At 58.9% G+C, this 57671-nt stretch carries 49 protein-coding genes and 1 pseudogene (1 of these 50 running past the window's edge); 31 read left to right on the top strand and 19 right to left on the bottom strand.

Translation table 11 applies throughout. From position 1 onward, the window contains the following. The 8 genes from RHM56_RS10465 to RHM56_RS10430 form a co-directional block, all read left to right on the top strand. On the top strand, nt 1-2568 hold the 3' portion of the coding sequence (locus tag RHM56_RS10465) for a TonB-dependent receptor (protein ID WP_322241093.1). Its footprint begins 159 nt before the window's first position; 2568 of the gene's 2727 nt are visible here — the last part of the coding sequence; the start codon falls outside the window, past its left edge; the stop codon is at nt 2566-2568. A gap of 139 nt (nt 2569-2707) precedes the next feature. Further along, entirely contained in the window at nt 2708-4582 is a 1875-nt protein-coding gene (locus tag RHM56_RS10460; RefSeq protein WP_322241092.1) for an extracellular solute-binding protein, read from the top strand. A gap of 1 nt (nt 4583) precedes the next feature. Beyond that, the gene (locus tag RHM56_RS10455) at nt 4584-5654 is read left to right on the top strand and encodes a microcin C ABC transporter permease YejB (RefSeq protein ID WP_322241091.1); all 1071 of its coding nucleotides are present in this window, start codon (nt 4584-4586) and stop codon (nt 5652-5654) included. Continuing rightward, nucleotides 5654-6676, top strand: a complete 1023-nt coding sequence (locus RHM56_RS10450) for an ABC transporter permease (RefSeq protein WP_322241090.1) — start codon at nt 5654-5656, stop codon at nt 6674-6676. Before RHM56_RS10455 ends, RHM56_RS10450 begins: the two co-directional genes overlap by 1 nt. A gap of 1 nt (nt 6677) precedes the next feature. Then, nucleotides 6678-8282, top strand: a complete 1605-nt coding sequence (locus tag RHM56_RS10445; protein ID WP_322241089.1) for an ABC transporter ATP-binding protein — start codon at nt 6678-6680, stop codon at nt 8280-8282. Nucleotides 8283-8468: 186 nt separating this feature from the next. Further along, nucleotides 8469-9275: an ABC transporter substrate-binding protein gene (locus tag RHM56_RS10440; RefSeq protein ID WP_019410945.1), complete on the top strand. Its 807-nt coding sequence runs from the start codon at nt 8469-8471 to the stop codon at nt 9273-9275. A gap of 74 nt (nt 9276-9349) precedes the next feature. Continuing rightward, nucleotides 9350-10078, top strand: coding sequence for an amino acid ABC transporter permease (locus tag RHM56_RS10435; RefSeq protein WP_322241088.1), 729 nt, complete (start codon nt 9350-9352; stop codon nt 10076-10078). 3 nt (nt 10079-10081) lie between these two features. Further along, nucleotides 10082-10765, top strand: a complete 684-nt coding sequence (locus tag RHM56_RS10430; RefSeq protein ID WP_322241087.1) for an amino acid ABC transporter permease — start codon at nt 10082-10084, stop codon at nt 10763-10765. A gap of 49 nt (nt 10766-10814) precedes the next feature. On the opposite strand, the gene RHM56_RS10425 is transcribed toward RHM56_RS10430, so the two are convergent. The 4 genes from RHM56_RS10425 to RHM56_RS10410 form a co-directional block, all read right to left on the bottom strand. Beyond that, nucleotides 10815-12245 carry an efflux transporter outer membrane subunit gene (locus RHM56_RS10425; protein WP_322241086.1) on the bottom strand — a complete coding sequence of 477 codons (1431 nt, stop codon included), beginning with the start codon at nt 12243-12245 and terminating at the stop codon, nt 10815-10817. Further along, on the bottom strand, nt 12242-13306 hold the full coding sequence (locus tag RHM56_RS10420; RefSeq protein ID WP_322241085.1) for an HlyD family secretion protein: 1065 nt from the start codon (nt 13304-13306) through the stop codon (nt 12242-12244). The genes RHM56_RS10425 and RHM56_RS10420 overlap by 4 nt, the downstream gene beginning before the upstream one ends. After that, nucleotides 13303-14814, bottom strand: a complete 1512-nt coding sequence (locus RHM56_RS10415) for an MFS transporter (protein ID WP_322241745.1) — start codon at nt 14812-14814, stop codon at nt 13303-13305. Before RHM56_RS10415 ends, RHM56_RS10420 begins: the two co-directional genes overlap by 4 nt. Before the next feature lie 191 nt (nt 14815-15005). Continuing rightward, the gene (locus tag RHM56_RS10410; RefSeq protein WP_322241084.1) at nt 15006-15914 is read right to left on the bottom strand and encodes a LysR family transcriptional regulator; all 909 of its coding nucleotides are present in this window, start codon (nt 15912-15914) and stop codon (nt 15006-15008) included. 339 nt (nt 15915-16253) lie between these two features. On the opposite strand from RHM56_RS10410, the gene RHM56_RS10405 reads away from it, so the two are divergent. The 11 genes from RHM56_RS10405 (at nt 16254) to kch (ending at nt 27164) form a co-directional block, all read left to right on the top strand. Further along, the gene (locus tag RHM56_RS10405) at nt 16254-17351 is read left to right on the top strand and encodes an FUSC family protein (protein WP_322241083.1); all 1098 of its coding nucleotides are present in this window, start codon (nt 16254-16256) and stop codon (nt 17349-17351) included. 546 nt (nt 17352-17897) lie between these two features. After that, the gene (locus RHM56_RS10400; protein WP_322241082.1) at nt 17898-18200 is read left to right on the top strand and encodes an urease subunit gamma; all 303 of its coding nucleotides are present in this window, start codon (nt 17898-17900) and stop codon (nt 18198-18200) included. A gap of 32 nt (nt 18201-18232) precedes the next feature. After that, nucleotides 18233-18757 carry an urease subunit beta gene (locus RHM56_RS10395; protein ID WP_322241081.1) on the top strand — a complete coding sequence of 175 codons (525 nt, stop codon included), beginning with the start codon at nt 18233-18235 and terminating at the stop codon, nt 18755-18757. A gap of 86 nt (nt 18758-18843) precedes the next feature. Continuing rightward, nucleotides 18844-20562, top strand: coding sequence for an urease subunit alpha (locus RHM56_RS10390; protein ID WP_322241080.1), 1719 nt, complete (start codon nt 18844-18846; stop codon nt 20560-20562). 63 nt (nt 20563-20625) lie between these two features. Next, complete coding sequence (gene ureE, locus RHM56_RS10385; protein ID WP_322241079.1) at nt 20626-21303, top strand: urease accessory protein UreE; 678 nt, start codon at nt 20626-20628, stop codon at nt 21301-21303. A 21-nt stretch (nt 21304-21324) separates the two neighbouring features. After that, entirely contained in the window at nt 21325-22011 is a 687-nt protein-coding gene (locus tag RHM56_RS10380; RefSeq protein WP_322241078.1) for an urease accessory protein UreF, read from the top strand. Nucleotides 22012-22052: 41 nt separating this feature from the next. Next, nucleotides 22053-22709, top strand: coding sequence for an urease accessory protein UreG (gene ureG / locus RHM56_RS10375; protein WP_322241077.1), 657 nt, complete (start codon nt 22053-22055; stop codon nt 22707-22709). Then, complete coding sequence (locus RHM56_RS10370) at nt 22706-23668, top strand: urease accessory protein UreD (RefSeq protein WP_322241076.1); 963 nt, start codon at nt 22706-22708, stop codon at nt 23666-23668. The genes ureG and RHM56_RS10370 overlap by 4 nt, the downstream gene beginning before the upstream one ends. A 184-nt stretch (nt 23669-23852) precedes the next feature. Beyond that, complete coding sequence (gene yut, locus RHM56_RS10365) at nt 23853-24833, top strand: urea transporter (protein ID WP_322241075.1); 981 nt, start codon at nt 23853-23855, stop codon at nt 24831-24833. A gap of 27 nt (nt 24834-24860) precedes the next feature. Then, nucleotides 24861-25910, top strand: coding sequence for a HoxN/HupN/NixA family nickel/cobalt transporter (locus RHM56_RS10360; RefSeq protein WP_322241074.1), 1050 nt, complete (start codon nt 24861-24863; stop codon nt 25908-25910). Between the two features lie 78 nt (nt 25911-25988). Continuing rightward, nucleotides 25989-27164, top strand: a complete 1176-nt coding sequence (gene kch / locus RHM56_RS10355; RefSeq protein ID WP_322241073.1) for a voltage-gated potassium channel protein — start codon at nt 25989-25991, stop codon at nt 27162-27164. A 15-nt stretch (nt 27165-27179) separates the two neighbouring features. On the opposite strand, the gene RHM56_RS10350 is transcribed toward kch, so the two are convergent. Further along, nucleotides 27180-27404 carry a hypothetical protein gene (locus RHM56_RS10350; protein WP_322241072.1) on the bottom strand — a complete coding sequence of 75 codons (225 nt, stop codon included), beginning with the start codon at nt 27402-27404 and terminating at the stop codon, nt 27180-27182. Beyond that, on the bottom strand, nt 27389-28753 hold the full coding sequence (locus tag RHM56_RS10345; protein ID WP_322241071.1) for a PLP-dependent aminotransferase family protein: 1365 nt from the start codon (nt 28751-28753) through the stop codon (nt 27389-27391). The genes RHM56_RS10350 and RHM56_RS10345 overlap by 16 nt, the downstream gene beginning before the upstream one ends. 86 nt (nt 28754-28839) lie before the next feature. On the opposite strand from RHM56_RS10345, the gene RHM56_RS10340 reads away from it, so the two are divergent. The 8 genes from RHM56_RS10340 (at nt 28840) to RHM56_RS10305 (ending at nt 36337) form a co-directional block, all read left to right on the top strand. Next, a complete protein-coding gene (locus RHM56_RS10340) occupies nt 28840-29814 on the top strand; it encodes a threonine dehydratase (protein WP_322241070.1) in 975 nt (324 codons plus the stop codon). Nucleotides 29815-30074: 260 nt separating this feature from the next. Further along, a complete protein-coding gene (locus RHM56_RS10335; protein WP_322241069.1) occupies nt 30075-32486 on the top strand; it encodes a membrane-bound PQQ-dependent dehydrogenase, glucose/quinate/shikimate family in 2412 nt (803 codons plus the stop codon). Between the two features lie 5 nt (nt 32487-32491). Further along, nucleotides 32492-33127 (top strand): TetR/AcrR family transcriptional regulator, encoded by a 636-nt coding sequence (locus RHM56_RS10330; RefSeq protein ID WP_322241068.1) that lies wholly within the window; start codon nt 32492-32494, stop codon nt 33125-33127. 56 nt (nt 33128-33183) lie between these two features. After that, a complete protein-coding gene (locus RHM56_RS10325; RefSeq protein ID WP_322241744.1) occupies nt 33184-33585 on the top strand; it encodes a hypothetical protein in 402 nt (133 codons plus the stop codon). 126 nt (nt 33586-33711) lie between these two features. Then, nucleotides 33712-34053 carry a hypothetical protein gene (locus RHM56_RS10320; protein ID WP_322241067.1) on the top strand — a complete coding sequence of 114 codons (342 nt, stop codon included), beginning with the start codon at nt 33712-33714 and terminating at the stop codon, nt 34051-34053. A 53-nt stretch (nt 34054-34106) separates the two neighbouring features. Continuing rightward, entirely contained in the window at nt 34107-34661 is a 555-nt protein-coding gene (locus RHM56_RS10315; protein WP_322241066.1) for a UPF0149 family protein, read from the top strand. 78 nt (nt 34662-34739) lie between these two features. Next, nucleotides 34740-35420 (top strand): GNAT family N-acetyltransferase, encoded by a 681-nt coding sequence (locus RHM56_RS10310; protein WP_322241065.1) that lies wholly within the window; start codon nt 34740-34742, stop codon nt 35418-35420. Nucleotides 35421-35485: 65 nt separating this feature from the next. Further along, the gene (locus RHM56_RS10305; protein WP_322241064.1) at nt 35486-36337 is read left to right on the top strand and encodes a CAP domain-containing protein; all 852 of its coding nucleotides are present in this window, start codon (nt 35486-35488) and stop codon (nt 36335-36337) included. A gap of 90 nt (nt 36338-36427) precedes the next feature. Here the strand turns inward: RHM56_RS10305 and mqo are convergent, their stop codons facing one another. Continuing rightward, the gene (mqo, locus tag RHM56_RS10300; RefSeq protein WP_322241063.1) at nt 36428-38074 is read right to left on the bottom strand and encodes a malate dehydrogenase (quinone); all 1647 of its coding nucleotides are present in this window, start codon (nt 38072-38074) and stop codon (nt 36428-36430) included. 662 nt (nt 38075-38736) lie between these two features. Between mqo and RHM56_RS10295 the strand changes: the two genes are divergently transcribed. After that, complete coding sequence (locus RHM56_RS10295; protein WP_322241062.1) at nt 38737-39795, top strand: aromatic ring-hydroxylating dioxygenase subunit alpha; 1059 nt, start codon at nt 38737-38739, stop codon at nt 39793-39795. A 91-nt stretch (nt 39796-39886) separates the two neighbouring features. Then, complete coding sequence (locus RHM56_RS10290) at nt 39887-40837, top strand: PDR/VanB family oxidoreductase (protein WP_322241061.1); 951 nt, start codon at nt 39887-39889, stop codon at nt 40835-40837. 8 nt (nt 40838-40845) lie between these two features. Here the strand turns inward: RHM56_RS10290 and RHM56_RS10285 are convergent, their stop codons facing one another. From RHM56_RS10285 to RHM56_RS10255, 8 genes and pseudogenes are all read right to left on the bottom strand, one after another. Then, nucleotides 40846-41559, bottom strand: a complete 714-nt coding sequence (locus RHM56_RS10285; protein ID WP_322241060.1) for a GntR family transcriptional regulator — start codon at nt 41557-41559, stop codon at nt 40846-40848. A gap of 120 nt (nt 41560-41679) precedes the next feature. Continuing rightward, nucleotides 41680-41769, bottom strand: a pseudogene (locus RHM56_RS25950) (hypothetical protein); the annotation flags it as partial. A 49-nt stretch (nt 41770-41818) separates the two neighbouring features. Continuing rightward, on the bottom strand, nt 41819-43150 hold the full coding sequence (locus RHM56_RS10280; RefSeq protein ID WP_322241059.1) for an MFS transporter: 1332 nt from the start codon (nt 43148-43150) through the stop codon (nt 41819-41821). Nucleotides 43151-43605: 455 nt separating this feature from the next. Further along, the gene (locus RHM56_RS10275) at nt 43606-45324 is read right to left on the bottom strand and encodes an acyl-CoA dehydrogenase (RefSeq protein WP_322241058.1); all 1719 of its coding nucleotides are present in this window, start codon (nt 45322-45324) and stop codon (nt 43606-43608) included. A 9-nt stretch (nt 45325-45333) separates the two neighbouring features. Beyond that, on the bottom strand, nt 45334-46578 hold the full coding sequence (locus RHM56_RS10270; protein WP_322241057.1) for a thiolase family protein: 1245 nt from the start codon (nt 46576-46578) through the stop codon (nt 45334-45336). Further along, nucleotides 46575-48443, bottom strand: coding sequence for a feruloyl-CoA synthase (locus RHM56_RS10265; RefSeq protein ID WP_322241056.1), 1869 nt, complete (start codon nt 48441-48443; stop codon nt 46575-46577). Before RHM56_RS10265 ends, RHM56_RS10270 begins: the two co-directional genes overlap by 4 nt. 112 nt (nt 48444-48555) lie before the next feature. Then, nucleotides 48556-50004 (bottom strand): aldehyde dehydrogenase, encoded by a 1449-nt coding sequence (locus RHM56_RS10260; protein ID WP_322241055.1) that lies wholly within the window; start codon nt 50002-50004, stop codon nt 48556-48558. Between the two features lie 118 nt (nt 50005-50122). Further along, nucleotides 50123-50953 carry a p-hydroxycinnamoyl CoA hydratase/lyase gene (locus RHM56_RS10255; RefSeq protein ID WP_322241054.1) on the bottom strand — a complete coding sequence of 277 codons (831 nt, stop codon included), beginning with the start codon at nt 50951-50953 and terminating at the stop codon, nt 50123-50125. A 201-nt stretch (nt 50954-51154) separates the two neighbouring features. On the opposite strand from RHM56_RS10255, the gene RHM56_RS10250 reads away from it, so the two are divergent. Beyond that, entirely contained in the window at nt 51155-51643 is a 489-nt protein-coding gene (locus RHM56_RS10250) for a MarR family winged helix-turn-helix transcriptional regulator (RefSeq protein ID WP_322241053.1), read from the top strand. A 500-nt stretch (nt 51644-52143) separates the two neighbouring features. On the opposite strand, the gene RHM56_RS10245 is transcribed toward RHM56_RS10250, so the two are convergent. Beyond that, a complete protein-coding gene (locus tag RHM56_RS10245; protein ID WP_416194911.1) occupies nt 52144-53349 on the bottom strand; it encodes an OprD family porin in 1206 nt (401 codons plus the stop codon). A gap of 374 nt (nt 53350-53723) precedes the next feature. On the opposite strand from RHM56_RS10245, the gene mhpT reads away from it, so the two are divergent. Next, on the top strand, nt 53724-54935 hold the full coding sequence (gene mhpT / locus RHM56_RS10240; RefSeq protein ID WP_322241051.1) for a 3-(3-hydroxy-phenyl)propionate transporter MhpT: 1212 nt from the start codon (nt 53724-53726) through the stop codon (nt 54933-54935). Between the two features lie 68 nt (nt 54936-55003). Here mhpT and RHM56_RS10235 read toward each other — a convergent pair whose 3' ends face one another. From RHM56_RS10235 to RHM56_RS10225, 3 genes are read right to left on the bottom strand one after another with little or no spacing between them, the layout of a single operon-like run. Then, nucleotides 55004-55747, bottom strand: coding sequence for a PAS domain-containing protein (locus RHM56_RS10235; RefSeq protein ID WP_322241050.1), 744 nt, complete (start codon nt 55745-55747; stop codon nt 55004-55006). After that, nucleotides 55748-56407 carry a response regulator gene (locus RHM56_RS10230; RefSeq protein ID WP_322241049.1) on the bottom strand — a complete coding sequence of 220 codons (660 nt, stop codon included), beginning with the start codon at nt 56405-56407 and terminating at the stop codon, nt 55748-55750. After that, nucleotides 56376-57521: an ATP-binding protein gene (locus RHM56_RS10225; protein WP_322241048.1), complete on the bottom strand. Its 1146-nt coding sequence runs from the start codon at nt 57519-57521 to the stop codon at nt 56376-56378. Before RHM56_RS10225 ends, RHM56_RS10230 begins: the two co-directional genes overlap by 32 nt. Nucleotides 57522-57671: the final 150 nt, after the last annotated feature.

Here is a 57671-nt window from a genome sequence, read left to right as displayed (position 1 = left end):
GCTGCGGCTGTCAGCGCCCATGCAGCCGCCGCCCCCGCGACGACGCAGTTGCAACGTGTAGAAGTGACGGGCTCGGCGATTCGCCGGGTAGACGCAGAAACCGCGGTGCCCATTACGATTCTGCGCGCCGAACAACTGCGCAATGAAGGTGTCACCACCACTGCTGAAATCATGCAGCGGGTCACGGGCAACCAGTCGCTGCGCAACCCGGCCAGTTCGGTGGGTGCGGCCACAGGCGGTTCCAGCTTTGCCGACATGCGCGGTATTGGCGCCAACAAAACCCTGGTGCTGCTCAACGGCCGCCGTTTGGGTAACAACGCCATCGACGGTTCGGCTGTCGACCTGAACACCATCCCTTTTGCAGCCATCGACCGGGTAGAAGTGTTGCGCGACGGCGCATCGGCTTTGTACGGCACTGACGCGATTGGCGGGGTGATCAACTTCATCACTAAAAAATCCATGACGGACGGCACACTGTCGGTGGGCGGCGAAGGCGCTGATGCCACAGGTGGTGGTGAAAGCAAGGACCTGAGCGCCAGTTGGGGCTATGGCGATCTGGACAAAGACCGGTTTAACGTCATGGGCGTGGTCGGTTACAACAAACAAGGCGCACTGCGAGCCAACGACCGCACCTTCGCCACCACCTACGCACCGGGCCGTGGCCTGGATCAGACCTCCGGCACCTCGTACCCCGGCAACTACAGCCAGGGCGGCGTGAGCACCAACCCGCTGTCACCCGGCAACTGCAACGGCCCCGACCTGGTGGCGCGCCAAGGCGTTTGCCGCTTCGACACGCGCAATTACATCGACTTGCTGCCTGCCACCGAAAAAACCTCATTCTTCGGCAAAGCCACCGGCAAGATCACTGACGACGACAACGTCAACCTTGAGTACTTCTTCGCCCGCAACAACAACGCGACCCAAGTCGGCCCAGCGCCACTGACAGGCCTGAGCATGGACCCGTCGTCGCCGTTCTTCCCGGGCAAAGGTATTACGCCTGCGTCCAGCAACCCCAACTTCGATCCCACCCAGCCTATCGACTTCAACTGGCGTGAAACGGCAGCGGGTGCACGGGCCTCCAAAGACCAGAACACCAGCCAACGCCTGGTGCTGAGCTTTGACGGTGTGGCCAAGGGCTGGGACTACAACGTCGGTGCCTCGTACAACCAGAACAAAGTGATTTCCAGCGTGACGGGCGGTTATGTCAGCGACGCGGCCATGATTGATGGCATCGCTGATGGCATCATCAACCCGTTTGGCCCGCAAACAGCAGCTGGGCAAGCGCTGATCGACGCCAACCAGTACCACGGCCAGTATTCCTCTTCGGTCGGTCGAGTGACCGGTCTTGATGGCCGCATGAGCCGCGAAATTGGCGACTGGTTTGGTGCAGGTTCTGCCGGTCTGGCCATTGGTGGCGAGTTCCGTCAGGAAAAATTCCATCAGAGCTATGAGCAATACGCAGCGGACATTTCCAGCCTGGGCGTCGACCCCGATGGCAGCGTGTCAGGTGATCGCACCGTCAAGGCGGTGTACACCGAACTGAACGTGCCCGTACTGGACAGCCTCGAACTGTCGGCCGCTGTGCGTCACGACAAATACAGCGACTTTGGCAGCACCACCAACCCGAAATACTCGTTCCGCTACCAGCCAATCAAAGAGTTGGTGGTTCGCGGTGCGTACAGCGAAGGCTTCCGTGCCCCCTCGCTGTATGAGCTGTACAACCCGCAATACACCACCTTCACCCAGGGTTACTACAACGATCCCAAACTGTGTACGGGTGGTGTCGTGCAACCGGGCGGCAATGCCGGGCGTGACTGCGGCCAGCAGTTCCATAACCGCACAGGCGGCAACACCACCCTGTCGCCAGAAACCGCGCGCAACGTGACACTGGGCTTCGTTTATCAGCCAGTTCGCAACCTGTCGATGGGGCTGGACTTCTGGTGGATTCACATCGCCAACCAGATCGCCGAGTTCCCGGAATCCACAGTGTTTGATGATCCGAACGCGTATGCCGATCGCTTCATTCGCAACTCCGACGGCACCCTCAACTACGTACAAACCGGCCTCGCCAACCTGGGTACAGTCAAAACCAGCGGTGTCGACGTATCGCTCGACTACAAATTCCCGAACACCCCGTATGGCCAGTTCGGCCTGGGTCTGCAAGGGACGTACGTTTCGCGTTATGACTACCAGACCACCATTGGCGGCAGCTACACCGACAAGGTTGGGCAGTTTGAAGACGACGGCATGATCTCGCGCTGGAAGCACGTACTGAGCGGCACCTGGAACCTGGGCGCCTACCGTGCGGCCTTGGTCAACCGCTTCACCAGCGGCTATGACGACGCCGATCCGGACACTCATTCACGCGTAGCCTCGTACACCCTGTGGGACATCTCTGGGGGCTACACCTTCGACAAAACCGTGGACCTGGACGTGGGCATCAAAAACATGTTCGACCGCAACCCACCGTTCTCGAACCAGGCCTACAACTTCCAGAGCGGGTATGACCCTCGTTACGCCGACCCAATGGGCCGTACTTTCTTCGCCCGTGCGACTTACCACTTCTGAGTGATCTGCGGCGCGGGCCTACTCCAGCCCGCGTCGGCTTAACTGCGAAATCGCGACCCCACGACCTTTTAACGCGCAAGGAAGTGGGGGTTTTTCAACGCAGTCGATGGTTCAACACGCGGTACAAGGAACTCCCATCATGTCTTCACTATTCCTGCCCCTGCTTCGCTCTCTGCTGATTCCCGTGCTGTCTTGCGTGTGCATCAGCGTCAGCGCCGCGCCCAGCCAGGCCATGACGGTCTATGGCGAGGCGGCCAAATACCCGGACAATTTTCAGCACTTCGACTTTGTGAACCCCAACGCCCCCAAAGGCGGTTCGCTCAGTCGGGCGTCGATGGAAATTGGCCAGTTCAACTACATCGTCCCCTATATCGACCAGGGCACCGGCGTGATACAGGCCGATCAATGGCTGTATTCGCCCCTGGCGTTTCGCTCACTGGACGAGCCCTACACGGTCTACGGACTGATCGCACAAAAGATGGAACGCGACCCTGACGGCCTGTGGGTGCGTTTTTACCTGAACCCCAAAGCCCGTTTCGCTGACGACACCCCGATCACCGCGCAAGACGTGGCATTCACCTACAACACCCTGATGACCAAAGGCAGCCTGAGCTTTCGCTTGCTCTATGGCGAGGTCAAGGACATGGTCGTCGAAGGCCCGTTGCAGGTCCGCTTCGACTTCAAGAACAACCAGAACCGCACCCTGGCGCTGGACTTGGCCAGCATGCGGATCATGCCCGAGCATTGGTGGAAAACCCGCGACTTCACCACTGGCGGCGGCTTTGAAGCGCCCCTGAGCAGCGGCCCGTATTCGGTGTCGCAGGTTGACCCCGGTCGCAGCATCACCTTTGAGCGCAACAAGAACTGGTGGGCCAAAGACTTGCCCGTCAGCAAAGGCTTGTACAACTTCGACCGCATGACCGTGAATTTCTACAGTGACACCGACATCGCCCGCCAACTGCTCAAAGCCGGTGCCTTTGACTACAACCGCGAGTTCTCGGCCACCGGTTTCAGCATCGGCTATGACAGCCCGGTCTTGACCGACGGGCGCCTGCAACGCGGGGTCTTTGCCAAGGACAAACCCGGCGCGGCCCAGGGCTTTGCCTTCAACTTGCAGAACCCGTTCTTTCAGGATCGCCGCGTGCGCCAGGCGTTGAGCCTGCTGTGGGATTTTGAGTGGACCAACAAGCAGATGATGCGCAATTTCTATGTGCGCCAGCAGAGCTACTTCCCGAAAAGTGAAATGGCCGCCACTGACCTGCCCGACGCCCGTGAACTGGAAATTCTCGAACCCTTGCGCGGCAAGATCCCCGATGAAGTGTTCACCCAGGTGTATCAGGCACCGAAAACCGATGGCAGCGGCTATATCCGCGACAAACAACTGCAAGCGCTGGCGCTGCTCAAAGAGGCAGGCTGGAACCCAAAAGACAACAAACTGGTGAATGCCCAGGGCCAGCAACTGAGCTTTACCTTTCTGGATGGCCAAGGCGGCTTTGACCGGATGATCCTGCCCTACAAGCGCACCCTGGCGCAGATCGGTATCAACATGGACATCCGCAAGATCGACTCCGCGCAGTACATCAACCGCCTCAACGCCCGCGACTACGACATGATCGTGGTCGGCTTTCCGCGCAGCGGCCAGCCCATCGTCTCGCCGGGCCGTGAAATGTACGACATGTACGGCTCGCGCAGCGCCACCCAGCCCGGTGCCTCCAACGCTTTTGTACTGCGTGATCCGGCGGTCGACACCTTGCTCGACGGGCTGGTGCAGGCCAACAGCCGCGAAGAAATGGTGCACTACGCCCGCGCCCTCGACCGGGTGTTGCAGTGGGGTTACTACATGATCCCCAACTACTACTCGGTAGGGACTCCCACCGTGTACCAGAACCGTTTCGGCCGCCCGGCACTTGAGCCCAAGTACGACGAGGGCCTGGACACCTGGTGGGAAGTCAGCAAAACCGCGCAAACCAATGCCGCCGTTGGCAAGGCCAGCGCATTGTCGAAGGGGAATTGAGATGCTGCATTACATCAGTCGTCGCTTATTACTCATCATCCCCACCCTGCTGTGCATCCTGGTGGTCAACTTTTTGATCGTACAGGCCGCCCCCGGTGGCCCGGTGGATCAAGCCATTGCCCGCTTGCAGGGGTTCAGTGGCGCCTCAGTCGGTGGTGGCGGCGGCGAAATGGCCGCCCACAGTGCAGGCGCCAGCCGCAGCAGCCGGGGCCTGGACCCGGCGCTGATCGAAGAAATCACCAAGCATTACGGTTTCGACAAACCCATGCATGAGCGCTTGTGGCTGATGCTCAAGAACTACGCACAACTGGATTTCGGCAACAGTTTCTTTCGCGGATCCTCGGTCACAGACCTGATCCTGCAAAAGTTGCCGGTGACCATTTCGCTGGGGTTCTGGGCCACCCTCATCACCTACCTGATCTCGATCCCGCTGGGCATCCGCAAGGCGATTCACAACGGCAGCGCATTTGATATGTGGACCAGCACCGCGATCATCATTGGCTATGCCATGCCCGCGTTTCTGTTCGCCATTTTGCTGATCGTGGTGTTCGCCGGTGGCAGTTATGTGAGCTGGTTTCCGATTCAGGGGCTGGTGTCGGATGACTTCGACAGCCTGAGCTTTTTCGGCAAAATCGCGGATTACCTGTGGCACATGGTATTGCCGGTCAGCGCACTGGTAATCGGCGGTTTCGCCACGCTGACCATCCTCACCAAAAACAGTTTCCTCAACGAGATCAGCCGCCAATACGTGGTCACCGCACGGGCCAAGGGCCTGACTGAACAGCGAGTGCTGTACGGGCATGTGCTGCGCAACGCCATGCTGCTGGTGGTGGCTGGCATTCCCCAGGCGCTGATCGAAGTATTTTTCGCCGGTTCTTTGTTGATCGAAACCATCTTCAACCTCGACGGCATCGGCCGCATGAGCTACGAAGCGGCCGTGTCACGCGACTACCCGGTGGTGTTCGGCACGTTGTTCCTGTTCACCCTGTTCGGGCTGCTGATCAAGTTGATCGGCGACATTTGCTACACCCTGCTCGACCCCCGTATCGACTTCTCGGCGAGGACTGCCTGATGTTTACCCTCTCTCCACTGGGCCGTCGCCGCCTCGCTCACTTCAAGGCCAATCGCCGTGGCTGGTGGTCACTGTGGCTGTTTGTCGGCCTGTTCGTGGTGTGCCTGGGCGGCGAACTGATCGCCAACGACAAGCCGCTGGCAGTGCATTACAAAGACCATTGGTACTTTCCGATTGTGGCCCATTACACCGAAACCGACTTCGGCGGCGAACTGCCCTTCGAGCCCGATTACAGCAGCGACTACGTGCGCAAGTTGATCGCTGACCAGGGCGGCTGGATGCTCTTCGCGCCCATCCCGTTCAGCTACGACACCGTTAACTACGACCTCAAAGAACCCGCGCCCAGCCCACCGACCGCAAGCAACTGGCTGGGCACCGACGAACAGGCGCGCGACGTGCTGGCACGGGTGATTTTCGGCGCACGGATTTCCATCCTGTTTGCGCTGATCCTCACCGCTATCAGCGCTTTGATCGGAATTACCGCCGGGGCCTTGCAGGGTTTTTATGGCGGGCTAGTGGACCTGATCGGCCAGCGCGTGCAAGAAGTCTGGGCCGGGCTGCCGGTGCTGTATTTGCTGATCATTCTGTCGGGGTTCGTGGCCCCGAGTTTCTGGTGGCTGCTGGGGATCATGGCGCTGTTCAGCTGGCTGGCACTGGTGGACGTGGTGCGCGCCGAGTTCTTGCGCGGCCGCAACCTGGAATATGTAAAAGCCGCGCGGGCATTGGGCCTGACCAATGGCGCACTGATGCGTCGGCACATTCTGCCCAACGCCATGACCTCGACCCTGACCTACTTGCCGTTCATTTTGACCGGTGCGATTGCCACCCTCACCGCCCTGGACTTTCTGGGCTTCGGCATGCCGCCGGGCACCGCCTCGCTGGGCGAGTTGATCGGCCAGGCCAAACGCAACCTGCAAGCCCCTTGGCTGGGCCTGACCGCGTTCTGTGCGCTGGCACTGATTTTGTCGCTACTGGTGTTTATCGGCGAAGCCTGCCGCGATGCCTTTGATCCTCGGAGCTGACATGAACGACACATTGATTGAAATACGTAACTTGCGCGTGGGTTTCGGCGGGCGAGAAGTCGTGCACGGGCTCAACCTCGACATCCGCCGTGGCGAATGCCTGGCACTGGTGGGTGAATCGGGATCGGGAAAATCCGTGACCGCCCACTCGATCCTGCGCCTGTTGCCCGGCAAAGACGTGCAGACTCAAGGCAGCATTCGCTATGACGGCACTGACCTGGTCACCGCCAGTGACAGCCAATTGCGCAGCCTGCGCGGTAACCGCATCGCGATGATTTTCCAGGAGCCGATGACCTCGCTTAACCCGCTGCACACCGTGCAAAAGCAAATCAGCGAAATCCTCATCACCCACAAAGGCCTGAAAAACCGTGCCGCCCGTGTCCGTACCCTGGAGTTGCTGAATCTGGTGGGCATACGCGACCCGGAAAAACGCCTTAATGCCTATCCGCATCAATTGTCCGGTGGCCAGCGGCAACGGGTAATGATCGCCATGGCGCTGGCCAACGAGCCGGAGCTGTTGATTGCTGACGAACCGACCACGGCACTGGACGTGACCGTGCAGCAAAAAATTCTCGAACTGCTGATCGACCTGCAACAGCGCCTCGGCATGTCGTTGTTATTGATCAGCCACGACCTCAACCTGGTGCGCAAAATCGCTCAGCGGGTGTGCGTGATGCGCGGTGGCGAGATCGTCGAGCAAGCCAGTTGCGAAGACCTGTTTCGCACCCCGCTGCACCCTTACAGCCGCATGCTGATCGAAGCCGAACCCAGCGGCAGCCCGGTGCCTTGCGACTACCGGCATAACCTGCTGGAAGTCGACAACCTGAAAGTCTGGTTCCCCCTGCCCAAGCCGCTGTTCAGCCGCGAGCGGCATTACGTCAAGGCGGTGGACGGAGTCAGCTTTGAGCTGAAAAAAGGCAAAACCCTGGGCATTGTCGGCGAGTCCGGCTCAGGCAAATCGACCCTCGGCCAGGCCATTTTGCGGCTGGTGGATTCGCAGGGTGATATTCGCTTTGGCAACAAACAGCTCAATATGCTCAGCCAGGACCTGTTGCGCCCGCTGCGGCGGCAAATGCAGGTAGTGTTTCAAGACCCGTTTGGCAGCCTTAGCCCGCGCATGTCGGTGCAACAGATCATCAGCGAAGGCCTGCTGGCCCACGATATCGGCACTGTGCAAGAGCGTGAAGACGCAGTGATTCGCGTGCTCCAAGAGGTCGGGCTCGACCCCGAAAGCCGGCATCGTTACCCGCACGAATTCTCGGGTGGGCAGCGCCAGCGTATCTCCATTGCCCGAGCCTTGATCATGGAGCCAGCGCTGATTTTGCTCGACGAACCGACCTCGGCACTGGACCGCACCGTGCAAAAACAAGTGGTCGACCTGCTGCGCGACTTGCAAACCCGGCATGGTCTGACCTACCTGTTTATCAGCCATGACCTGGCAGTGGTGCATGCCTTGGCCCACGACATGATCGTGATCAAGGACGGCAAAGTGGTGGAACAAGGCGATGCGCAGTCGATATTCGAAAACCCGCAGCATGCGTATACCCAGGAGCTGTTGCAGGCCAGTAGTTTGAAGACGGTTCATGCAGAGGTGGCGCTGGCATAAAAACGCCTTGTAGGAGCGAGCTTGCCTCGCGATCTTTTAAAGATCAAAAGATCGCGAGGCAAGCTCGCTCCTACAGGGGCCTAATATACCCAAAAGGAATATTTAAATCGTTTTATATTCTTTTTTAAAGGCTAATTTTCCTGCAAGACTCTCGTCATAAATCTTCTAACTCATGATGAGAACGAAATGAAAAAACTCACTGCCCTCACCGCTCTGACCCTGGCTGTTTTGTCGGGTCTGGCCCACGCTGACCGTCTGGATGACATCAAAAAGTCTGGCGTTCTGCGCGTGGCTTCGTTTGACAGCAACCCGCCGTTTGGTTTTGTTGACGCTAAAAGCAAGCAGATTGAAGGTCTGGACGTGGACTACGCCAAGGCCATTGCCGACAAGCTGGGCGTGAAACTGCAACTGCAACCGACCAACCCGGCCAACCGCGTACCGTTGCTGGTGGCGAACAAGGTCGATCTGGTGCTGGCGAACTTCACCATCACCCCGGAACGCGCCGAGCAAGTGAACTTCAGCATTCCGTACTTCGCCTCGGGCCAGCAGTTCATCGTCAAAAAAGGCACCCTCAAATCCGAGGCTGATCTGAACACATGGCGCGTTGGCGTCGACAAAGGCACGGTCAACGAAGGCGTGCTGCGCGAGAAGTTCCCGGGCGCCAAAGTGGTTGCCTACGATGACACCCCATTCGCCTTCACTGCCCTGCGCAACGGCAACGTTCAAGCCATTACTCAGGACGGCCCGAAATTGATCGGTTTGCTGGCCAATGTGCCGGACAAGGACAAGTACGAAGTCCCGCCGTTCACCATCTCCAATGACCTGATCGGCGTCGGTATTCCAAAAGGTGAGGCACGCTTGACCGACGTGGTCAACGAAACCCTTACCGAGCTTGAAGCGGACGGCAAGGCACAAGGCATTTATGACGCCTGGTTCGGCCCAACCACCAAAACCCCGCTGACCCGCCTGTACAAAATCGGCGACAAAAGCTAAATCGGTGTAGCAAGACCCTATAACCCGTCACGGTCAACCGGACGGGTTTGTTTGTTTCTGGATGGACGCTGTTTATGTTCGGTGAACTGCTTGCCCCGCAATACCTGCATTGGCTGTTCGATGGTTTTGTATTAACCCTTATCCTCTCGCTTTTAACCTGCCTGGTGGCCACCGGGCTGGGCTTTGTGCTGTGCCTGGCACGGATCTCGCCCTCACGCCTCTGGTCGTGGCCCGCACGGGCTTACCTGGCGCTGTTTCGCAATACACCGCTGCTGGTGCAGCTGTTTTTCTGGTACTTCGGGGTCACCGCCATGCTGCCCGAAGCGCTGGTGATGTGGCTCAACCAGCCACGCAGCCTGAACGTGGTCCTGTTCGAGATTGAATGGCCGTCCTTTGAGTTTCTCGCCGGTTTCTGGGGCTTGATGCTCTACACCGCCGCGTTTATCTGCGAAGAGTTCCGCGCAGGCGTGAGTTCGGTACGTATCGAACAGCGGGCAGCCGGGTTGGCGCTGGGCTTTAAACCCGCGCAGGTGTGGCGTTACATCGTATTCCCGCAGGCACTGCGCACAGCGCTGGGGCCATTGCTTGGGCAATACATGAATGCCCTGAAAAACTCGTCGCTGACCATGGCTATCGGTTTGGCTGAACTGTCTTACGCCTCGCGTCAGGTCGAAACTGAAACCTTCAAGACCTTCCAGGCCTTTGGTTTCGCGACCCTGCTGTACGTGGCAAGCATTGCGCTGATTGAAGTGATCGGCCAATTGATTGCGCGCAGCAAGTGGTATCGCCAGGGGGTTGTGTAAGTCATGGATTTTTCAGTCATTAGCGACAACCTGTCGTATTTCTTGATCGGCGCCTACCCCGATGGACCGTTGGGCGGCGCCGCGCTGACGCTGGTGTTGAGCCTGTTGTCCGGGGTGATCTCGGCCATTTTGGGCCTGGTGCTGGGCATTGCACTGGTGATGATTCGCTCCAGGGTGCGCTGGCTGTTGCTCGGCGTGCTGGGCTTTTTGCGGGCGATTCCGGTGGTGATGCTGATTTTCTGGAGTTACTTCCTGCTGCCGATTGTGTTCAAGGTCGATGTCCCCGCGCTGGCCACCGTGGTCTGTGCGTTGTCATTGATTGGCGGCGCGTATCTGGCGCATTCGGTGTATGCCGGCATCAGCAGTTTGCCCGCCGGGCAATGGGCGGCGGGCAAGGCGTTGGGGCTGAGTGCAGGGCAAGTGCTGCGCCTGATCATTTTGCCGCAGGCGTTGCCGATCATGCTGCCATCGTTCCTTAATCAGTGGATTTCACTGATCAAGGACACCTCGCTGGCTTACGTGATCGGCGTGGGTGAGTTGTCGTTTGTCGCGACCCAGGTCAGCAATCGGGTGATGGTGCACCCGACCGAGATATTCCTGTTTGTGGCGGTGGTGTATTTCGTGTTTTGCAGCAGCCTGGACCTGATCGCCAATCGGCTGGTCAAGCCCAAGGCACAGCATCGATAACACCGCCCACCTGTGGGGGCTGGCTGGCTCGCGAGAGGGTCTCGACGTGTCAGCCCTGCCAGCCACCCCCCAACGCGCCATACAACCCGACCAGCGACAACGACACTTGCGCCGTGCTGTCGACCAGCGCCGCCTGGTTGGCCAGCAGCGCGTTTTGCACGGTCAGTACGTTGAGGAAGTCGACGGTCCCCTGCGCGTATTGCTGATGAACGCTGTTCAGCGCTCGCTGGTTGTGCTCCACCGCCTGTTGCAGACTGTCACGGCGGCGCTGACTGGCCTGGTACGCCACCAGCGAGTCATCCACTTCATGCCAGGCGCGCAAAACAGTTTTCTGGTAGCCAATCCCGGCCTCCTGTTGACGGCCTTCCTGCAATTGCAACGCCCCTTGCAAACGCCCCCCTTCGAACAGTGGCACGCTCACGCCCGGCCCAAAGGCAAAACTGCGCGAGCCCCAACTGCCCAGGTCCGACAGTTGCAGCGCCTGGAAACCCAGGTTGCCAGACAAGGTAATGCGTGGATAAAAGTCTGCTTCGGCCATACCCATCGACGCCGTTGCCGCATGCAACCGGGCTTGCGCCAGACGAATGTCCGGGCGTCGTTGTGCCAGCTCGCTAGGCAAGCCAATCGGTACGATCGCGGTATACGCCGGGACAGCCGCGGGGGCGCTCAATAGTTGCTGCAAGGCCCTGGGTTCGCGGGCCACTAACAAGCTGAGGGCATTGATCAATTGCGCGCTGTGCTGTTGCAAAGGCGCCAGCCGCGCTTGAATTTCTGCAACCTGAGCCGCCGCTTCGGAGACCTCCAGGTCGGTGGCCACACCTTCTTTGAGCTGTAATCGAGTCAGCTCCAGGCTGCGCCGGGCGATGTGCAGGTTCTGCTCGACCACTGCCAAACCCTGCTGAGTGCTGCGCAGTTCGATGTAGTCCTGGGCGGTCTGCACAATCACCAGCAGTTGCACCGCGTGACGATCTTCTTCGGCCATTTGCACGGAAGCATCGGCCACTTCTACGGAACGTTTGACCCGGCCCCACAGGTCTGCTTCCCAACTGAAACCGAGCCCCCCGCTCCACAGGTTATATGCCTGCTTGCCGCTGTTGCCCGACGGGTCACTCAAGCCACGCTGGCTGTTGCGGCTGCGGCTGTAACCCGCCGCTCCATCGACCGCTGGCAGCTCCTCAGCCGCCACCTGACGCCGCATGGCGCGGCTTTGTTCCAGTCGACTGGCTGCCAGTTGCAGATCAAAATTGCGGGTCTGGGCTTCACGCACCAAGGCTGACAACTGCGCATCGGCAAAACTGTCCCACCAACGCACGTCGACCGCTGACTCGTTGGTTGCACTGTGCCCGGCTTCGCTTGGCGTCGGCGCCCAACGACTGGCCAATGGGTTATCAGGGACCTGAAAATCCGGGCCCATCACACAACCGCTCAGGCTCAAAACGCTGAAACAGGCCACCGCGCGGGCCATAAATGTGCTGTTCATCGTGCGCTGACCTGTTGCCCAGAGGTGTCTGTGGTATCGACAGACGCATCCACCGACATGCCCAGGCGCAATTGCCGGGTCAACGGCTGGTTGGCGTCCAGGGTGATCTTGACCGGGATGCGCTGCACCACCTTGGTGAAGTTACCCGTCGCGTTGTCCGGCGCGATGGCCGAAAACGTCACCCCCGTGGCGGGCGCAATGCTGTCAACGGTGCCGTGCAGGCGTTCGCCGGGGAAGGTATCGACAGTCACCGTGACCTGCTGCCCCGGACTCATGTGCGTCAGTTGATGCTCAAGAAAGTTGGCCACCACGTATGCCTTGGCCAGCGGCACCACGGCCAGCAACGTGTCACCCGGCTTGACGTAAGCCCCTTGGCGCAAGCTACGTCGACCGACTACGCCGTCAAACGGCGCCACCAGTCGGGTGTACGACAAGTCCAGCTCGGCCCGGGCCTGCAAGGCTTGGGCATGTTGCACACTGGCCTGGGCTGCCGTGCTTTCGGCAGCCAGTACGCGGGTTTGCTGGCGAGCGGCTTCGAGTGCGGCTTTGTGCTGCGCCAATTGCGCACGTGCAGTCTGCGAGCGGTTCTTGGCCTGCTGCGAATTTTGCAGCGTGCCTGCGCCCTGCCCGGCCAAATGCTCGTAACGCTGCAACTCGTGCTCGGCAAACTCCACTTGCGCCAAGTCGGCATCGACCGTGGCTTTGGCCTGTTCAATCAACGAGCGCTGACGTTCAAGCATCGCCTGTGCATTCACCAGTTGCGCTTGCGCCGTGGCCACACTGGCCTGCGCTGCTTGCACGCTGGCCTGGTAATCTTGCGGGTCAATCCGCGCCAGCAACTGCCCGGCCTTGACCGGCTGGTTGTCTTGCACCAGCACCTCGTCGATAAAGCCCGCAACTTTCGGTGCGATCAAGGTGAAATCGGCACTCACAAAAGCATCATTGGTGCTTTGTTGTGCACTGCTGGTGAAGACCAGGTGCCAAAGCCCATACAGCACCGCCAGTGCCAACACGCCCGAACCCGCCATCAATAAAGGCTTGCGCCCGTTAGCTGTACTCATTTCACTGCTCCAACAGGTGTTCCCGGCGGATAAATCCGCGTCGGGCCAAAAGGAATCATTACGATCAATAAAAGCGCCAGGCCGGCCATGCACAGGTACAAGTCTGACGAGGTCAGCACCATTGCCTGCTGGTGTACCCGGTGCGCCAAGTCAACGCTGGCTGTGACCAGCGGCGAGTTACCGATGCGATCCACCAGCGTCATGGAGTGAAAGTGCTCGCGAGTGACCGTCAACACTTGCAACACGCTGCCCGCCGCCACCGCTGAAAAGCCTTTAACGGTGTTGAACCACGCCGAGGCAAACGGCCCATCGGCCGGGTTCAAACTGCCCGTGGCTAACATCAGCAGCGGGATCACCGCCATCGGCTGGGCGATGATTTGAATCGCCTGCAAGCCGTAAAAGTTCTCGCGGCTCCACACCGATGTCACCTGCGAACCGATCACACAGGCCAGCGCCAGCAGCCCCAAGCCAATGGCCAACACACAGCGGCAATCGACCCAACGCAGGTTGCACAGGGCGACCACCAACGGCAGCGCAATCAATTGCGGCACCGCCACCATCAACATCACCGGGGCGGTCTCCAGCGGGCGATAACCCTGGATCTCGGCCAGGTAGCTGGATGGGATCTTGATCACCGCCAACAGCACAAACAGCACCCCGGCCAAGGTCAGCAAGGCGTGGGAAAGGTTGCGGATTTTCAGTAACTGCAACTTGAAGAACGGCAACGGCTGCGACCATTCATTGATAAAAAACAGCACCAGCAAGGCCAGCCCGCCGACGATAAAGATCCGGATCATTTCGGACTCGAACCAGTTCAGCCGCTGACCCAGTTCAAGGCCCAGCACCAGCATCACCAAACCGGGCAAGCCGAGCAACAGCCCGCGCCAGTCGAACTGCTTGAAACGCTCCAGACGCAGAGGGTCTTGCGGCAAGCCCCAGGCCACGCAGGCCATGGCCAGCAAGCTCAGCGGGATGACCTGCCAGAACGCCCATTGCCAACCGGCATATTCCACCCACCACGCCGACAACGGCGTGCCAAAGCTGGGGCCAAAGGTTGCGGTGAGCGCGTAGCTGCCCAGTCCATACAAACGGATGTTCGGCGGCAAAAAGCGCAGCGCGACCGACATCAGCATCGGCGGCAACGCGCCCCCGGCAAACCCTTGCAGGGTTCGCAGCAGCATCAACACAGACACGTTGGGAGCGAAAGGACACAGGATGCCCAGCAGCACGAATGCGCCAATGGCACACAGCGTAAAACGACGCAGCGAGAACGTCGCTGCGCACCACGGCGCAAACGCCATGGCACTGATGGATGTAGCGGAATACACCGCCAGCAGCCACGTACTTTCGTCATAGCCGATGCCCATCGCGCCGCGAATATCGGGCATCGCCACTTTGGTCACGTTTTCGTTAAAGCCTGACACCAGCACCGCCAGCAACACCCCGACCAGCCCGGTAAAAATCCGCACGCCAAATGCCGCGCTGACAGCTGGCGCCGCGACTGGCATCACAATGCTCACCGAGCCTGCGGCCAGCGACGTCACACCCTGGCTCCCGTCACCCAATTACGCACACACTTAAAACGCCAATACATGGCCAACTCCGTCTTCTAACTAGATGACAAAAAGTTTAACCACGCGGCAATGCTATAAAAATTGATAAATAGCTAACTGTGAAGTGCGTCAAACGCAATCCATAATCAGGCGACGGTGTTATCGCAGAAGGTCTTGAGGGTGCGGCGCAACCAGCGGTGCGCATGGTCATTGTCCAGACGCGGGTGCCAGGCCTGGGTAATTTCAACCGGCTGCAACGTGATCGGCAACTCGAATGCGCGCAGCTTGAGGCCCATGGGCTCCAGCGTTTTGAGCAATAACTGCGGCATCAGCGGCAAGATCAAATCAGCGCTGGCCAAAGCAAAGATGGCGGAATAGAAGGTAGGGGTTGTGAACGAGACCCGACGTTCAAGGCCAATTTCAGCCAGCTGCGTATCAATCGGCCCACGAGCACGGCCTCGTCGCGACACACTGATATGGTCATAACTCACAAAGCGTTGCGCGGTGATGGGCTGATCAAAAATCGGATGGCCTTCACGTGCCAGCCCCACAAAAGGACAGGTAAACAACTTTTGCAGTTTAATGTCGGCCCCCGAAGGCCTGGTCGCGCCAATGGCCAGATCAATCCGGCCCTCACTCAGCGCCGAATCATCGGTATAGCCTTCGGGCACGACCCGCAGCGATGCCTTGGGCATGTCCAGGGCCATCTGCTGGCGTAAAGCCCCGCCATACACGCCGAAGAACACATCATTAGCGCGAATGCTGAACGTGCGATCCAGCGAACGCAAATCACTGTCCTGGCTTTGCGTGAACACCCCGTGCGCCAGCTCCACCACGCCCCGCACCTGCTCGCGCAACTCCAGAGCCCTGGGGGTTGGCACCAGCCCGCGCCCTGAACGTACGAGGATCGGGTCATTCAGCACTTCGCGGATGCGGGTCAAGGTGCGGCTCATGGCCGGAGCGCTCAAGTTCATGCGTCGGGCAGCGCCCACCACAGAGCCTTCTTCGAGCAAGATGTTCAAGGCAACCAGCAGATTCAAGTCAGGTATTTGCATGGGCAAAAGGTTAGCGTTTAACGCCACACGTGGCTAGACGCGACTGACGCACCGGCTTTGCACACGCGCACCATTGTTGCGCATCAGGTAAAACTGTATCGCACGTGCTTAGCTAGCTAACTAAACGTCATGCGGGTAAATTGCCCCCGTCAGGTAGATGCCTGACGCTCTCTTTGGTTGAGATTTTTGGCCGTTACCGGATCCCCATGAAGGTAATGGCCTTTTTTATTTCTGCCGTCTTGAAATGCCCACTCCATGACACCCCATCACCTGATGTGGTGGTCCGTCCCGACGTGAACTACGCTGGCTGCCCAATCCACTACAGCGATTGGGGTCTCTATGCACCTGGGCAAAAAGATTTCCAATCTGGAACAACTGGCCTGTCGGTACTACCGCTGGATTCATGCCACTCGCATCAGCCTGGCCTTTCTGATCACCTTCGTGGTTATTCGTTACTTCAAGCTCGACGATGCATCGTGGGCCCTGATCACCATGCTGATCGTGATGGGGCCGCAACCGTATTGGGGCAATGTGTTTGCGCGGGCCTTGCAACGTACTGGCGGTACCGTGCTGGGGGCGCTTTCTGGTCTGGTGGCGCTGTATCTGGAGACGTTTTCATTCCCGACCATGCTGCTGTGGTGCGCAATCATGATGTTTGTCGCCGGTTACCTGACCCTCGGCAAGCACCCGTATATGGCCCTGCTGATCGGTTCAACCCTGGCCGTGGTCAGTTGCTCGCCGCCCAACGACATGGCGTCGGCCATTCTGCGCAGTGCCTATGTACTGGCCGGGTCACTGCTGGCGATGCTTTACACGAGCATCTACCCGCAACGGGCCTATACCGACTTGCGCATCAAGTTCAGTCAAAGCCTGCACACGCTAAATCATCTCTACGAGGCTTACTTCTCACCCCAGACCCTGGAGCGGCCAAACCTTGAGGATCAGTTAAAAAATGAACTGGATGCGGTCATCAAGTTGCGCAGCTACATCACCCCCGCCAGCAACGAAAGTAACTTGAAGCCTGCCGTGTTCGAATCGTTGCAAACCCTGCACCGCAATCTTGTTGCGACGTTCTCACTGATGGTCGATGCCTACTGGTCGTCTGCGGCGAGCCATAAGCTGATAGAGAATGAGCCCGCCTTGCGCGATGTCCGGCGCTTGATTCCACAAGCCCTGGAGGCACTGCAAAACAAGCTGTGCATGGGGATTGGCAACAACGAAATCAGCGGCCAATTGCGCCAGACCACCCGCGAGCTTAAAGAGCTGGCCTTGCAATGCATCAATGGGAAAAACGCCGAAACGCCTTTTTATGCCTATGTATGGTTGAGTCTGGAAATGCTCAGGCAACTCACCGAGCTCAATGATCAGCTGCATGCAGCCCTTTATCACACGCACAAGCATCTGTTTAAAAACACGCCTGACACTGGCAAAAAATGACCTTTTGACTGTTTCAGTGAGGGTTGGCATTTAAAGATCAAACGATCACGATCACGCTCGTTCCTGCAAAAAAGAGCTGTTTACATGACATATCGCACTAAAGATGACGATTTTTAAACAGAAGGCGAAGGTGCTTAAGCTAACGAATAGCCTTATAACGTTTTAAACACATCACAATTAAAAATATAACCAACTGTATTTATTAAGCTTTTATAAAAAAAACAGCCGCCACCGAAATCCCGCACGTCTCAACCCGACGCTTAAACAACCTGTCCTGTCGTCTCACCTGCTGAAAATTATGGTCTAGGCTCTGATCGCGCCCGTCTTAATGGACTTGAACGGTTGAGCCTATGAAACGCACAAACACCGCCTCCGCTGCCCGCCCCAGGCACCCAGCGGACTTGCTTTCCCCCTCGAAAAATCAACTGGCAATCAACCTGCGAGCGCTTTCGCGTGGGCGTAATCGATCCTGTTGCCACGCACAGGCTTGAGCCCTGACCGGCACTCTAAACACTCATGTTTACCGCACTGTAGATAGGAGGGCTTATGCAGCTCACCCCGAGAGAAATCGACAAATTGATGGTTTACACCTTGTCGGACGTGGCATTGCGCCGCAAGGCTCGTGGCTTGAAGTTGAACTACCCGGAGGCCGTTTCAATTATCACCGTGACGGCCCTGGAAGGCGCACGGGACGGAAAGACGGTTGAAGATGTGATGACAGAGGCCAGCAAAGTGCTGACCAAGGACGATGTCATGGAAGGCGTCAGCGACCTCATTCCCAACGTTCAGGTTGAAGCGATTTTCACCGACGGCAGCCGCCTGGTCACGGTCCACGACCCGATCAAGTAACGCGCAAACAGACCCGTTTTGAGGAATCAGTGATGAGCACCAAAAAAACCGCTGCCCCTGCCGCTCCTGCCAGCCCGCATCAGGACACTCACCCGGATCACCACATCCCGCACGCGAAAAATCCCGGTGGCGTGCAAAAAGGCAGTGAAGACAACGTGCCGCTGGGGGGCACCCTTTATGCCAGCTCGCCGATCAGCTTCAACGAAGACCGCCCAGTGACCAAGGTCAAAGTGCGTAACACCGGGGACCGCCCGATTCAGATCGGTTCGCACTTTCACTTCTTTGAAGTCAACCGCGCCCTCGAATTCGACCGCACGGCCGCCTTCGGCAAACGCCTGAACATCACCGCCACCACCGCGATCCGTTTTGAGCCGGGCGATGAAATCGAAGTGTCGCTGATCCCCTACGGCGGCAAGCAAACCCTCTACGGTTTCAACAACCTGGTGGACGGCTGGGCCCCCGACAAAACCGTCAGCGGACACGAACGTCCGGAAAAACTGCAAGCCATTCAGCGCGCAATCGAGCACGGCTTCAAGTTCTCCAAGACGAGCAAGTAGCGCCCAAGCCCATCATGCACTTACAGACTTTGCACGCGCGCCGTTGAGTCACTGACGCCAGTGCGGCATTAGAAAAGGAGCCACCGATGCCAACTATTTCACGCAAAGAATACGCCGGCCTGTTTGGGCCTACCACGGGCGATAAAATCCGCCTGGGTGACACCAACCTGTTTGTCGAAATTGAAAAGGACTTGCGCGGTTACGGCGAAGAGTCGGTCTATGGCGGGGGCAAATCCCTGCGCGATGGTATGGGTGCAGACAACACCCTGACCCGCGACAACGGCGTACTTGACCTTGTGATCACCAACGTCACCATCATCGACCCGATTCAGGGCGTGATCAAAGCCGACGTCGGTATTCGTGACGGCAAGATTTGTGGCATCGGCAAAAGCGGCAACCCCGGCATCATGACCGGCGTGACCAATAACATGGTGGTCGGCGTGAGCACCGACGCCATCTCGGGCGAGCATTTGATCCTGACCGCCGCCGGGATCGACACCCACATTCACCTGATCTCACCCCAGCAGGCCTATCACGGGCTGTCCAATGGCATCACCACCTTCTTCGGTGGCGGTATCGGCCCAACCGATGGCACCAACGGCACCACGGTGACCGCAGGCCCGTGGAACATTCGGGCCATGTTGCGCTCACTGGAAGGCTTGCCGATCAACGTCGGCATGCTCGGTAAAGGCAACTCTTTTGGCCGCGACCCGCTGGCTGAACAAATCATTGCCGGGGTTGCCGGGCTCAAGGTCCACGAAGACTGGGGCGCAACCTCCAACGCCCTGCGCCACGCGCTGCGCACGGCCGATGAGATGGACGTGCAAGTCTCGGTGCACACCGACAGCCTCAACGAATGCGGCTACGTCGAAGACACCATTGATGCCTTTGAAGGCCGCACCATTCATACCTTCCACACCGAGGGTGCGGGCGGTGGTCATGCCCCGGACATCATCAAGGTGGCCAGCCAGCTCAACGTGCTCCCGAGTTCGACCAACCCGACCCTGCCCTACGGCATCAACAGCCAGGCCGAGTTGTTCGACATGATCATGGTCTGCCACAACCTCAACCCGAACGTGCCCGCCGACGTGTCGTTTGCCGAAAGCCGAGTGCGCCCGGAAACCATCGCCGCCGAGAACGTGCTGCAAGACATGGGCGTGATTTCCATGTTCTCCAGCGACTCGCAGGCCATGGGCCGAGTGGGTGAAAACTGGTTGCGGGTGATGCAAACCGCCCACGCCATGAAAGCCTCTCGCGGCAAATTGCCGGAAGACAGCGCCGATAACGACAACTTCCGCGTGCTGCGCTACGTGGCAAAAATCACCATTAACCCGGCGATAGCCCAAGGTGTGAGCCATGTTCTGGGCTCGGTCGAAGTGGGCAAAATGGCCGACCTGGTGCTCTGGGACCCGCGTTTCTTTGGCGCCAAGCCAAAAATGGTGATCAAGGGCGGCATGATCAACTGGGCCGCCATGGGCGATCCAAACGCCTCGCTGCCCACCCCGCAGCCGGTCTACTACCGCCCGATGTTCGGGGCCTTCGGCAAAACCTTGCAAGACACCTGCGTCACCTTTGTCTCGCAAGCTGCGCTGGAAGACGGGGTCAAGGAAAAAGCCGGGCTGGATCGCCAGGTCATGGCCGTTCGCAACTGCCGCACCATCTCCAAGAAGGACCTGGTGCGCAATGACCAGACGCCGAAGATCGAGGTCAACCCTGAAACCTTCGAAGTGAAAGTCGACGGCGTGCATGCCACGTGCAAACCCATCGACGTCGCCAGCATGAACCAGCGTTATTTCTTTGGCTAAACAACAGATTCCTGTAGGCGCGAGCGTGCTCGCGCTTACAGGGGGTTCAAAAGGAGTTGTAACGTGATTTTGATTGAACACATTTTGGGCAATGCCAAGAAAGACCCGGCCTGGAAGCAAAAGCTGGCCGGTGCCCACGTCGATTTGCTGATCCTCGACCAGCGCGAAGCCCAAAAAAGCCGTTGCCGGCGCACCAGCGTTGGCGGGCTCGATCTGGGTATCTCGCTGGAACGCAACGTGGTGCTGTCTGACGGCGATGTATTGATGTGGGACGAAAAGACCAACAGCGCCGTGGTGGTTCAGTTAAACCTGCGCGACGTGATGGTGATTGATCTCAAGGAACTCAAACAGCAACCCCTCGACGTGCTGATCAAGACCAGCTTCGAACTCGGCCATGCGCTGGGCAACCAGCACTGGAAAGCCGTGACCAAGCACAACGAGGTGTACATCCCGCTCACCGTGGAAACCAAGATGATGGACTCGGTGATGCGCACCCATGGCTTTGAGCACCTGCCGTACGCCTTTATCAGCGGGGCCGCCGTATTGCCCAACCTCACGGCCTCTGAAGCACGCCTGCTGTTTGGCGGCGCCGAAGAAACCGGCACCCACGTTCACGTGGCCAGCCCGCAAGACAAACTCGAAGCCGCAGCCCTGCAAATCAAAGGCCAGCACCGTCATGACCCACACAGTCACAGCCATGACCACGGCCATACGTTTCACAGCCACGATCACAAGCATTAAACCCGGCAAAAGGCGCTTTGGATGAACGCATCAGATCTAATTCGCATCATGCAATTTGGCGACTCGGTGTTGCCGGTCGGTGCCTTTTCGTTCTCGAACGGCGTGGAATCGGCCATTCAGACAGGCATCGTTCACGATGTGGCGACCCTCAAGGGGTTCGTCCTCACCGCCCTCAAACAGGCCGCCAGCTGTGACGGCATGGGCGTAGTCGCTGCACACCGGGCAGCCGTGGCCGACGACCGCGAAGGCATTTTGCGCGCCGATTGGGCGGTGAATAACCGCAAGCTCAACGAAGAAAGTCGGTTGATGGCCACGCGCATGGGCAAAAAGCTGGCGGAGATGTCGATTCACGTCGTCGAAAAACCTTTGGTGCGCTGGTGGCTGGAGCAAATCAAGGTCGGGAATGCCGCAGGCACCTACCCGGTAACCCAGGCCGTGGTCATGTCCACCCAGGGCATTGGCGCCCGTGAAGTGGTGGTGATGCACCAGTACGGCGTGGCCATGACCATCCTCAGCGCGGCAATGCGCCTGATGCGGGTTACCCACCTCGACACCCAGCACATTCTGTTTGAACTCAACCACGACATTGAGGCCTTTTGTGACATCGCCGAAATCGGCGATATCAATCAAATGTCGTCGTACGTGCCCATCGTCGACGTACTGGCTGCGGTGCACGTCAAAGCCCATGTGCGCCTGTTTATGAATTGATACATGACCCCATCAGCTCCCTTTCGATTAAGGAAATCCCTGTGAAAAAGATTACTCGCATTGGTATTGGCGGCCCGGTCGGTTCAGGTAAAACCGCGATCATCGAAGTGATCACCCCGATCCTGATCAATCGTGGCTACAAGCCGCTGATCATCACGAATGACATTGTCACCACCGAAGACGCCAAACAGGTCAAGCGCACACTCAAGGGCATCCTCGACGAAGACAAGATTCTCGGCGTCGAAACCGGAGCCTGCCCGCACACCGCCGTGCGCGAAGACCCGAGCATGAACATTGCAGCGGTCGAGGAAATGGAAGAAAAGTTTCCGGACAGCGACCTGATCATGATTGAAAGCGGCGGCGACAACCTGACCCTGACGTTCAGCCCCGCGCTGGCCGACTTTTATATCTACGTGATCGATGTGGCCGAAGGCGAGAAAATTCCGCGCAAAAACGGCCCGGGCCTGGTGCAGGCGGACATCCTGATCATCAACAAAATCGACCTGGCGCCCTACGTTGGCGCAAGCCTGGATGTGATGGAAAGCGACACCAAAGTGGTGCGTGGCAACCGTCCTTATATCCTCACCAACTGCAAAACCGGTCACGGCATTGAAGAACTGGTGGACATGATTGAACACATGTTCCTGTTCGCGCAAAAACCCTCTGCCCCGGCCACCCAAACCGAGGTCACTGCATGACAGCGCTGAGCCAGATCGTGAACACCCCGTCACGGCTTCGCGCTCACTCATTAGGCACTGACGCGCCGGAGCTAGCGCACTACCAGGACGAGCCGCCGCAAATGCAAAGCGGCGCGGCCGGCAAAAGTGGCTACCTGCGATTAGGCTTTGAAAAACGCGCTGATCGCAGCGTACTGGCGGACATGGAACGACGCGTGCCGTCACTGGTGCAGCGGGCGTTGTATTGGGACGAAGAAATGCCCCAGCTGCCTTGCGTCACCATGATTTCAACCTCCGGCTGCGTGCTCCAGGGCGACCGCCTGGCCACTGATGTGAATGTGGGGGTCGGGGCCTGCGGGCACGTCACCACCCAGTCGGCCACCAAAGTGCATTCGATGAATGCCAACTACGCCTCGCAAATCCAGCACCTGCGGGTCGAAGAGGACGGCTATCTGGAGTTCATGCCAGACCCGCTGATCCCGCATCGCGATGCACGGTTCATCACCGATACCCAGATCAAGATCCACCCGACGGCGACGGCGATTTACTGCGAAATCCTGATGTCGGGGCGCAAGCACCACCACGTCGATGAACGCTTTGGCTTTGACGTGTACTCCTCGCGGGTCTCAGCCGAAAACCTTGAAGGCAAGGAACTGTTTGTCGAGAAGTACGTGCTGGAGCCCAAAAAGGAAAGCCTCGATGCCGTTGGCGTCATGCAAACCTTCGACGTGTTTGGCAACGTGGTGCTGCTCACGCCCAGGGAGCATCACGACCGGATCGTTGAACGCATTCCGGCGCTGTTTGACATTGAGGCTGGACTGGCCAGTGGAGTGACGCGCTTGCCCAACCATTGCGGGCTGATCTTCAAGGTGCTGGGCAATGACAGCGGTGACGTCAAAGCCCGGGTCCGTGAGTTCTGGAAAGTCGCCCGTGAAGAGATTCTGGGCGTGACCTTGCAACCGCAGTTCCTGTGGAAATAAACACCCCCTAACCACGTAGCAGTTGCCGAGCTCCGCGAGGCTACGTCCGGCTGCGAAGCAGTCGTAAATGGGCTATCGCGTCCCTTCAGTTAAATGGGGTTCTCAGGGTTTACGATCGCTGCGCAATCGGACGTAGCCTCGCGGAGCTCGGCAACTGCTACGTACTACCCGTGGGAGAGTCAATATGGAAGCTGCATCCAAGTGGTCACAGATGACCAATGGCAACGTGGTCCTGACGTTTATTGACGTCACGTTGCGGGGCTGTTCGCAGGTCATGTTCCAGAGTAATCCCCTGACCGGTTTGCTGTTTTTTGCCGCGATTTTTGTCGGGGCCTTTGGCGAAGGCAACCCGGCAGTGGCCTATGGCAGTGTGCTGGGTACTGTCGCCGCCACGCTCACCGGCATGCACCTCAAGGACCAGAAATCCTGGAAAGCCGGGCTCTACGGCTACAACGGGTGCCTGGTGGGTGTAGCGCTGCCGACCTTCCTGGACGTCACGCCGGCCGTCTGGCTGTGCATCATTCTCGCCAGCGTGGTGTCGGTGATTGTCACGATCTGCATCGCCGACATACTGAAAACCTGGAAAGTCGCAGCCCTCACCGCCCCTTTTGTCTTGGTGACCTGGACCATGCTGTTGGCCAGCTATGCCTTCGGCGGCCTGAGCAGCAACGCGTTGCCGGTGCCCAACCTGCCCCACGACCTGGTCGCGCACAACAGCAACCTGCTGGACGGCATCGACCTGTTCCATGCCACGTTCTATGGCGTTTCTGAAGTGTTTCTGATCAGCACCGTGGTGGGCAGCGTGCTGTTCCTGGTCGGGCTGGCCGTGTCTTCATTGTGGGCAGCAGTGTTCGCCCTGTGCGGCTCCCTGCTGGCAGTCCTGATTGCAACGCTGCTGCAGGCCGAACACTCAAGCATCAACAACGGGCTGTACGCGTTCAGTGCCGTGCTGACCGCCATCGCACTGGGCTCGACCTTTAACAAACCGAGCTGGCGTGTGCTGATCTACACCTTGATCGGGGTAGTTTTCACTGTATTTGTGCAAGGGGCTTTGAATACTCTGTTGGGCCCTGTCGGCATCCCGACCCTGACCATGCCTTTTGTACTCGCTTCATGGTTGTTCCTGGTGCCGAACAAGGACGTGATGCCTTCCCATCGCCAATAAACGTCGAACCTTTTGCAGGAATCCCACATGACCGCCATCGCTCAGTTACCCGGTACGACCGACACCACTCGCCGGGCGATCTTTTTATTGATTGGCCTCGTCATTGCCAACCTGCTCGCCTGGGCCTGGGCGTTCATCGAGTTCGGCAGCAACCCGGTGCTGATGGGCACCGCGTTACTGGCCTACGGCTTCGGATTGCGCCATGCCGTGGATGCCGACCACATCGCAGCCATCGACAACGTGACCCGTAAACTGATGCAGCAAGGCAAGCGGCCGATTGCTGTCGGCACCTGGTTCTCGCTGGGGCACTCGACCATTGTGGTACTGGCATCCTTCGCGATTGCCGCCACCGCCATGGCCTTCAAGGACGACATGGAGTGGTTCCACGAAACCGGCGGCTTGATTGGCACCCTGGTGTCATCGGTGTTCCTGCTGCTGTTCGGCGTGCTCAACCTGGTGATCCTGATCTCGGTGTACAAAAAGTTCAAACAGGTCAAGGCCGGCCACACCCTGCCCCCTGAAGAACTCGACCTGCTGGTAGCCAACAAGGGCGGGCTGATGGCGCGGATCTTTGGTCGCCTGTTCAACCTGGTCGACAAAAGCTGGCACATGTACCCGGTGGGGTTTCTGTTCGGCCTGGGCTTTGACACCGCGACTGAAATCGGCCTGTTGGGCATCAGCGCCACCAGCGCCTCGCAGGGCATCAACCTGTGGTCAATCATGGTCTTCCCGGTGCTGTTTGCCGTCGGCATGGCCCTGATCGACTCACTGGACAACTTCGTGATGATCGGTGCCTACGGCTGGGCCTTTTCCAAGCCGGTGCGCAAGCTTTACTACAACATCACGATTACTGCGGCCTCGGTGGTGGTCGCGCTGTTTATCGGCGGCATTGAGGCCTTGGGCCTGATCGCCGACAAACTGGAACTCACTGGCGGCATCTGGACGCCGATCGCTGCGCTCAACGACAACTTCGGTGAGATTGGCTACTGGATCATCGCCATGTTTGTTCTGTGCTGGCTGATCTCGGGCCTCAATTACTACCTGCGCGGCTATGACCAACTGGGGGCCAACACCTGATGGTTTGCCGCCGCTGCGGCAGCCTGAAAAACCTGGCCTACACTCCAACAACCCCTTAACAGACGCGTCGTAGGAACCATGACTTTATTACAGGAAGTTAAATCGCGGCTCAACTTTGCTACCGGGGTCGCCTTGCTGGTGGCCATCAATGGCTTTGTACTCTTTATGCCCGTGTTGCAGCGCGGGGTCGCCCACTCCAATGCTGCGGGCGGCTCCTTCAGCTCCTGGAAAGAGGCCTTGAGCTTCTTGGCCTTGCTGGAAATTCCAGGGTTCGTCGTGGGCTTCGTGCTGGTGCTGATGGCTTTCGGGCTGCTGATCAAGTCACGCATCAGTTGGTTCTTTGCCCTGCTGTTGCTGGTGGCGACGGTCTGCGTTGATTTTTTCATCCTGAAAAAACCCGACGGCGTGACCTTCTTCTCGTTGATCACGATTGCCGTGCTGGGTTTTTACTGGCGCCGATTTGACCACTACAGCCTGGCCACCGGCAGCTTTTTTGCAGTGGTCAGCATCGCCTCGCTGATCGTCTACAGCACCCTAGGCACGCTCTACATGGGCGAGGAATTTGCACCGGCGGTCACCGACCTGCCCACTGCGTTCTATTTCGCCATTGTGGTGATGTCGACCGTCGGCTTTGGCGACATCGTGCCGCACACCACCGACGCCCGTTTTTTCACCCTGACAGTGATTATTCTGGGCATCACCATCTTCGCGATTTCGGTGGCGTCCATTGCCGGCCCGCTGATCAGCAACAACATCCAACGCATCGTAAAAGGCAGGATTACCCACATGGCCCGTAAAAATCACTACATCCTTGTCGGCGTCGGTTCACTGGCCCAGAACGTCTACAAAGGCCTGACTGATCGAGGCGAACACGTCACCGTGGTGTGCGCGCCAGGCGTCCAGCACGATTTGCCGGAAAAGGCCGACCTCATTGAGGGTGATCCATCGGCTGCCTCGACCCTCAAATTGGCGGGCGCAGGCGATGCCAAATACATCGTTACCCTGTGTGAAAGCGATGCTGAAAACGTGTTCACCATTCTGGCGGCCAAAGAAGTTGCCGGTGATGACACGCAAATCATCGCGCTGGTCAACGAAACCCGGAACATGCCCAAGGTCAAACGCGTCAACCCGACCATGGTGCTGTCACTGCCGCTGCTGGGCAGCGAACTGCTGGTGCGCACCCTGCAGGGTGATCAAATCAACAACGACCTGATCACCGAAATGTTCTTCGGCAAGCGGACTTCACTGGCCTGAAAGCGCTCGCACGGGTTAGACGGTGTACTGCTTGAACAATTCTTCCTTGATGATCAGCAGTGCATCTTCGTAGTAGCGTTCGCCACGCGCTTCGCTGAGTAATACCGAGCGCACACTGCCTTCGCCTTCGCTGGGGCAGTGTTCGCAGGTGAGGTAGAACTCGGCCGTGTCGGGCTTGAATTCCAGGTAATAAAACAGTTCGCGGCCTTCACGGTGCCAATAGCCTATTTCTCTGCGCATGGGGTTCTCTGGTCAATGATCTGTGCAACACGCTCCAGCGCCGCTTTAAGGCGCTGCACACTCTGAGCCGCGGTCAGGCTGATGCGTATTGCATCGGTAGGGCTGGATTTAACCGCAAATACATCGGCTGACACCACATCGATGCCTGCCGCTCGGCAGGCCTCAGCCAGCGGTACTTCGCCCTGGGGCACGGTCAGCCAGATATGCGGTGACGCAATCTGCGTCTGGTACATCACCGGCCCCAACAGTTTTTTTGCCAGTCGCCAGCGTCGGGTGACCTCTTCGGTTTGCCATGCGGCACGCTGGCGGGCGGTGCCATCACTGATCCATTGGTTGGCAATCGCCAGGCACACCGGCGAAACGCCCCAGTGAGCCGATTGTGCATGTGGATCAATACGCGCCAGTAATGCCGGGCTCGCCGCAATCCAGCCCAAACGCAGGCCCGCCGCCACGGTCTTGGACAGGCTGCTGACCAGCACCCCGAGGTCTGGCAGGTGCTGGCACAGCGGCGGGCTGTCAGTGAGCGCGCCATAGACATCGTCCTCGACAACCCAGATGCCATGGCGCCGCGCGATGTGTGCAAGCGCCTGTTTGCGCTCAGCCCCCATCACCGCCGAGGTCGGGTTTTGCAGGGTGGGCGTCAGCACAGCAATGCGTGCACCGGTGGCGCGGATCATGCGGTCGAAATCTTCCGGCACGATGCCCTCCCGGTCCATGACCACGCCATGCATCGGCAAGCGCAATTGAGCACAGGCGGCCTTGATCCCCGGTGCCGTGAATGCTTCAACCAGGACCGGCTCGCCCGCCTGGCACAGCGAGAGCAATACGGTGAACAAACCTTGCTGCGCGCCGGTGCAGGGCATGATGTTGTCGGCGCTAAGATGCAGCCCGCGGGCCTTGAGCCAGTCGGCACCCAGTGCGCGAGCCTGGAGCAGATCCGCCGCACTCAGATAACGCTGCAAACGAATCGCCTGATGGGTTTCAAGCAGCCAGGTCAGCGCCTGGGCATCGCTTTGGCTGGTGTGATCAATGGCCGGAACGTTGGTGCGCAGGTCCGTCAGCGCGGCGTGCTCATCAACCTGCTGCAAGCGGAACAGGGTTGCCTCCTGACTGCCTGCCAGCACATAGGTGCCGCGCCCCACTTCACCCGAGACCAAATGCCTGCGTGCTGCTTCGCGATAAGCCTGCATGGTGGTGCTGGGGTTCCAGCCCAATGCCCAGGCCAGTCGCCGCTGCGGCGGCAAACGCTCACCGGGTTTTAGCTCGCCACTGCTGATGGCACGGGCAATCGCCTCTACCAGCGCCAGATAGCGCGGTTGTGGCGAGTCGTTCAAGGCGGGAATCCACATTTATTGTTGGCCATGCAATATAAGGTTCGGCCCATACAATGCGACGCGCCTAGAATCGAGTCAAATCCCCCTGATGACGGTGTGCCATGTTTGACCTGAAAGCGCTTCGCCTCGCCGCAACCACTGTGTACCAAAGCCTGTCCCCGACCCCGCAACTGGCCTGGCCTCTGCTGGCTGATCAGTTGGGCTGCACGGTGTGGGTCAAACATGAAAACCATAACCCGACCGGTGCGTTTAAAGTGCGCGGCGGCATGCTGTATGTGCAAGGGTTGTTGACGCGCGAACCGCAGACCAATGGGCTGGTGACCGCCACCCGTGGCAACCACGGCCAAAGCCTGGCGCTGGCGGCGCGGCGTCATGGGCTGGCCATCAGCATCGTGGTGCCTGAAGGCAACTCCCTGGAAAAAAACGCCGCCATGCGCGCCTTGGGCGCCACCGTCATTGAACACGGCAAAGACTTCGATGAAGCGCGCAGCCATGCCGCCAAGCTCGCCGCCGACCATCAGTTGCACTTGGTACCCGCGTTTCATCCGGACCTGATTCGCGGGGTAGCCACCTACGCGCTTGAGTTGCTGGAAGCCGTGCCCGACCTGCACACGGTGTATGTACCCATCGGCATGGGCTCGGGGATTTGCGGACTGATTCAGGCCCGCGACCTGCTGGGCTTGAACACTGAGATTGTCGGCGTGGTGTCCGAGCACGCCGACGCCTTTGCCCAAAGTGTCGAGCAAGGTCGCGTGGTCTGTACGGACACCGCTCATACCTTCGCTGATGGCCTGGCCTGCCGCCAGCCGCTGCCCGAAGCGCTGGAGATCATTGCCAAAGGAGCCGCGCGGGTCATTCGGGTATCAGACCGCGAGATCGCACACGCCATACGTCTGTACCACGAGACCACCCACAACACCGCTGAAGGCGCTGGCGCAGCGGCATTGGCCGGGCTGATCAAGGAACAGTCGCAGCAACAAGGTCGGCGGGTGGCGGTAATTCTGAGCGGCGCCAATATCGATCGCCGCCTGTACGCGTCGATCCTCGATGAAGACATGAGCCCACTGTCCGCCTGAACCCCCTCCTGAATCCTGAAGCGATCTTTTCAACACCAAAAGATCGCACTGCTCAGAGCCGTGTCATCCCCAAGCATCCACAGGGGCGCGGCCATGCCCTTCAATAACCCGCCCTTAAATAAAACTTCATGACTGCGACAATTTGTCTTTATTTGTGACAAAAACAGGCTCAAAATAAAAACTGTACTGTACAGTACCATCCTAAACCTACGCTCGCAGTGCATGTAAAGGCCTTGGCTGCCAGCTTCAGGGACACCGTAATGAAAAACGCTAAACAAGAGGTTCCTGCCTCTAAAGGGAGACACCTGATTCTGGGCGTCTTCGGGATTTTGCTCGGGCTAAGTGGCCTGTTCCTTACCCTCAAGGGTGCGCAGCTGGCCGCACTGGGCGGCTCCTGGTACTACCTGCTGGCCGGTCTCGGCATGCTGATTTCCGGCGTGCTGTATGTCCGCCGAAAACCCGCCGCAACAGCCATTATCGGCATCGTCTTTGTAGCGACAGTCATCTGGGCATTGTGGGAAGTCGGCTTCACTTTCTGGCCGATGGTGCCGCGCCTGGCGCCCTTCCTGGTCATTGGCCTGCTGGCCTCGCTGCTGCACCCATGGCTGACGCAAGGCCGTCATCGCGCAGCCAGTTATGGTGGCGCCGCGGTGTTTGCAGGCGTGTTGGTCGTCGGCGGCAACGCGCTCTTCATCCCGCACGGGGTTATTGAAGGCGAGCCTTCTGCTGTTGCCCAACCCGAAGTGAAAGAGACCGATCACGCTGCTGACTGGAGCCATTACGGCAGCACCCCGGCCGGTACTCGCTTCTCGCCGCAGACACAAATCAACAAGGACAACATCGACAAACTGCAAGTGGCCTGGACCTACCGCACCGGCGAAATAGCTGAAGGCGCGTCGGAATACCAGAACACCCCGATCCAGGTCGGCGACACCCTGTACACCTGCACCCCGACCAGCAAAGTGATTGCGCTGGATGCCGACACCGGCGAGCAGCGCTGGACATTCGATCCAAAACCGCAAAACACCAAAACCTGGAACCGTTGCCGTGGCGTCAGCTATTACGAGCCGGCCAAGGTTGAACACCCGCTGGTCTTCGCCGACCTGAAACCTGCGAAACCGGCGCAAGGCAACAGCTGCGCCAAGCGCATCGTGCAAGTCACCATGGATGCACGCTTGCTGGAAATCGATGCCGAAACCGGCAAACCCTGTGAAGGCTTCGGTGACAACGGCTCGGTCGATCTGACCACCGGCCTGGGCCGAGTCATGGAAAACGTTCCGTACTACGCCTACACCTCGGCACCGACTGTTTCGCGCAACCTGATCATTCTCGGCGGCTGGGTGTTTGATGGCCGCTCGATGGACGAGCCGTCCGGTGTGATCCGTGCATTCAGCGCCGACACCGGTGAACTGGTGTGGGCCTGGGACCTGGGTAACCCGGACATCACCAAACTGCCACCCGCAGGTCAAACCTATACCCGCAGCACGCCAAACATGTGGTCGACGCCTGCGTTCGACGATGAACTGGGCCTGGTGTACCTGCCAACCGGCAACCAGCAACCCGACTTCTGGGGCGGCAAGCGTCCGGAGCTGACCGAGAAATATTCATCGGCCGTAGTGGCGCTGGACATGGCAACCGGTCGCGAGCGCTGGACCTTCCAGACCGTGCACCACGACATTTGGGACTATGACGTCGCAGCACAACCGTCCTTGTACGACGTACCGGACGGCAAAGGCGGCAAAATCCCGGCGCTGATTCAACTGACCAAACGTGGGCAGATCTTCATGCTCGACCGCCGCACCGGCCAGCCGATTGCCGACGTGATCGAAAAGCCCGTGCCACAAGACGTTGCAGCCGGTGACTGGGTGTCCAAGACCCAACCCTATTCAGTGGGTATGCCATCGTTTGGCGCGCAGCCATTGACTGAAAAAGACATGTGGGGCGCCACATTCTTCGATCAGCTGATGTGCCGCATCGACTTCAAGAAGCTCAACTACAACGGTGAATTCACCGCCCCAAGCACCCAGGACACGCTGATTTATCCGGGCTACTACGGCGGCTTCAACTGGGGTAGCGCGGCCATCGACGAAAACAGCGGCTATATGTTCGTCAACGACATCCGCATCCCGCAGGTGGTGAAACTGGTCCCGCGTGAAAACGTCGACCTGTCGCACCTCAAGTCCGGGCACGGCGTGGGCAGCACCTACCCAATGGATGGCACACCGTTTGTCATCGATCACAAAAGCTTCAACTCACCGCTCGGCATTCCTTGCCAAAGCCCGCCGTGGGGCGTGTTTGCAGCTGTCGACCTGAACACCCGCAAGCAAGTCTGGGAACGACCTGCCGGCACGGTGCAAGACGCGGTGATTAACGGCGTGCGGGCCAACTTGCCGATTCCGTTGGGCATGCCAACGCTGGGCGGCGGCGCAACCACCGGTTCAGGCCTGGTGTTTTACGCTGGCACGCAAGACTACTACCTGCGCGCCATGGACATGGCCACCGGCAAGGAAGTCTGGAAGGGCCGTTTGCCAGTGGGCGGTCAAGCCACGCCAATGACCTATCGTTCGCCTAAATCCGGGCGCCAGTATGTGGTGATCGTCGCAGGTGGCGCACGTCAGTCTCCAGATCGCGGGGATTACGTGATAGCGTACGCGCTTCCCGAAAAAGAGTAGTTCCCATGCCACAGTTGCACCGTCTGCCCCCTTCAACCCCAACCCGGAGCGAGGAAAAGCGGCGCAACTTGCTGATAACGGCCAGTGAGCTATTTTTGCAACAGGGCTACGATGGCCTCAGCATGGACGCCATCGTCGCCGCTGCCGGTGGCTCCAAAGCCACGATTTACCGCTACTTCGGCAGCAAGGCCGACTTGCTGGTGGCCGTAGTCGAATACCTTTGTGCAGACTTCATCATTAACCTCAAGCAACTCGACACCTCGGGCGTCGAGCTGGTCAAGGGCTTGGAGTTGATCCTCGAAGAACTGGTGGCCGTGGTCACCAGCCCCCGCCATGTCGACTTCTACCGCCTGGTGGTCAACGGTTCGGCACATGTGCCGCAAGTGGGCCACACCTGGTATGAACATGGGCCCAAAGTCTGGCATCAATTGATCTTCAATCTGCTTGAAGAACAGCGCCATCGTGGCTTGATCGCTGCTGACAGCTCCTTCTGCGAATTGCCGCCCATTCTGTTCGACGCACTGTTTTCACACCTCACCACGCGCACCGTGATGCTGGGGCAAACCTGCACGGCCGAGGCTTTTGAACCCATGATCAACGAACTGACTGCGTTGGTGGTCAGGCGCCTGAAACTACCCTGAAATCGCCTCGGCCAGGCACGCGACAAACCGAGGGCAATATGGCTATGCTCAAGCCCATGAGCCCTCCCGATGCAATTCGTCAGCCTTGCCCTCCCGGCGCCTGCAACTGCGAGCGCGAACAGCTGTTGGCGGCCCCCGAACCGGACTTGCGCATCCTGAAACTCGACCGTCAGGCCGAAAAGATTCTGCTGGCACGTCTGGAGAATATCCAGAGCCTGGGCGACCTTGAACACATGCAGCGCCGCCTGCACGAGCAACTGGGTATCCAACTGAAGATCGAGCCCGGCTTTAATGAAGTGCGAAGCATGCGCGGCATCGGTATCCATATCGCCAAGCAACCCGGGCTGTGCCGAAAAACACGCCAATCAATTCCGGCGGCAATTCGCCGAGCATTGGAAAAACGTCCAGAAATTGCCTACAAATTACTGGATGGTCATGACTTGCTGCGGGACACCTGATACGTCATTTTCAGGGTGGATTGTCCTACAAAACCAGCCAATTCAGATCCAAGCTACTGATTTATCTTGCTTAACTGTGCACAGTAACTTATAAGCGCGTTTTTTAATCACTATTAGAGCCCGCACATGAGTACCGGATTCACCGAGGACGAAATGCGTAAAGCGCTCGGCCTTGATCTGCCTGCAGCCGCTACGCCAGCTACTCCGCCCGCTCCTGCTCCAACTCCCGCAGCTCCCAAAGCCGCAGCACCGGCACCCAAGCCGGCACCCCGCGCACCGGTCAAGCGCCGCGGCCCGATGCTGCGTGTATCGCTGCACGTCAGCAAGGTATTTGACGGCGAAGAAACGCTGTTTGTACACGACTCAAAATTGCTGAGCCGCTTTGATGCCGAACAGGAAGCTAAAAAAGCCCTGGCCAAAGCCGGCTTTAAATACTTTGTTGTCGACTCGATTGTGCAAGTCGACTGAACGGCACACCTCTGATGCAGAGTCGACTCTGGATCAATGCCAAGGAACCCGCCATGCAAAGCCAGCCCCTGAACGCCGCAGACTTCGAGGTCATCGAAGACACTCTGCTCAAATACGGCGATGATCACTCTATTCTTAACGCCAGCGAACTCGATGGCTTCTTCACAGCCTTGGTTTCAAGCCCAACCCACGTGGACATTGGCGAGTGGTTCCCTGCGATCTGGGGCGGTCAAACCCCGAACTGGGAAAGCACTGATGAGGCAAAACAGTTCATCGAACTGAGCGTTCGCCATATCAATACCCTGGCCCGCCAACTGGCAGAAGACAGCCAAGCCTTCGCTCCGCGTTTTGAAGAGACCGAGCACCTGGGTCAAACCGTCACCTTGGCCGAAGAATGGTGCTTCGGTTACGAGCGCGGGGTTGCGGTGGCAAAATGGACGCCTTTGCCAGCCATTCAGGCAGGCTTGCTGCAAGCCATCGCCGAGTGTGCCGAGCAAGACAACTTTGAACTGCCACCCGACCTGGACGTGCCAGCCCACCAGCAACGCGTGGCAGACATTGCCCCGGCAGCCCGTGCGCTGCATGACTACTGGCTGAGCCAGCGCTAACCTCCTGGCAACACACCCCCTGTAGGCGCGAGTTCCTACAGGGAATGCGCATTCCCTCACGCCTCGCAGAACCGACTTATGACCATCCTCACCCACTTCGACACCCCGATCAGCGAGCCGATCAACGCCCAGATTTTGCAGCTCGTGGTCGATCACCTCAGCGATATCAGCGCCATGGAAATCGCGCCGAGCAATCTGCTGTACAGCCTCTATCAATACGCCATCGGTTTTGAAGTGCACCTGTACCTGCAAGCCCTAGACGGCACGAAAGGCATTGCAGTTGAGTTGATGGTCGCGACAGATGATCAAGACCCGCAGAAAGTAACCGGGTTTGTCCTCTATTTGCCGGTCAAGGACGATCCTCAGGCCTGTGGCATTGCGTACATGGCCGAACTCGCCAGCCACCGCCACCTGGGCGTCATGCAAGCCATGCTGCAAGCGGTGACCCGCCGCTACCCGCACACCGAGCTGACCTGTAGCGTCAGTAAAGTCGCCGCGTTTCAAGGCATGGGCTTTCAAGTCATCGGCACCCGTGGTCCGCAAGTCCTGATGAACACCCTTGATCACAGCACAGACGGCCTGATGGGCGTACTGGACGTAGCCTCGGTCTATCAATCGACCGAAGTGCGACAGATCCATACCTACCTGCTGCAACGCAACGGCAAAAAAGCGATGTTCGACGCCGAGAAAAAACGCGACCGCCAGATCGATCAACTGACGGCCAAAGCCAAAGCATTTGTTGCACAGCTTAATGGCTAAAAAAGGCCTGCCACGGCCCGCCTGAAATAACGCATCATGGGCGCATTCCGATCCGAGGGAACGTTATGCGCCGCCACTTCACCTTTACCCGCCTTGCCGGATTAACCCTGAGCCTGATGTTTAGCGCCTCGGCACTGGCCAGCGAAGAGTCGCAACTGGTCGATTCGATCAACACTTACCGCAGCCAGATTCAGCTGTGCGCTGGCCAGGCCTCCCAAGAGCTGCCGCCGCTGGCCTCCGACACCCGACTGGTGTTGCCCGCCAGCAGCTTTGGCGACTTGCAAGAAGCCCTTGGCCGGGCCGCCTACCCGCTGGTCAACGTGCAAGCGATCAACCTGTCCGGCCCACGCGATGCACAGGCAGCCATGAAAGCCGTGCAAGAAAGCTTCTGCAAAGTGGTGCTGGACCCGCAATTTGTCGACATCGGTGTCAGCCACTCCCAGCAGGATTGGCGCATCGTGCTGGCGCGCCCCTTGCTGACCGGCCGCTTGGGCGATGCGCAAGCAGAAGGCCAGAAAGTCCTTGAACTGATCAACAGCGCCCGCACCCAACCGCGTCAATGCGGCGCCCAAGCCTTCGTCCCAACTGGCCCACTGACCTGGAACGCTACCTTGGGCACTGCGGCCGAGACGCACACCCGAGACATGGCCAACAACAATTACTTCGACCACAAGGACCGCACCGGTGGCACACCGGGAGATCGCGCCGAACTGGCTGGGTATATCGCCCAACAGATCGGTGAAAATATCGCGGCAGGTCAAGACACACCACGCAAGGTCGTCGATGGCTGGCTGGCCAGCCCCGGGCACTGCGCCAACATCATGAACCCGGCGTTTCGCGAGCTGGGCGCGGCCTATGCAGTAGACCCTAAAAGTGACGCAGGGATTTACTGGACCGCCCTGTTCGGCAGCCAATAAAAGGGATTTTGGAAGGTATCAAGCGAGGGTAAAACGCGGAGATTTCAAACAGAGCAGCCCCACCCAACACTGTTGGGCGGGGCTGATTTTTTACAGCGCCATGTCAGCCGCTGGGTTGCTTGGCGCAGGCTTGGCCGGCGCAGCAGGTGCTTCTTGTCCAACGGTTGCTGCCGGGATAGCCGGTGGCGGAGTCAGTTGCAGGACATCGGCGGTGTAAGCCCATTCCTGTGCAACGCGCTCAGGCGAGCCGTTCAGCTTGGTGCCGTAGCTCGGCACGATCTGATGCAGCTTGGCTTGCCACTCAGGCGTCGCAACCTTGTCCTTGAACACGGTTTCGAGCACGGACAGCATGATCGGTGCAGCAGTCGATGCACCCGGCGATGCGCCCAGCAGGCCGGCAATGCTGCCGTCTTTCGCAGCAACGATCTCGGTGCCCAGTTTCAGCACGCCGCCCTTCTCTTCGTCACGCTTGATGATCTGCACACGCTGGCCGGCTTGCCACAGACGCCAGTCTTCTTGCTTGGCATCCGGGTAGTATTCTTTCAGCGCGTTGAAACGGTCTTCGTCCGACAGCATCAACTGACCGGCCAGGTATTCAACCAGCGGGTATTGTTCGATACCGACTTTGGTCATTGGCCAGATGTTGTGGGGGGTAGTGCTGGTCAGCAGGTCGAAGTACGAACCTTCTTTCAGGAACTTGGTCGAGAAGGTCGCGAACGGGCCAAACAGGATAACGCGCTTGCCATCCAGCACGCGGGTGTCCAAGTGCGGAACCGACATCGGCGGTGCGCCAACCGACGCTTTACCGTAAGCCTTGGCCAGATGCTGTTCAGCAATGGCAGGATTATCGGTTACCAGGAACGAGCCCCCTACCGGGAAGCCAGCGTATTCCTTGGCTTCAGGAATGCCGGATTTTTGCAGCAAGTGCAGAGCTCCGCCGCCCGCGCCGATGAACACGAACTTGGCGTCCGTTTCGCTTTCTGTGCCGTCTTTGAGGTTTTTGTACACCACACGCCACGAACCGTCTGCGTTGCGCTTGATGTCTTTGACTTCGCTCGACAGCTTCAGGTCGAAGTTAGGCTTGGTTTGCAGGTAAGCCGCAAACTGACGCGTGATTTCGCCGAAGTTTACGTCAGTACCGATAGGCGTCCAGGTGGCCGCGACTTTCTGGTTCGGGTCACGCCCTTCCATCATCAGCGGAACCCACTTCTTGATCTGAACCGGGTCTTCGGAATACTGCATGCCCGCGAACAGAGGGCTCGCCTGCAAGGCTTCGTAGCGCTTCTTCAAGAACTTGATGTTGTCATCGCCCCACACAAAGCTCATGTGCGGTGTGGAGTTGATGAACGAACGCGGGTTCTTCAGAACACCGTTCTTGACCTGCCAGGACCAGAACTGACGCGAAACCTGAAAGGCTTCATTGATTTCAATGGCCTTCGGGATTTCAACGTTGCCGTTCTTGTCTTCCGGGGTGTAGTTCAGCTCAGCCAACGCTGAGTGACCGGTACCCGCGTTGTTCCAGCCATTGGAGCTTTCCAGCGCCACGCCATCAAGACGTTCGATCATCTCCATGGACAGGCCAGGTTCCAACTCGTTGAGCCAGACACCCAGAGTGGCGCTCATGATACCGCCGCCAATCAGCAGTACATCAACGTGCTTTGGCTCGGCAGCGTGCACGGACGTGAGTCCCATGGTCAGCGCCAGGCCCAGTAGCCCTTTGTTCATCTTCTTTAACATGTTGTCGTACCTAAGATAAAACGCCATCTACCCGGCACGCGGTTCATGACAGACCTCGATTCACTGCAAGACAGGCTGCCTGCAATCGAACCCACCATCAGGCCTTGAACGGGTAGATATATAAGGCCTATGCACACTATAGACCTCACTTTTATGTACCTTGGGCGCTGATCTTTTATTGCTTTTGGCTTCAGCTACTTGGGTGACATTTATATTGTGTGCCGGGTGTGGCCGATGACAGATTCGATCTGCCCAGCTCCTTCACACCCGCCACCTTCTCGCGATTCCATTGGTACTGATCCCCTTGCTGCTCCTTCCAGGGAGCCTGCGCGGACATGAAAATCCGGGGTGCCAGCCTTTAAGCCGCGACATTCTACCTCAGGTGGCACTTTGGACGAAAACGCATCTTATGTGCGATGTGAAGCAGATCAACCGTCTCGGCTGCCCAAACGGGCATGCGACGTGACTCACCCGCCACGCAGAGAAAACCCGAAAAACACTCAATGGATCCACTAAACAATCACAGCACAATAACTTGTGTGCGGTAATCGCCTAAAACAGCCAATTTACGACAAACAAGCTCAATGTAAAATTGACGTCTTCGCCACCAATCACGCTTAATGGATCCATAAAAGCAATAACACCTGATCCGGAGATTGGTCATGTATCCAAAAAACACGTGGTACGTTGCGTGCACCCCCGATGAAATCGCCGATAAGCCTCTGGGCCGGCAGATTTGTGGCGAGAAGATCGTTTTTTATCGCGGCCAAGAGAACAGCGTCGCGGCGGTCGAGGATTTTTGCCCCCATCGTGGCGCCCCACTGTCGCTGGGCTATGTCGAGAACGGCAACCTGGTCTGCGGCTATCACGGTCTGGTCATGGGCTGCGACGGCAAGACCGTCGAAATGCCGGGCCAGCGCGTTCGCGGCTTCCCTTGCAATAAAACCTACGCAGTCGTTGAACGTTACGGCTTTATCTGGGTATGGCCCGGTGAACAGGACAAGGCTGACCCTGCGCTGATCCATCACCTGGAGTGGGCCGTGAGCGATAAATGGGCTTATGGCGGCGGGTTGTTTCATATCGGTTGCGATTACCGCCTGATGGTCGACAACCTGATGGACCTGACGCATGAAACCTATGTGCACGCATCCAGCATCGGCCAGAAAGAAATCGATGAGGTCGCACCGACCACCACCGTCGAAGGCAATGAAGTGATCACCGCCCGGCACATGGAAAACATCATGGCGCCGCCGTTCTGGCGCATGGCGCTGCGCGGCAATAACCTGGCCGATGATGTGCCGGTCGACCGCTGGCAGATCTGCCGCTTCTCGCCGCCCAGTCATGTGTTGATCGAAGTCGGGGTTGCCCACGCAGGCAAAGGCGGCTATCACGCGGCCCCCGAATTCAAGGCATCGAGCATCGTGGTCGACTTCATCACCCCCGAAACCGATACCTCAATCTGGTACTTCTGGGGTATGGCGCGCAATTTCAAACCGCAGGATCAAGCGCTCACCGCCACGATTCGCGAAGGCCAGGGCAAGATTTTCAGCGAAGACCTGGAAATGCTCGAACGCCAGCAGCAAAACCTGCTGGATCACCCGCATCGCGCCTTGCTCAAGCTCAATATCGACTCGGGCGGCGTGCAGTCCCGCCGTGTTCTGGAGCGCATCATCGCCAGCGAGCGCGCACCCGAGCCGCAACTGATCGCCACCGCTCAATAACACCCAGGCACGGCAATCGCTGCCGTGCCCGCGCCTTTTTGAACAATAAACACAAGCGTGCCCTACGCCGGCAACGCTGTGAGGATCCAGCATGATTGATGTGGTGGTGGTATCGCGCGCAACCGAAGCGCAAGACATTTGCAGTTATGAATTGGCCAGTGTCGATGACAGCGCCCTGCCCCCGTTCAGCGCCGGGGCGCATATTGATGTTCACTTGCCCGGCGGCCTGATCCGCCAATACTCGCTGTGCAATCACCCGGACGAACGCCATCGCTACCTGATTGGCGTACTCAAGGACCCCGCTTCGCGCGGCGGTTCAGACAGCCTGCACGCACACATCAACACCGGCGATCGCTTGCAGATCAGCGAGCCGCGAAATTTGTTCCCGCTGGTGCATGAAGCTCAGCGCAGTTTGTTGTTTGCGGGCGGGATCGGGATTACTCCGATTCTGTGCATGGCCGAGCGCTTGGCCAATACCCGCGCAGATTTTGAGTTGCACTACTGCGCCCGCTCCAGCGAGCGCGCTGCGTTTGTTGAACGCCTGCGCACGTCAGTGTTTGCGGATCGGGTGTTTTTGCATTTCGACGAACAACCCGAAACCGCCATGAATGCCGCCCAGGTGCTGGCCAACCCGCAAACCGGCGTGCATCTCTATGTGTGCGGTCCGGGGGGCTTTATGCAGCACGTCCTGGACAGTGCCCGCACCCAAGGCTGGGCCGAAGACACGCTGCACCGCGAGTACTTTGCCGCCGCGCCGGTCGACAGCAGCAAGGACGGGAGTTTTTCGGTAAAAGTGGCCAGTACCGGTCAAATCATTGAGATTCCGGCGGATAAAACGGTGGTTCAAGTCCTGGAAGGTCACGGCATCGACATCCCCATGTCGTGCGAACAAGGGGTGTGCGGCACCTGCCTGACCAACGTCCTGGAAGGCGTGCCGGACCATCGCGACATGTTCCTCACCGAAGAGGAACAAGCCTGCAATAACCAGTTCACGCCGTGCTGTTCGCGTTCGAAATCACCCTTGCTGGTGCTGGATATTTAACCGACATGTCAGCCCGGGCGGTGAATCACTTTCATCCGCTCACTGGCCACCGCCGAGCTGAAAATCTCGGCATAGCGCAAGGTGGCATTGGCGTGCTCGCGCATCATGGCTTCAGCGCGAGCACCCTGACCACTGACCAAAGCATCGAACACCGAGTGATGCTGCATGTGTGCGTAATTGAAGCGGCGATACTCGCGAGCCATGTCTTTGCGATCAACCGCCAACGCCGTGACCGACGCAAACGGCAAATGATCGTTGCGCGCCAGCGCATCGGCAATCGCCGGGTTGTGACTGCCGTCGATAATCACCTGATGAAAGCGCATGTTGAGGTCGTGATAAACCTCAAGATCATCCTCAGTGACAAAGCCCTTATCGAATAACTCATCCCCTTGCAGCAAGCACAACTCCAGGGCTGCCCGGCCTTCTGCCGACAGCCCGCGCTCGGCGGTCAGGCGTGCAGCAAGACCTTCGAGCACACCGCGCACCTCCACCGCACCGGCGATGTCATTGGCGCTGACCGAACGCACCTGAAACCCGCGACCGCCAAAACGCACCAGCAAGCCTTCCTGCTCCAGCGTGCGAAACGCCATGCGCACCGGCATCCGCGACACACCGAACAACTCAGCAGTCGGGATTTCCATCAGACGTTCGCCTGCGGCCAACTCGCCCGAGGCAATCATTTTGCGCAGTGCAATCAGCACCAATTGACCGGGTTTGCTCATCCAGACGACTTCCAGAAAACAGGGGGGCGAACATAGTAACGCATGCCATACCCGCAAATCCTCTGTGGGAGTCTGGCTTGCCAGCCAGGCTCCAGCAGGTAATTGCATTGCGCCCGAACCTTACATCGACAGTGGGTAGCTGATCACCACACGCGCCTGGTCAAAGTTGCTGTTGAAGCTGCGACGGTTGGTGGCGTTGTTGACCCGCAGGCGTGGTGGAACATGCCCGGCCAGGCCGGGCAGTGATCGATGGCCTGAATCAGGCCGGAGTGAGTACCGGTTGCGCCGACGCGCTACCCGGTTTAAGCAGCAACAGGCAGCCCGCAGCAATCACAAATACGATGGCGAACACCCCGTACAAGTGCAGCGGTTGCCAGCCAGCATCCAGCAGAAAACCGGCCACGATCGGCGACAGGATGGCGCCAATCCGGCCAATGCCGATGCCCCAACCCACACCCGTGGTGCGAACCGAAGCGTCATACACAACCGGCGACAGCGCATACAACCCGGCCACGCAACCGTTGGAAAACATCCCGATCAACAAGCCCAGGCCAAGTGCGGCCATGACCGAAGAGGCCGAGCCGACAAACAGCACCAGCAAGGCTGCGGTCACCAGCATGAACAACGACAGCACACGGGTCAGCGGCCAGCGCGAAGCCAGACCACCGACCAATGCTGCACCGAAGATTCCGCCCACGCTCAGCAGCACGCCACCGGTAATACCTTGCTGCGCGGAAAGACCGGCAGACACCAGCAACTTGGGCGTCCAACTCATCACAAAGTAGAAACCGAACATCACCAGGAAGAACAGCAACCAGATCAACAGCGTGGTACGGCGCAGTGCCGGGGTCAGCAACTGGGTAAACCCTTTGCCCTCGCCCGCCACGCTCGCCGCCACCGGCGGCATGTGTTTCAAGGTCGGTTGCCCCATGCGTTGGGCCAGGCGATTGATGCGCTGCAAGGCCGTTGCCGGGCGACGAGCCAGTAAAAAGTCCAGCGACTCCGGCAGCCACAGCAGCACCAGCGGAATCACCGCGAAGGTCGCCAGACCGCCAAACAGGAACACCGAACGCCAGCCCCAATGTGACAACAACCACACTGCAATCAAGCCACCCAAGGTCGCGCCCAGGGCATAGCCGGTGGACTGCAAGCTCACCGCCAGCCCGCGCCAGCGCTTACTGGCGTACTCACTGGCAATCACGTTGCTGCTGGCCAGAATGCCGCCGATACCCAAGCCCGTTACCCCGCGCAGCAACGCCAACTGCATGGGAGACTGGCTCAACGACGAAAGCAGCATGCCCGTGCCGGACACCACCAGACACAGCAGGATCAAAGGACGACGACCGATACGATCCGCCCATGGCGCGATAAACAGAGAACCGGCCGCCATGCCGAACAAACCGGCGCTCAGCAACATGCCGATTTGCGCGCCGCTCAACGCCCACTCGGCCGACACGGAAGCGGCCGTGAACGCCATGACCAGCACATCGAAGCCATCAATCATGTTCAGCACGATGCAAATGCCGATGGCAAGCCATTGAAAAGCACTCATCGGGCCGTTATCGACGGTCGTTTTCAGATCGATAGCCATGCGTGCGCCTCCTGCTCGGACATCACCGAAGCGAAAAAAAAGCACAGCACGGCGTAACACATAGACATAAAGCAGGCAGAACCCAGGCGGCTCTGTGCCCTTGAGAAGGCTTTCATGACGAGACCCTTTTTGTAGTTTTTATGGGCAACGTTCAGGAGCGGAACTCCTGCCATCACCAGGCCGCTAGTCAACCCGTTAATGGATCCACAGGCAAGATGAGGGACAGGTAGAAGCGGGCTGCGCCAGTGGAAAAACGGTTGCAATCGACAAATTGAATTAAATTAAATTCATATATATCAATCAGTTATACGAATGCATAATGCCCAATATTACTGTGCGATTATCGATCAACTTCACCTATCTGTAGGAGCGAGCTCGCCTCGCGATCTTTTAAACGATCAAAAGATCGCGAGGCAAGCTCGCTCCTACACAGAAATAGGCCTCTATTGGATCCATTAATCTAAAAATGCCAAACTCGCTCTTGCCGCGTGAATAGCCGCTATCCGGTAGTCCACTTGCGGCAGTTCATAGGCAAAAAAGTACTCCGCCGTTTCCAGCTTGTGCGCCCTCAGCGGGTCACTTTCGGGTAATTGCCGAGACACCCTGGCAGTACGCACCCAAGCAAACGCCAGCAACGCCAGCCCACACAAACGCAGAAAATCCCCGGCGACCCGGTAAGGATATTCCCGGTCCTCATGCGCCTGATCCCGAACCACGCCGCACACCGCTTGCAGCTTGTCGCACAGCGTCTCCAACGGCTCGCCAAAAGAACCACCCTCGGCTTTGGCTTCTTCGCGCACCACGGTCAATAAATCGCCAAAGGCGCGGCCTTCATCACCCAGCACTTTACGCAACAGCAGGTCATTGGCCTGTATCTCGTTAGTGCCCTCGTAGATCATCGCAATACGGCTGTCGCGCAACGTTTGTTCGATGGCGAATTCGGTCACATAGCCGTAGCCGCCAAACACTTGCAACGCGTTGCTGGACAGACGAAAGCCTTGCTCGGTAAAGAACGCCTTGATCACCGGAGTCAGCAGTTCTGCCAGACGCAAGGCTCGCGGATCAGCTTGATCGAGCAGGTGTGCCGTCCAATAGCCGACGGCACGCATGCCTTCGGTATAGGCCCGAAGCTCCAGCAACACGCGGCGCATGGCCGGGTGAAGGTGAATCGGGTCAGCAGCGTCTGCCACCACCCCGAGCGGACGCGTCGGCGCGCGCATTTGCCTGCGTTCCCGGGCATAGCTGTAAGCGTTCTGCCAGGCGGCCTCGGCATGCCCCAGCCCTTGCAGCCCCACGTGCAAACGTGCCGAATTCATCATCACAAACATGGCCGCCAACCCGCGATTGGCTTCGCCCAGCAACCAGCCTTTCGCGTTATCAAACACCAGCGAGCACGTCGCGCTGCCCTTGATGCCCATTTTGTGTTCGATACCGTCGCAACGCACGCCGTTGAATAGGCTGTCCGGCAAGCGCTTGGGCACCAGGAACAATGAAACCCCGCGACTGCCTGCGGGCGCATCGGGCAACCGCGCCAGCACCAGGTGCAGAATGTTTTCGGTCAGGTCGTGCTCGCCACCGGAGATAAACAGCTTGCTGCCATTGAGGCAATAACTGCCATCGGCCTGCGGCTCGGCACGACTGCGCAACAGGCCGACATCGCTGCCCGCCTGCGGCTCGGTGAGGCACATGGTCGGCAATGCCTCACCGCTGACAATCTGCGGCAGGTAGCGCTCCTGAATCCACTGCGGCGCATGATGTTTAAGGCAAAGGTAGGCGCCGTGGGCGATGCCGGTGTACATGGCCCAACCATGGTTGCTGGCATAGAGCATTTCTTGCAGCGCAGCATCGAGCAGTTGCGGCAACCCTTGCCCACCGAACGATTCAGCACAGGCCAGCGCGGGCCAGCCGCCTTCAACATAAGCTCGGTACGCCTCGGCAAAACCTGCCGGAGTGGCCACTTGGCCCGCCTCAAACCGGCACCCCTGGCGATCACCGCTGGCATTGATCGGCGCCAGCACCTGCGCACTGAAGCGCCCCGCTTCTTCCAACACCTGCAACGCCAGCGGCAAATCCAGCCCCTGAAATACGTCGTTACCGGCCCAGGCCGATGGCGCCTCAAGCCAGTGTTCGAAGATAAATTGCATGTCGCGCAGCGGCGCTTGGTATTGCCACATAAAAAAGCCTCAATGGGTCGAAAAATGCGGATTCTCGATCAGCACCGCCATGCCTTGACCGCCACCGACACAGGCCGCCGCGATCCCATAACGCAAGTTGTGTTCACGTAACTGCCGCGCCAAAGTCATCACCAACCGCAACCCGGTCGCGGCCAGCGGGTGCCCCAGCGCAATCGAGCCGCCCCGGCAATTGAGTGCTTGCGTGTCCAGCTCCAGCGCCCGCGCCACAGCCAGCACTTGCGCCCCTTGGGCTTCGTTGATTTCAAACCGGCCAATATCGCTTAGCGTCAGGCCACTGCGTTGCAGCAACAACTGGATCGCCGAAACCGGGCCGATGCCCATCACCTCTGGCGCCACGCCGACCACGGCGCTGGCCAGCAGATGCGCCAGCGCAGGCCGCTTGAGCGATGACGTACGGGCAACCAGCGCGGCCGCAGCACCATCGACCACTGCGCAACTGTTGCCAGCCGTCTGTACGCCCTGCACATGAATCGGCGCCAGCCGTGCCAGCGCCACACCATCGGTGCTGCGAGGGTGACTGTCGCGGCTGACAGATTCACAACGACGCGACAGGCTAATACCTCGCGGTTGATAGCCGTCCAACTCAAACTGTTCCGTGCGCAGCGCAACGATTTCATCCTCAAACCAGCCGCTGGCCTGTGCGTTCAAGGCCTGCTGATGGCTATTGAGGGCAAAGGCATCCACCGCTTCACGGCTCAGGCCATAACGTTTCGCCAGGTTTTCAGCGGTAGCGATCATGTCCAGCCCCGGAGCCGGATCGTAGAGCGCTTCCCAGAGGAAATCCTTGAACTCCACCGCCGCCCCAAGCCGAAAACCACCGCGATGGGTGTACGCGGCAATCGGGTTGCGCGACATGGATTCAGCCCCCACGCACAGCGCCAATTCCACGCCCTCGTTCAGTTGTCGAGCGGCCTGATGCAGCAGTTCAAAACCAGTGGCACAGATTCGTTGCACCGCCAGGGCCGGCACCTGCTGGGGCACCCCGCTGTACAAACCGATATGGCGCGGCAGCATGTAGGCGTCGAAACTGGACTGGGCCATGGAACCGGCCAGTACCGAGTCCACGGTCTGCGCATCCAGCCCGGCCCGCAGCAACACTTCGCGACCGACCTTGATGCCCAGATCAATCGGCGATACATGCGCCAGCTCACCCCCCAGATCCACCCACGGGGTGCGCACCGCCTCGACAATGGCGGCATCGCTGAATGCGCAATACTGCCCTGCCGGTTTCACGACGAGGCTCCGGCACGCAGAATCGACGGCTCCTGGCCGCGATACAACGCCTCCACCTGTGCCGCTCGCCATTGCAACACCGCGCGCTGATTGATCGAGCCTTTGTCAGTGATTTCACCCCGATCAATTGACGCGGGCTCATCTTGCAAAGTGATCCATTCAAGGCGGCTGGCATTGCCGCTGGCCTGACGATTCAGACGTTGCAACCAGTGCGCAAACCAATTGCGAACCGCCTCGCTGGCCAGCACTTGCGCATCACTGGCAGTGGCGGGTAAGCCCGAGAGTTGTCGGCACTCGTACAACCTTGGAAACACCAGCGCACCCAGGCATTCGCGGTCAGGCGCGGCCACGACCAGGTCTTGCACATAGGGCGAGCCTTCCAGCACCGCACGATTGCGCAACGGCCCAACGCTGACAAATACCCCGGAGGACAACTTGAAGTCCTCGGCCAGACGCCCGTCGAACATCAACCCCCACTGCGGGTTGCACGGGTCCGCCAATTTCAGCGCATCGCCGGAACGGTAGAAACCCTCATCATCGAACGCTTCAGCGCTTTGCTCGGGTGCGCGCCAATAGCCAGGCATGATGTGCGGGCCGCGAAAACGCCCTTCCAGCTTGCCGTCCACCGGCACCAGACGCACCTCGCACCCCGGCGCGGGCAGACCGATGTACCCGGCCATCGACAACGGTCCGGTGGTGAACGTGCAAGAAGGCGATGCTTCAGTCATGCCCAACCCGGCCATCATGCGGATACGCTCGCCACAGTGCCGTTCGGCGACCCGGTCCAGCCGGTCCCAAATGCTTTGCGACAGACCCGCCGCTGCGAAGAAAAACAACGACATGCGGGCGAAAAACCGATCGCGCAATTCAGCATCGTTTTCCAGCGCCGTCACCAGTTCTTCCCAGCCCTTGGGCACGGTCAGGTACGCAGTGGGCGACACCTCTTTCAAATTGCGCAGTGTCTCGGCAAAACCCTGCGCCGTGGGCTTGCCGCCGTCCAGGTACAAGGTGCCGCCGTTGTAGAGCACGATGCCGACGTTATGGCTGCCGCCAAACGTGTGGTTCCACGGCAACCAGTCCACCAGCACCGGCGGCTCTTCGCCGAACACCGGAAACGTCTGCAAGAGCATTTGCTGGTTGGCACACAGCATGCGTTGGGTGGTGACGACGGCTTTGGGCAATTTGGTAGAGCCCGACGTGAACAGAAACTTGGTAATGCTGTCCGGGCCGGTGGCCTTGAACGCCCCTTCAGCCTCTGCGCCGCCGGGTTGCTGCAACAGACTGGCAAAACTCACCTGCTGGCGCCCCGGCACTTCACCGCGCACCGTCACCAATGGTGTAGCACCTGGCAACACAGCCTCAATGGCCCGCTGAAAAGGCGCCGCGTCGCTGACAAAGATCAGCCCCGGCTGTAACAGCTCGCAGACATGCCGCAACTTGGCAAAGTCCTGCGACAACAACGAATAGGCGGGAGACACCGGGCAATAAGGAATGCCCGCGTACATCGCGCCCAGGGCAATCTGCAAATGTTCAATATCGTTACCCGACAGAATCGCCAAGGGCCGCTCAGCCGAAAGGCCGTACGCAAGCAGGCTCTGGGCGATGGCGCGCACGGCGTCGAGCATCTGCGCGTAGCTGATCCGACGCCAGTCGCCGCCATTGTCACGGGCAGCAATAAACGTGTGGTCCGGGCGTACATGCGCCCAATGCACCAGACGGTCGAGCAAACGTTCGGGCCGCTCTTGCAACAGCTCCAATGAGCGCATGTGCAAGATGCCGGACGTTTCGCTGATTTCAACCTGAGGCTGGCCGATAGACACCTGACGATAACGCGGCTGGGTCGGCGATTTGGATTCGAAACTCACGTCGTGTTCCTCCTGCAAGGCATGCCCTGCCCGGCCGACACTCAGGCGGCACGGGCAGACATGGCAACCTGTGGCTGCATCCTTATTATTGTTATGCCTTGAATCGCGGCGATCAGATCGGGTAGTGACGCGGCCCGTTCTGCAAGGTGACCCAGCGCAATTGAGTGAAATGCTCAATCGCCGCCTTGCCCCCAAAGCTGCCGTAGCCACTGTTCTTGACCCCACCAAAGGGCATCTGCGCCTCGTCGTGCACAGTCGGCCCATTGATATGGCAAATACCCGATTCGACCCGCTGCGCCAGTGCCAGGGCGCGACTGGTGTCACGACTGAAAATCGCCGCCGACAGGCCGAACTCTGAATCGTTGGCCAGACGCAGTAACGCCTCATCGCCAGTGTCGCGCAACACCACGGCCACCGGGCCGAAGGATTCTTCGCGGTACAAACGCATCTCTGACGTGACGTTATCGAGCAGGGTTGGCTGCATGATGCTGCCTTCAACCTGCCCACCGGCAACCAGCCGTGCCCCCTTGCTCACCGCGTCCTCAATCAGTGCCTTGATCCGTTGCCCGGCGTTGCTGTCCACCAGCGAACCCAGCACTGAATCGGCAGAATCGGGGTTACCCGCAGGCAAGGTCGCGATCTTGCTCGCCAACTTATCGACAAATGCATCGGCTATTTGGTGATCGACAATCAGGCGCTCGGTGGACATGCAAATCTGCCCCTGATTGAAATAAGCACCGAACGCCGCCGCTTCGACTGCCGCGTCAAGGTCGGCGTCATCCAGCACCAGGAACGGCGCCTTGCCGCCCAGTTCCAGGAGTGCTGGCTTGAGGTGGCGTGCCGACAGCTCGGCAACGATGCGCCCCACATGGGTCGAGCCGGTGAAATTGACCCGACGCACAGCCGGGTTGGCAATCAGCCGCTCGACAATCGCCGGGGCATCGGCCGGGGCATTGCTGATGACGTTGACCACGCCATCGCCCAAGCCCGCATCGTGCAGCACTTGACCGATCAGCCGATGCACGGCCGGGCTCAATTCCGACGCCTTGAGCACCACGGTGTTGCCACACGCCAGCGGCATGGCAATCGCACGGGTGGCGAGAATGACCGGCGCGTTCCACGGGGCAATGCCCAACACCACGCCACAGGGTTGGCGCAGCGCCATGGCAAAGCTGCCGGGCACATCCGAAGGAATCACTTCGCCGTTAATCTGCGTGGTCATGGACGCGGCTTCGCGCAGCATGCCGGACGCCAGTTTGACGTTGAAGCCATACCAGTTGGCCATGGCGCCGGTTTCACCGGCGGCGGCAATGAATTCGGCGCTGCGGGCCTGCAACAGATCGGCGGCCGCCAATAACCGCGTGCGCCGTTCATTGGGCGCCAGCGCGGCCCACACCGGGAACGCCGCCTGAGCAGCCGCCACGGCGGCGTCGGCATCTTCCAGCGTCGCGGCGGCAACGCGCGACACCCCCTCACCGGTCACCGGGTTGCAGCGTTCGAACGTTCGACCATCACGGGCCGGGCACGACAGGCCGCCGATCAACAGGGGCACGTCCAACATGGTGATTCCTCTTTATTGTCTTTATCGGGAATGCTGATTGCTGCTGCACATCATGGTGTAGGAGCGAGCTTGCCTCGCGATCTTTTGATCCTTTAAAAAGATCGCCCCCACAGCAGAGTTATCGCTTGTAAGCCTGCAAACCGGGCTTGATGCTCTTGTCATCCAAAAACTGCTTCATGCCCTGCTCGCGCCCGCCTTCGGTGTCCAGCAAGCGAGACTGATCGAGTTTGGCGTACAGGTAGTCCTCGTTCTGCTCCCAGGTCAATTCGCGGCAGCGCTTGAAGCCATGCTTGGCAGCGCGCAACACCACCGGGTTTTTCTCCAGCAGATTGCGCGCCAGCTCCACGGTCACTTCACGCAATTGCGCCAATGGCACGCTTTCGTTGACCAGGCCCATCTCGGCCGCTTTCTGCCCGCCGAACGTCTTGCCGGTCATGATGTAGTACAGCGACTGGCGATGCCCCACCGTATCAGCCATGGCTTTGCTCACCAGATTGCCCGGTGGAATGCCCCAGTTGATTTCCGACAGACCAAAGGTCGCCTCATCGGCGCAAATCGCCAGGTCGCAGGCCACCAGCGGGCTGAAACCACCACCGAAGCACCAGCCGTTGACCATCGCGATGGTCGGCTTGGCGTACATGCGCAGCAATTTCCATTGCCATTGCGAGGCTTCGCGGCGGATTTTCTCTTGAAGAATCTCCGGGCCGGCATCCACTTCACGGAAGTACTCTTTCAAGTCCATGCCCGCCGTCCAGGCCTCACCGGCACCGGTCAACACCAGCACGCCTGCGTCTGAGTCCTGCTCCAGCGTTTCCAGAACGTCGATCATTTCGCGGTTCAGGGTGGGGCTCATGGCATTGCGTTTTTCCGGACGATTCAAAATCACCCAAGCGATGCTGTCTTCGATTTCGACTTTGACGGTTGTCCAGCGGCCTTCGTATTTGCTCATAGCGATTGCTCTCTTGTTGTTCGCTTGAAGATGACTGAAAACTAACCGGCAAATATAGTTATGTCAATTAACTATTAATCAAATTAACCAAATCCTTAAACCTCAACGGCAAGTGAAATAACGCAACGGTAGCTATCGACTCGCAACCTCGGCAAAATAGATAGCTTTCTTAACTTCATTCGCGCAAGGACTTCTCTTCCCATGGCCAAGCCTGCAACGCTTCCCGACACTCAAGAGGCCCTGCCAGCTGGCACTGACGTGCAAGTGCCGCTAGACGCTGCACTCGACGACCTGATCGGCTATGCCATGCGTCGCGCGCAGCTCAAGCTGTTCCAAAACCTGATCAACCAACTGTCGAGCCATGACCTGCGACCCGCACAGTTTTCGGCCATGGCGATCATTGACCAGAACCCCGGGCTGATGCAGGCCGACCTGGCACGCGCGCTGTCGATTGAGCCGCCGCAAGTGGTGCCGTTGCTGAACAAGCTGGAAAGTCGCGCTCTGGCGGTACGGGTTCGGTGCAAGCCCGACAAGCGTTCGTACGGGATTTTTTTGAGCAAGACCGGAGAAACGCTGCTCAAAGAACTTAAGCAAATTGCGGCACAGAGCGATATAGACGCCACCTCTGCGCTCGAGCCTGCCGAGCGCGAAGAACTGTTGAGGTTGTTGAAGAAGGTGTATCAGGACTGAAGCGATGCAGTAACCCCTGTGGGAGCGGGCTTGCCCGCGATTGGGGCGACGCCGGGCTGGGTGGGTGCATATCCGTTGCTGCGGTGCCCACCCAGTCCGCAGTGCGCGTGATCTGGCTTGTGACCTTGCTTTTGATCTCAAGCGCCCCCTTAAACCACGCTGGCCGCACGCGGGTATTGCGCAGAGGGCAACCCGGCAGGACGCCGGGTTAGCCGCGACACGGCCATGGATGGCCGATCGCGGCGGGCCCACGGAGCAATGCCTGCGTACGGGCATGCCGAGCCACAGCGAGGCACCGAGTGGTAGGGGCAAAAAGCGTTTGGTTACTTTGCGCTTCTCAAAGTGACACGGCGTAAGGCCGTAACCTTAAGCAGCCGTTACGCAGCAACGGATATATACCCAGCCCAGCGTCGTTGCAATCGCGGGCAAGCCCGCTCCCACAGGGATTACTGCACTGCCTCAGAGTTGTGTAGAAACATACGCAACAAAGGGAGATTGGATTACCAAATCGGCAAGGTGTACACGGCGATGAAGCGGGTCTGGTTTTCATCGCGAAAAGCCGCCCCAGTCGGGAAATTGTTGCGATAAATCGATTTTCTCGCCAAGAGCCCGAGATTCTTCAGCGGCCCGCTCTGGATCACATACCCCAACTCCATCTGGAACTCGCGCTCCTTGCGATCATCGGCATTCAACGACGCCAGTTCAATATGGTCGCCGCGCACATAGCGCAGACGGCTTTTTAAACCAACCAGCCCAACCGCCGTGAAGTCGTAGTCATAGATCGCCTGCCAGGTGCGCTCCTTGGCGTTCAGAAAGTCCGAACTCATGGTCAGCTCGCTCATGCCCATCAACTCGGTGCCCGAGATATAAGGCGTGGCCGTATCACCACTGGCGTGCATATAGCCCACGCCAAAGCCGTGCCCGCCCAGTCGGTACCCCAGCAACCCCGAAACGTTGATGTTGTCGACCTTGCCCGCTTTGGCGCTGCCCGCCTCGTCACTGAAAAAGCTGCGTACGTCAGTGGTCAACACGCCGTCGCCCACAGGCAGTTTGTGCAGCACGGCGAAGGTGCTCTGTTTGTACAGATCGGCCACTTCAACGTGGTAGGCACGCAAGCTCAAGTCTTTGTTGACCTGGTAATCGCCCCCGGCATAAGCCAAGTGCGAGGTCGTGGCCGAGCCTTTGAAACGCCCGTTGGGCGAAGCAATCGTCATCGGCTGATAGTCGGTCGAGTCTCGCTTGTTGATGCGGTCGATATAGCCCGTGTTAAAGGTCAGGTCCTGGATTTCCTTGGAGCTGACAATGGTCCCTGAAAAGGTCTGCGGCAGCAGGCGCGAGGGGCTGGCAAAGGCAAACGGCAGAAAAATCGACACGTCGCCGGTTTTGAGGGTGGTCTCGCTGATGCGCATTTTGCCGGTGAAGGCCAGACGCGAATACTCGTCGGCGGCCTGTTTGTCGCTGTTGACGGGCAACAGTTCAGTGCCGCTGCGATCCGGTGAAGAGTCCAGTTTGACCCCGAGCAATCCGCGCACATCCAACCCGAAACCGACAGTGCCTTCGGTAAAGCCCGACTCCATGTTGGCGATAAAGCCTTGCGCCCACTCACGGGCAGCCGTTTTGGCGCCGTCATCCTTGTAATCACGGTCCATGTAGTAATTGCGCAGGGTCAAGGTGCCGTGGCTGTCTTCGATAAAACCCTGGGCCATAAGCCCGCTGGAAAACAGGCTCAGAGCAATGCACGAGAGAGGAACTAACGGCGAAGCGCCTTGGTTGAGCTTGAGCATGATGATTGTCCATTTATTGTTGTTTTTGGCACGAACGGATCGCTCTGATGGCGATTCTCCTGGCAGAGAATGGAAACAACCCACGGCAACGTCAATCGTTAATAGCCGATAATCGAACATTAAGTTTGTTATCTATTTTTTGTAATTATCAACACAGCCCACCTACCTAGCTGTTTTATAAGGCTTAAAGCATATTTACGGGCTTTTAAAATCACGGATTCTTTTTTTAGTTATATTTGTTAATCTTTATTCTGTTCGCAGAAAGCCCCCTACAAAAACAAGAATGAGGTTCACCCATGAACACTCCACAGCAGCGTTCGACGCTGACAATCGCTTTGTGCTTTATCGTTGCGCTCATCGAAGGCTTTGATCTGCAAGCCGCCGGAACGGCTGCTGCAGGTTTGCGCCAAACCTTCGCCCTGGACCCGAAAATGATGGGCTGGGTGTTCAGCGTCGGGATCATTGGCCTGCTGCCCGGAGCGTTTTTCGGCGGCTGGATCGCCGACCGTATCGGCCGCAAAAAAATCTTGATCGGCGCGGTGACCCTGTTTGGTGTTTTCTCGCTGTTGACCGCCTACGTCGACAGCTATTCGCACTTGCTGCTCGTGCGCTTCATGACCGGCCTGGGCCTGGGCGCCGCCCTACCGAACCTGATTGCACTGTGCGCTGAAGCCGTGGATGAACGTCGTCGCGGCACGGCCATCAGCGTCATGTACTGCGGCGTGCCGCTGGGCGGCGCACTGGCTGCGGTGGTCGCAATGTTCTCCCATGATCATTGGCAAACCACCTTTATCATCGGCGGCCTGGCCCCGCTGCTGGTGGTTCCGCTGATGATCATGCTGCTGCCCGAATCCAGCGTATTCCGTCAAAGTGCCGTGCAGGCGGCTCGCGTATCGACCGCCAAGGCGTTGTTTGGCGAAGGCCGCGCCACCTCTACCACCGGGTTATGGCTGAGTTACTTCTTCACCCTGACCGTGATGTACATGCTGCTCAACTGGCTGCCGTCGCTGTTGCTTGAACAGGGCTTCACCAAACCGCAGGCAGGCATGGTGCAGATGCTGTTCAACATCGGTGGCGCGCTGGGTTCCTTGCTGGGCGGCTTACTGCTGGACCGTTGCAACCCGATCAAAGTGGTCTTGGGCGTGTATGCAGGGCTGTTGGCGGCATTGGCCGGGGTCGGTTTTTCAGTCGGGATTGTGCCCATGGCAACGGCGGCCTTTGCAGCGGGCCTGTTTGTGATGGCCGCGCAATTGGTGCTGTACGCGCTGGCTCCGCCGCTGTATCCCACCACCGTACGTGCAACAGGCGTGGGCGCGGCCGTGGCGATTGGCCGTTTGGGTTCAGTCGCAGGGCCCTTGGCCGCCGGGCAGATTCTGGCTGCCGGAGCAGGCACCGCCGGCGTTTTGTTGGCCACATCACCGGGGCTGGTAATTGCAGCGCTGGCGGTGATTACCGTGATTTCGCGTTCGGCGCCGGGCGCGAGCTTGAAAACAGCCCCAGCACGGTAAAGCCTCACAAGGCGCGTGCTTGCTCGCGATCTTTTGATCTTTTAAAAGATTGCGAGACAAGCTAGCGCCTACAGGTCCGCTTCAAAAATCGCCCCTTCTATTCCCAATACCTCTCGCGTATCCGCATAGATCCCGACACCCTTCTCCCACACGGGCTTGATCGTGCCGTCCGCACAGCGAATCCGGTACCTCAACTCAAACGGCTCCTGACGCGACAACGCGTACTGCACCTCACGCCACACATAATCGGCGTCCTGCTCCAGGATCAAGCTGTTGTAGGTGAACTCATGGTTGTCTACCAAGCGCTCCGGCGGATAACCGGTCAAGCGCAGGCACCCGGCGCTGACAAACTCCATGGTCCAGTCGCGATTATTGCGTCCGCGATAGATCAACCCCGGCATGCTGTCGAGCAAGCTCACACTGCTGCGCTGGCTGGCCTGCAAGGCAATCTCGCGGCGTTTATGCACCGTCACATCCCCCGCCACCAGATAAAACCCCTGCCCCACGCGTTTAAGGCTCACATCAAACCAGCGCAATTCGCCCGAAGGGTGCACAAAACGCAGGCGCTGACTGAAAGTGGTTTCGGGTCGCCGCCGCAATTCGATCAGCGCCTGACGCCACAGCGAACGGTCTTCGTGGTGCACATAATCCATCAGGTTGCGCTGCGCTCCCGGCCGGTCCATCAGCTCGACCCAGGCCTGGTTGAAGCGGGCAATCTGACCGTTGTCGCGCAATTCAAGCAGAGCCGCGGCGAAACAATCCAGCAGTTGCCACGGCGGTGTCTGCTCCCAGGCTTCTTGTCGCTCCATCATTTAATGACGCTCCTCGTGCCTTGCCGTCGCTCCGTTATGCACCCACGCCGCCAGTTCCAGACGCGAGTGCAGGCAGAGTTTCTGCAACAGGTTCTTCACATAGATCTTGACCGTGCCATCACTGATGCCGAGCTTGCGTCCGATCTGCTTATTGCTCATGCCCGCAGCAATCAATGCGAGTGTCTGGCCTTCGCGCTCGGTCAAGTTGCCGGTATCGGGCGGGTCCGACGCGATCAGCGGTTCGCTCTGGTCCGCCAGCAAGGCGATCAGCGTGGTGTCCAGAACAATGGCGCCCCGATTGCAATTGCGCATATAGGCCAGCAGCGCATCGGGTTCGGTTTCCTTGAGCACATAACCGCTGGCCCCCAGGCGCAAGGCCGTCAGCAATTCGCTCCGATCCATGGACGCCGTCAGCACCACGATCTGGCAATCCAGGCGCAACTGGCGCAGTTCGTCGAGCACCTGTAAACCGCTCAAACCGGGCATGTGCAAATCCAGCAGGACTTGCTGCGGTGCCAGGCTCACGGCCAGGTTGATGCCCTCGCGGCCGCTGGCGGCCTGTCCCACCACTTCGAAGTCATCGCTGGCGTCGAATAACTGGGCCAGCCCCTTGCGAAACAACGGGTGATCATCGATCAGTAATAAGGTCGTGCTGTGCATCGAAACTCCCCTCTGACACGTCATGCTGGCCCGCCAAGGCAAGGTGCACGCGTACCCCGTGCGGACGCATGGCTTCGATACTCAAGCGGGCGCCGATGCTGGCTGCACGCTCGCGAATGATTGCCAAGCCAAAATGATTGTCCTCCCCGGACGCCGGGCTCAGGCCGATGCCGTCGTCTTCCACCGCGACCCCAACTTCGCCGCCCAGGCTCTGCCGCAACTCGATGCGCACATGCCGGGCGTGAGAGTGGCGCACCGCATTGGCCAAGGCCTCGCGAATTATTTGCAGCACTTGCAGCTCGGTTTCCGGGCTCAAGGCATCGTCGGCCAGGCGATTGTCCAGTTCGAAGACGATGATGCAGCGTCGCGAAAACTCCGCCACCGAGTCCGCCAACGCCTGGCGCAACGAGCGCCCGTCCATGGTCAGCCGGGCGCTGGTGATCAGTTCGCGCACCTGACGCTGCAACTGACTCAAGCCTGTGCGCAGTTCCTGCAACACCACGCCCGCTTGCGCAGGCTCGCCCATGCTCGATTGCAGCACGCGTGCCTGAAACGACAGATAGCCCAACTGCTGAGCCACCGAGTCGTGCAGCTCACGGGCCAGTGCGCCGTGTTGGGAGGTGGCCTGTTTGCGCTGTTGTTCGTGGCTGTAACCGCGTACCCGCAGGGTGACGCTGACCGCCTGCGCCACTTCATCCAGCAATTGGTGCCAACTGGCATCCACGCGGCGCGGCGTGTCCAGCAGCAGCCAGCCCGAAGGCGCGCCTGCACCGGGCGCCATGCCACACACCACACGATGCAGGCCGCGCTGCTGACACGGCGCACAGGTTTGCGGCAGGTCATCGGCAGGCGGATCAGCCAAAGGGCAGCGCGCCACATCGTGGCAACGCGTAATCGAACCGCAGCGCGACGACCCCAGCCCTTGCTCACTGAGCATCAGATTGAGGGCATTGACGGGCAACAGTGCTTCAAAACGGTCCAGGAAATCGGTCAAGGCACCGTCCGCGTGCAACTGACTCAATGGCAGTTCGAGCAGCAGTTTGCGCACGCTGCGCGCCTGTTCAGGGCGGATACGCCCCAACCAGAGCGGCCACCATTGCGGTCGTGTTTGCACTCTCGATAACTCCCTGTGGACCCGCACAAGGACGAGCAACTTTCGTGCCCCGAACACCCGCTTTACCTGGCCTATCTCCAAAGAGGTAGCCCTTTGGCCAGATTGAGAAGATTTTCCCCATAGGAAACTATCTTCCCCAACAGGAAACAA

Source organism: Pseudomonas sp. CCC3.1 (genome assembly GCF_034347405.1).
Lineage (GTDB): Bacteria > Pseudomonadota > Gammaproteobacteria > Pseudomonadales > Pseudomonadaceae > Aquipseudomonas.
Note: the sequence above shows the minus strand (reverse complement) of the source record. Positions and strands in the feature narration are given on the sequence as shown.

Excerpts from the sequence above, each read along its gene's own strand:
- RHM56_RS10460 (WP_322241092.1), top strand. The coding sequence starts at position 2,708 with ATGTCTTCACTATTCCTGCCCCTGCTTCGCTCTCTGCTGATTCCCGTG.
- RHM56_RS10455 (WP_322241091.1), top strand. The coding sequence starts at position 4,584 with ATGCTGCATTACATCAGTCGTCGCTTATTACTCATCATCCCCACCCTG.
- RHM56_RS10450 (WP_322241090.1), top strand. The coding sequence starts at position 5,654 with ATGTTTACCCTCTCTCCACTGGGCCGTCGCCGCCTCGCTCACTTCAAG.
- RHM56_RS10445 (WP_322241089.1), top strand. The coding sequence starts at position 6,678 with ATGAACGACACATTGATTGAAATACGTAACTTGCGCGTGGGTTTCGGC.
- RHM56_RS10440 (WP_019410945.1), top strand. The coding sequence starts at position 8,469 with ATGAAAAAACTCACTGCCCTCACCGCTCTGACCCTGGCTGTTTTGTCG.
- RHM56_RS10435 (WP_322241088.1), top strand. The coding sequence starts at position 9,350 with ATGTTCGGTGAACTGCTTGCCCCGCAATACCTGCATTGGCTGTTCGAT.
- RHM56_RS10430 (WP_322241087.1), top strand. The coding sequence starts at position 10,082 with ATGGATTTTTCAGTCATTAGCGACAACCTGTCGTATTTCTTGATCGGC.
- RHM56_RS10425 (WP_322241086.1), bottom strand. The coding sequence starts at position 12,245 with ATGAACAGCACATTTATGGCCCGCGCGGTGGCCTGTTTCAGCGTTTTG.
- RHM56_RS10420 (WP_322241085.1), bottom strand. The coding sequence starts at position 13,306 with ATGAGTACAGCTAACGGGCGCAAGCCTTTATTGATGGCGGGTTCGGGC.
- RHM56_RS10415 (WP_322241745.1), bottom strand. The coding sequence starts at position 14,814 with ATGCCAGTCGCGGCGCCAGCTGTCAGCGCGGCATTTGGCGTGCGGATT.
- RHM56_RS10410 (WP_322241084.1), bottom strand. The coding sequence starts at position 15,914 with ATGCAAATACCTGACTTGAATCTGCTGGTTGCCTTGAACATCTTGCTC.
- RHM56_RS10405 (WP_322241083.1), top strand. The coding sequence starts at position 16,254 with ATGCACCTGGGCAAAAAGATTTCCAATCTGGAACAACTGGCCTGTCGG.
- RHM56_RS10400 (WP_322241082.1), top strand. The coding sequence starts at position 17,898 with ATGCAGCTCACCCCGAGAGAAATCGACAAATTGATGGTTTACACCTTG.
- RHM56_RS10395 (WP_322241081.1), top strand. The coding sequence starts at position 18,233 with ATGAGCACCAAAAAAACCGCTGCCCCTGCCGCTCCTGCCAGCCCGCAT.
- RHM56_RS10390 (WP_322241080.1), top strand. The coding sequence starts at position 18,844 with ATGCCAACTATTTCACGCAAAGAATACGCCGGCCTGTTTGGGCCTACC.
- RHM56_RS10380 (WP_322241078.1), top strand. The coding sequence starts at position 21,325 with ATGAACGCATCAGATCTAATTCGCATCATGCAATTTGGCGACTCGGTG.
- RHM56_RS10370 (WP_322241076.1), top strand. The coding sequence starts at position 22,706 with ATGACAGCGCTGAGCCAGATCGTGAACACCCCGTCACGGCTTCGCGCT.
- yut (WP_322241075.1), top strand. The coding sequence starts at position 23,853 with ATGGAAGCTGCATCCAAGTGGTCACAGATGACCAATGGCAACGTGGTC.
- RHM56_RS10360 (WP_322241074.1), top strand. The coding sequence starts at position 24,861 with ATGACCGCCATCGCTCAGTTACCCGGTACGACCGACACCACTCGCCGG.
- kch (WP_322241073.1), top strand. The coding sequence starts at position 25,989 with ATGACTTTATTACAGGAAGTTAAATCGCGGCTCAACTTTGCTACCGGG.
- RHM56_RS10350 (WP_322241072.1), bottom strand. The coding sequence starts at position 27,404 with ATGCGCAGAGAAATAGGCTATTGGCACCGTGAAGGCCGCGAACTGTTT.
- RHM56_RS10345 (WP_322241071.1), bottom strand. The coding sequence starts at position 28,753 with ATGTGGATTCCCGCCTTGAACGACTCGCCACAACCGCGCTATCTGGCG.
- RHM56_RS10340 (WP_322241070.1), top strand. The coding sequence starts at position 28,840 with ATGTTTGACCTGAAAGCGCTTCGCCTCGCCGCAACCACTGTGTACCAA.
- RHM56_RS10335 (WP_322241069.1), top strand. The coding sequence starts at position 30,075 with ATGAAAAACGCTAAACAAGAGGTTCCTGCCTCTAAAGGGAGACACCTG.
- RHM56_RS10330 (WP_322241068.1), top strand. The coding sequence starts at position 32,492 with ATGCCACAGTTGCACCGTCTGCCCCCTTCAACCCCAACCCGGAGCGAG.
- RHM56_RS10325 (WP_322241744.1), top strand. The coding sequence starts at position 33,184 with ATGAGCCCTCCCGATGCAATTCGTCAGCCTTGCCCTCCCGGCGCCTGC.
- RHM56_RS10320 (WP_322241067.1), top strand. The coding sequence starts at position 33,712 with ATGAGTACCGGATTCACCGAGGACGAAATGCGTAAAGCGCTCGGCCTT.
- RHM56_RS10315 (WP_322241066.1), top strand. The coding sequence starts at position 34,107 with ATGCAAAGCCAGCCCCTGAACGCCGCAGACTTCGAGGTCATCGAAGAC.
- RHM56_RS10310 (WP_322241065.1), top strand. The coding sequence starts at position 34,740 with ATGACCATCCTCACCCACTTCGACACCCCGATCAGCGAGCCGATCAAC.
- RHM56_RS10305 (WP_322241064.1), top strand. The coding sequence starts at position 35,486 with ATGCGCCGCCACTTCACCTTTACCCGCCTTGCCGGATTAACCCTGAGC.
- mqo (WP_322241063.1), bottom strand. The coding sequence starts at position 38,074 with ATGTTAAAGAAGATGAACAAAGGGCTACTGGGCCTGGCGCTGACCATG.
- RHM56_RS10295 (WP_322241062.1), top strand. The coding sequence starts at position 38,737 with ATGTATCCAAAAAACACGTGGTACGTTGCGTGCACCCCCGATGAAATC.
- RHM56_RS10290 (WP_322241061.1), top strand. The coding sequence starts at position 39,887 with ATGATTGATGTGGTGGTGGTATCGCGCGCAACCGAAGCGCAAGACATT.
- RHM56_RS10285 (WP_322241060.1), bottom strand. The coding sequence starts at position 41,559 with ATGAGCAAACCCGGTCAATTGGTGCTGATTGCACTGCGCAAAATGATT.
- RHM56_RS10280 (WP_322241059.1), bottom strand. The coding sequence starts at position 43,150 with ATGGCTATCGATCTGAAAACGACCGTCGATAACGGCCCGATGAGTGCT.
- RHM56_RS10275 (WP_322241058.1), bottom strand. The coding sequence starts at position 45,324 with ATGTGGCAATACCAAGCGCCGCTGCGCGACATGCAATTTATCTTCGAA.
- RHM56_RS10260 (WP_322241055.1), bottom strand. The coding sequence starts at position 50,004 with ATGTTGGACGTGCCCCTGTTGATCGGCGGCCTGTCGTGCCCGGCCCGT.
- RHM56_RS10255 (WP_322241054.1), bottom strand. The coding sequence starts at position 50,953 with ATGAGCAAATACGAAGGCCGCTGGACAACCGTCAAAGTCGAAATCGAA.
- RHM56_RS10250 (WP_322241053.1), top strand. The coding sequence starts at position 51,155 with ATGGCCAAGCCTGCAACGCTTCCCGACACTCAAGAGGCCCTGCCAGCT.
- RHM56_RS10245 (WP_416194911.1), bottom strand. The coding sequence starts at position 53,349 with ATGGCCCAGGGTTTTATCGAAGACAGCCACGGCACCTTGACCCTGCGC.
- mhpT (WP_322241051.1), top strand. The coding sequence starts at position 53,724 with ATGAACACTCCACAGCAGCGTTCGACGCTGACAATCGCTTTGTGCTTT.
- RHM56_RS10235 (WP_322241050.1), bottom strand. The coding sequence starts at position 55,747 with ATGATGGAGCGACAAGAAGCCTGGGAGCAGACACCGCCGTGGCAACTG.
- RHM56_RS10230 (WP_322241049.1), bottom strand. The coding sequence starts at position 56,407 with ATGCACAGCACGACCTTATTACTGATCGATGATCACCCGTTGTTTCGC.